At 32.5% G+C, this 57,671-nt stretch carries 55 protein-coding genes and 2 pseudogenes (1 of these 57 running past the window's edge); 51 read left to right on the top strand and 6 right to left on the bottom strand.

Features of this window, described 5'->3' with window-relative positions; all coding sequences use genetic code 11:
- Together KM800_RS00275 and KM800_RS00270 are read left to right on the top strand one after the other, a co-directional pair.
- On the top strand, positions 1 to 412 hold the 3' portion of the coding sequence (locus KM800_RS00275) for an LrgB family protein (protein ID WP_017895149.1). Its footprint begins 293 nt before the window's first position; 412 of the gene's 705 nt are visible here — the last part of the coding sequence; its start codon lies beyond the left edge, outside the window; its stop codon occupies positions 410 to 412.
- Positions 413 to 900: 488 nt separating this feature from the next.
- Entirely contained in the window at positions 901 to 2,910 is a 2,010-nt protein-coding gene (locus KM800_RS00270) for an FAD-dependent oxidoreductase (RefSeq protein WP_217811361.1), read from the top strand.
- A 52-nt stretch (positions 2,911 to 2,962) separates the two neighbouring features.
- Here KM800_RS00270 and KM800_RS00265 read toward each other — a convergent pair whose 3' ends face one another.
- Together KM800_RS00265 and KM800_RS00260 are read right to left on the bottom strand one after the other, a co-directional pair.
- Positions 2,963 to 4,672: a methyl-accepting chemotaxis protein gene (locus tag KM800_RS00265; protein WP_217811292.1), complete on the bottom strand. Its 1,710-nt coding sequence runs from the start codon at positions 4,670 to 4,672 to the stop codon at positions 2,963 to 2,965.
- A 241-nt stretch (positions 4,673 to 4,913) separates the two neighbouring features.
- Positions 4,914 to 5,816: a LysR family transcriptional regulator gene (locus KM800_RS00260; RefSeq protein ID WP_217811291.1), complete on the bottom strand. Its 903-nt coding sequence runs from the start codon at positions 5,814 to 5,816 to the stop codon at positions 4,914 to 4,916.
- 191 nt (positions 5,817 to 6,007) lie between these two features.
- On the opposite strand from KM800_RS00260, the gene KM800_RS00255 reads away from it, so the two are divergent.
- The 19 genes and pseudogenes from KM800_RS00255 to KM800_RS15640 form a co-directional block, all read left to right on the top strand.
- Positions 6,008 to 7,195: an MFS transporter gene (locus KM800_RS00255; protein ID WP_217811290.1), complete on the top strand. Its 1,188-nt coding sequence runs from the start codon at positions 6,008 to 6,010 to the stop codon at positions 7,193 to 7,195.
- 14 nt (positions 7,196 to 7,209) lie between these two features.
- Positions 7,210 to 8,079, top strand: a complete 870-nt coding sequence (locus KM800_RS00250; protein WP_039658362.1) for an NAD(P)-dependent oxidoreductase — start codon at positions 7,210 to 7,212, stop codon at positions 8,077 to 8,079.
- A gap of 40 nt (positions 8,080 to 8,119) precedes the next feature.
- Positions 8,120 to 8,992 (top strand): FAD binding domain-containing protein, encoded by an 873-nt coding sequence (locus KM800_RS00245; RefSeq protein ID WP_217811289.1) that lies wholly within the window; start codon positions 8,120 to 8,122, stop codon positions 8,990 to 8,992.
- Complete coding sequence (locus KM800_RS00240; protein WP_039658518.1) at positions 8,980 to 9,447, top strand: (2Fe-2S)-binding protein; 468 nt, start codon at positions 8,980 to 8,982, stop codon at positions 9,445 to 9,447. The genes KM800_RS00245 and KM800_RS00240 overlap by 13 nt, the downstream gene beginning before the upstream one ends.
- Positions 9,448 to 9,457: 10 nt before the next feature.
- Entirely contained in the window at positions 9,458 to 11,740 is a 2,283-nt protein-coding gene (locus KM800_RS00235; protein ID WP_052246134.1) for a xanthine dehydrogenase family protein molybdopterin-binding subunit, read from the top strand.
- 14 nt (positions 11,741 to 11,754) lie between these two features.
- Positions 11,755 to 13,266, top strand: coding sequence for a DUF362 domain-containing protein (locus KM800_RS00230; protein WP_217811288.1), 1,512 nt, complete (start codon positions 11,755 to 11,757; stop codon positions 13,264 to 13,266).
- Between the two features lie 2 nt (positions 13,267 to 13,268).
- Complete coding sequence (locus tag KM800_RS00225) at positions 13,269 to 14,111, top strand: UPF0280 family protein (RefSeq protein WP_039658520.1); 843 nt, start codon at positions 13,269 to 13,271, stop codon at positions 14,109 to 14,111.
- A gap of 144 nt (positions 14,112 to 14,255) precedes the next feature.
- Positions 14,256 to 15,404: a double-cubane-cluster-containing anaerobic reductase gene (locus KM800_RS00220; protein ID WP_217811287.1), complete on the top strand. Its 1,149-nt coding sequence runs from the start codon at positions 14,256 to 14,258 to the stop codon at positions 15,402 to 15,404.
- 529 nt (positions 15,405 to 15,933) lie between these two features.
- Positions 15,934 to 17,313, top strand: a complete 1,380-nt coding sequence (locus tag KM800_RS00215) for an MFS transporter (RefSeq protein ID WP_052246135.1) — start codon at positions 15,934 to 15,936, stop codon at positions 17,311 to 17,313.
- Between the two features lie 36 nt (positions 17,314 to 17,349).
- The gene (locus KM800_RS00210) at positions 17,350 to 17,937 is read left to right on the top strand and encodes an amino acid synthesis family protein (protein WP_039658522.1); all 588 of its coding nucleotides are present in this window, start codon (positions 17,350 to 17,352) and stop codon (positions 17,935 to 17,937) included.
- A gap of 12 nt (positions 17,938 to 17,949) precedes the next feature.
- Positions 17,950 to 19,110 carry an amidohydrolase family protein gene (locus KM800_RS00205; RefSeq protein ID WP_217811286.1) on the top strand — a complete coding sequence of 387 codons (1,161 nt, stop codon included), beginning with the start codon at positions 17,950 to 17,952 and terminating at the stop codon, positions 19,108 to 19,110.
- Between the two features lie 68 nt (positions 19,111 to 19,178).
- Positions 19,179 to 19,985 (top strand): selenium-dependent molybdenum cofactor biosynthesis protein YqeB, encoded by an 807-nt coding sequence (gene yqeB / locus KM800_RS00200; protein WP_217811285.1) that lies wholly within the window; start codon positions 19,179 to 19,181, stop codon positions 19,983 to 19,985.
- 114 nt (positions 19,986 to 20,099) lie between these two features.
- On the top strand, positions 20,100 to 20,657 hold the full coding sequence (locus KM800_RS00195) for a sigma-70 family RNA polymerase sigma factor (protein WP_017751395.1): 558 nt from the start codon (positions 20,100 to 20,102) through the stop codon (positions 20,655 to 20,657).
- A complete protein-coding gene (locus KM800_RS00190) occupies positions 20,654 to 22,039 on the top strand; it encodes a DUF4179 domain-containing protein (RefSeq protein WP_217811284.1) in 1,386 nt (461 codons plus the stop codon). The genes KM800_RS00195 and KM800_RS00190 overlap by 4 nt, the downstream gene beginning before the upstream one ends.
- A gap of 360 nt (positions 22,040 to 22,399) precedes the next feature.
- Positions 22,400 to 23,389, top strand: a pseudogene (locus tag KM800_RS00185) (2-keto-3-deoxygluconate permease); the annotation flags it as partial.
- Positions 23,390 to 23,458: 69 nt separating this feature from the next.
- Complete coding sequence (locus tag KM800_RS00180) at positions 23,459 to 23,857, top strand: cytidine deaminase (protein WP_017751399.1); 399 nt, start codon at positions 23,459 to 23,461, stop codon at positions 23,855 to 23,857.
- Positions 23,858 to 24,059: 202 nt separating this feature from the next.
- Positions 24,060 to 25,241, top strand: coding sequence for a phosphopentomutase (gene deoB, locus KM800_RS00175; protein WP_217811282.1), 1,182 nt, complete (start codon positions 24,060 to 24,062; stop codon positions 25,239 to 25,241).
- A gap of 13 nt (positions 25,242 to 25,254) precedes the next feature.
- A complete protein-coding gene (locus KM800_RS00170) occupies positions 25,255 to 26,556 on the top strand; it encodes a pyrimidine-nucleoside phosphorylase (RefSeq protein WP_217811281.1) in 1,302 nt (433 codons plus the stop codon).
- Between the two features lie 4 nt (positions 26,557 to 26,560).
- Positions 26,561 to 26,686, top strand: a pseudogene (locus KM800_RS15640) (thiamine pyrophosphate-binding protein); the annotation flags it as partial.
- A 33-nt stretch (positions 26,687 to 26,719) separates the two neighbouring features.
- On the opposite strand, the gene KM800_RS00165 reads toward KM800_RS15640, so the two are convergent.
- Positions 26,720 to 27,895, bottom strand: coding sequence for an aminotransferase class I/II-fold pyridoxal phosphate-dependent enzyme (locus KM800_RS00165; RefSeq protein WP_217811280.1), 1,176 nt, complete (start codon positions 27,893 to 27,895; stop codon positions 26,720 to 26,722).
- A 52-nt stretch (positions 27,896 to 27,947) separates the two neighbouring features.
- Positions 27,948 to 28,328: a DUF1523 family protein gene (locus KM800_RS00160; RefSeq protein ID WP_217811279.1), complete on the bottom strand. Its 381-nt coding sequence runs from the start codon at positions 28,326 to 28,328 to the stop codon at positions 27,948 to 27,950.
- A gap of 199 nt (positions 28,329 to 28,527) precedes the next feature.
- Between KM800_RS00160 and KM800_RS00155 the strand changes: the two genes are divergently transcribed.
- Positions 28,528 to 30,528: a methyl-accepting chemotaxis protein gene (locus KM800_RS00155; RefSeq protein ID WP_217811278.1), complete on the top strand. Its 2,001-nt coding sequence runs from the start codon at positions 28,528 to 28,530 to the stop codon at positions 30,526 to 30,528.
- A gap of 40 nt (positions 30,529 to 30,568) precedes the next feature.
- Here the strand turns inward: KM800_RS00155 and budA are convergent, their stop codons facing one another.
- Positions 30,569 to 31,285, bottom strand: a complete 717-nt coding sequence (gene budA, locus KM800_RS00150) for an acetolactate decarboxylase (RefSeq protein WP_017751406.1) — start codon at positions 31,283 to 31,285, stop codon at positions 30,569 to 30,571.
- 179 nt (positions 31,286 to 31,464) lie between these two features.
- On the opposite strand from budA, the gene KM800_RS00145 reads away from it, so the two are divergent.
- The 29 genes from KM800_RS00145 to KM800_RS00010 all read left to right on the top strand — a co-directional run bounded on the left by KM800_RS00145 (position 31,465) and on the right by KM800_RS00010 (position 57,104).
- Positions 31,465 to 31,995 carry a VanZ family protein gene (locus KM800_RS00145; protein ID WP_419195450.1) on the top strand — a complete coding sequence of 177 codons (531 nt, stop codon included), beginning with the start codon at positions 31,465 to 31,467 and terminating at the stop codon, positions 31,993 to 31,995.
- A gap of 310 nt (positions 31,996 to 32,305) precedes the next feature.
- Positions 32,306 to 32,983: a FadR/GntR family transcriptional regulator gene (locus KM800_RS00140; protein WP_017751408.1), complete on the top strand. Its 678-nt coding sequence runs from the start codon at positions 32,306 to 32,308 to the stop codon at positions 32,981 to 32,983.
- Between the two features lie 291 nt (positions 32,984 to 33,274).
- On the top strand, positions 33,275 to 34,030 hold the full coding sequence (locus tag KM800_RS00135) for an amino acid ABC transporter ATP-binding protein (protein WP_026093886.1): 756 nt from the start codon (positions 33,275 to 33,277) through the stop codon (positions 34,028 to 34,030).
- A 28-nt stretch (positions 34,031 to 34,058) separates the two neighbouring features.
- The gene (locus KM800_RS00130) at positions 34,059 to 34,919 is read left to right on the top strand and encodes a transporter substrate-binding domain-containing protein (RefSeq protein WP_017751410.1); all 861 of its coding nucleotides are present in this window, start codon (positions 34,059 to 34,061) and stop codon (positions 34,917 to 34,919) included.
- A 53-nt stretch (positions 34,920 to 34,972) separates the two neighbouring features.
- Positions 34,973 to 35,695: an amino acid ABC transporter permease gene (locus tag KM800_RS00125; protein ID WP_017751411.1), complete on the top strand. Its 723-nt coding sequence runs from the start codon at positions 34,973 to 34,975 to the stop codon at positions 35,693 to 35,695.
- Positions 35,696 to 35,712: 17 nt separating this feature from the next.
- Positions 35,713 to 36,423: an amino acid ABC transporter permease gene (locus KM800_RS00120; RefSeq protein WP_217811276.1), complete on the top strand. Its 711-nt coding sequence runs from the start codon at positions 35,713 to 35,715 to the stop codon at positions 36,421 to 36,423.
- Positions 36,424 to 36,438: 15 nt separating this feature from the next.
- Positions 36,439 to 37,593 (top strand): iron-containing alcohol dehydrogenase, encoded by a 1,155-nt coding sequence (locus tag KM800_RS00115; protein WP_196007914.1) that lies wholly within the window; start codon positions 36,439 to 36,441, stop codon positions 37,591 to 37,593.
- Between the two features lie 30 nt (positions 37,594 to 37,623).
- Positions 37,624 to 38,901 carry an aspartate aminotransferase family protein gene (locus KM800_RS00110; protein ID WP_017751601.1) on the top strand — a complete coding sequence of 426 codons (1,278 nt, stop codon included), beginning with the start codon at positions 37,624 to 37,626 and terminating at the stop codon, positions 38,899 to 38,901.
- A 14-nt stretch (positions 38,902 to 38,915) separates the two neighbouring features.
- Complete coding sequence (locus KM800_RS00105) at positions 38,916 to 39,905, top strand: C-terminal binding protein (RefSeq protein WP_217810722.1); 990 nt, start codon at positions 38,916 to 38,918, stop codon at positions 39,903 to 39,905.
- Between the two features lie 14 nt (positions 39,906 to 39,919).
- On the top strand, positions 39,920 to 40,291 hold the full coding sequence (locus tag KM800_RS00100) for a Rid family detoxifying hydrolase (protein ID WP_017751603.1): 372 nt from the start codon (positions 39,920 to 39,922) through the stop codon (positions 40,289 to 40,291).
- A gap of 28 nt (positions 40,292 to 40,319) precedes the next feature.
- Positions 40,320 to 40,637, top strand: coding sequence for a (2Fe-2S)-binding protein (locus KM800_RS00095; protein ID WP_017751604.1), 318 nt, complete (start codon positions 40,320 to 40,322; stop codon positions 40,635 to 40,637).
- A 1-nt stretch (position 40,638) separates the two neighbouring features.
- Entirely contained in the window at positions 40,639 to 41,766 is a 1,128-nt protein-coding gene (locus KM800_RS00090; protein WP_039658284.1) for an NAD(P)/FAD-dependent oxidoreductase, read from the top strand.
- 19 nt (positions 41,767 to 41,785) lie between these two features.
- A complete protein-coding gene (locus KM800_RS00085; RefSeq protein ID WP_242824637.1) occupies positions 41,786 to 42,283 on the top strand; it encodes a 4Fe-4S binding protein in 498 nt (165 codons plus the stop codon).
- Positions 42,283 to 42,567, top strand: coding sequence for a (2Fe-2S)-binding protein (locus tag KM800_RS00080; protein ID WP_017751607.1), 285 nt, complete (start codon positions 42,283 to 42,285; stop codon positions 42,565 to 42,567). Before KM800_RS00085 ends, KM800_RS00080 begins: the two co-directional genes overlap by 1 nt.
- Positions 42,564 to 43,754: an NAD(P)/FAD-dependent oxidoreductase gene (locus tag KM800_RS00075; protein WP_217811275.1), complete on the top strand. Its 1,191-nt coding sequence runs from the start codon at positions 42,564 to 42,566 to the stop codon at positions 43,752 to 43,754. Before KM800_RS00080 ends, KM800_RS00075 begins: the two co-directional genes overlap by 4 nt.
- A gap of 33 nt (positions 43,755 to 43,787) precedes the next feature.
- A complete protein-coding gene (locus KM800_RS00070; protein ID WP_330655433.1) occupies positions 43,788 to 44,567 on the top strand; it encodes an aspartate/glutamate racemase family protein in 780 nt (259 codons plus the stop codon).
- Between the two features lie 30 nt (positions 44,568 to 44,597).
- Positions 44,598 to 45,524 carry an AEC family transporter gene (locus tag KM800_RS00065; protein WP_217811273.1) on the top strand — a complete coding sequence of 309 codons (927 nt, stop codon included), beginning with the start codon at positions 44,598 to 44,600 and terminating at the stop codon, positions 45,522 to 45,524.
- A gap of 566 nt (positions 45,525 to 46,090) precedes the next feature.
- Positions 46,091 to 47,500: an aspartate ammonia-lyase gene (locus KM800_RS00060; RefSeq protein WP_217811272.1), complete on the top strand. Its 1,410-nt coding sequence runs from the start codon at positions 46,091 to 46,093 to the stop codon at positions 47,498 to 47,500.
- 188 nt (positions 47,501 to 47,688) lie between these two features.
- Positions 47,689 to 48,537, top strand: a complete 849-nt coding sequence (locus KM800_RS00055) for a dimethylarginine dimethylaminohydrolase family protein (RefSeq protein ID WP_254906413.1) — start codon at positions 47,689 to 47,691, stop codon at positions 48,535 to 48,537.
- Positions 48,538 to 48,741: 204 nt separating this feature from the next.
- A complete protein-coding gene (locus KM800_RS00050; protein ID WP_217811271.1) occupies positions 48,742 to 49,350 on the top strand; it encodes a lysozyme inhibitor LprI family protein in 609 nt (202 codons plus the stop codon).
- A gap of 682 nt (positions 49,351 to 50,032) precedes the next feature.
- Positions 50,033 to 50,380: a DUF4352 domain-containing protein gene (locus KM800_RS00045; RefSeq protein ID WP_217811270.1), complete on the top strand. Its 348-nt coding sequence runs from the start codon at positions 50,033 to 50,035 to the stop codon at positions 50,378 to 50,380.
- Positions 50,365 to 50,559, top strand: coding sequence for a DUF4352 domain-containing protein (locus KM800_RS15675; RefSeq protein WP_419195449.1), 195 nt, complete (start codon positions 50,365 to 50,367; stop codon positions 50,557 to 50,559). The genes KM800_RS00045 and KM800_RS15675 overlap by 16 nt, the downstream gene beginning before the upstream one ends.
- A gap of 418 nt (positions 50,560 to 50,977) precedes the next feature.
- On the top strand, positions 50,978 to 51,727 hold the full coding sequence (locus KM800_RS00040) for a hypothetical protein (protein WP_217811269.1): 750 nt from the start codon (positions 50,978 to 50,980) through the stop codon (positions 51,725 to 51,727).
- On the top strand, positions 51,720 to 52,262 hold the full coding sequence (locus KM800_RS00035) for a QueT transporter family protein (protein ID WP_017895157.1): 543 nt from the start codon (positions 51,720 to 51,722) through the stop codon (positions 52,260 to 52,262). Before KM800_RS00040 ends, KM800_RS00035 begins: the two co-directional genes overlap by 8 nt.
- 254 nt (positions 52,263 to 52,516) lie before the next feature.
- The gene (locus KM800_RS00030) at positions 52,517 to 53,824 is read left to right on the top strand and encodes an amidohydrolase (protein WP_217811268.1); all 1,308 of its coding nucleotides are present in this window, start codon (positions 52,517 to 52,519) and stop codon (positions 53,822 to 53,824) included.
- A gap of 80 nt (positions 53,825 to 53,904) precedes the next feature.
- On the top strand, positions 53,905 to 54,714 hold the full coding sequence (locus KM800_RS00025) for a DUF3100 domain-containing protein (RefSeq protein WP_217811267.1): 810 nt from the start codon (positions 53,905 to 53,907) through the stop codon (positions 54,712 to 54,714).
- Positions 54,711 to 55,163, top strand: coding sequence for a hypothetical protein (locus KM800_RS00020; RefSeq protein ID WP_217811266.1), 453 nt, complete (start codon positions 54,711 to 54,713; stop codon positions 55,161 to 55,163). Before KM800_RS00025 ends, KM800_RS00020 begins: the two co-directional genes overlap by 4 nt.
- A gap of 184 nt (positions 55,164 to 55,347) precedes the next feature.
- Positions 55,348 to 56,262 carry a branched-chain amino acid transaminase gene (locus KM800_RS00015; protein ID WP_017751620.1) on the top strand — a complete coding sequence of 305 codons (915 nt, stop codon included), beginning with the start codon at positions 55,348 to 55,350 and terminating at the stop codon, positions 56,260 to 56,262.
- Between the two features lie 269 nt (positions 56,263 to 56,531).
- Positions 56,532 to 57,104: a YpmS family protein gene (locus tag KM800_RS00010; RefSeq protein WP_254906412.1), complete on the top strand. Its 573-nt coding sequence runs from the start codon at positions 56,532 to 56,534 to the stop codon at positions 57,102 to 57,104.
- Positions 57,105 to 57,185: 81 nt separating this feature from the next.
- Here KM800_RS00010 and KM800_RS00005 read toward each other — a convergent pair whose 3' ends face one another.
- Entirely contained in the window at positions 57,186 to 57,563 is a 378-nt protein-coding gene (locus KM800_RS00005) for a carbonic anhydrase (RefSeq protein WP_217811265.1), read from the bottom strand.
- Positions 57,564 to 57,671 lie beyond the last annotated feature (108 nt).

Here is a 57,671-nt window from a genome sequence, read left to right as displayed (position 1 = left end):
AATAGCAGGTTCCCTGGCAGGTATATTCTCTACAGTTTTTTTATGCCGACTATTTCACATTTCAAAACAACTGACTTTGTCCATGATACCAAAATCTGTTACAGTGCCAATAAGTATGTCGGTTTCCAAGCAGATAGGAGGCATTCCTGCCATAACCATATTTTCTACAATGTTAGGTGCAATTATTGTAATTGTAATATGTCCATTGATATTTAAAATATTCAAAATCAAAGACAGTATATCAAAAGGAGTTGCACTTGGAACGTCAGCCAATGCACTTGGGACTTCCAAGGCAATGGAGATGGGTGAAACAGAGGGGGCTATGAGTAGTCTATCCATTGGACTTGCAGGAATTGTTGTTGTAATATTTTCTCCTATAATAGTGAAGCTTTTTGGCAATTTTATAAAGTAGATAAAATTTCCAGACCTTTTTCAGGCTGGAGATTTTTTATAATTTTTTTTTAGTTTTATGACATTTATTTCCCTTAGAGTTTAAAAATATAAATCCATAATCAAGAACATCATTATTGGAAATATAAATGGAACTATTGATGCAATCATAATTTTAAATTTCGGCACTATAAGTTTATAAAGTAGATAAAATAAGAATGAATTCTTCAGATACAACTATTTACATTGAAAGTATTTTGCCAAATAATAATATCAAATCTAACAAAGACAGTAAGTTGCTTTGTCTTAAACTTTATTCACAACCCCAAAATAGTCGGAAACAGTAGTAAACTGAGAATTATAGTAAAATACGGTGAGAAAACGTTTAATATACAATTATTTTGCTGTAAACAATGAATATATGCATAATATAGGCTTTAATGACAATTATAATATAATGATTTAACAAGTATAATTATTAGTGTAAGGTAAAAAATATATGGGGAGGTAATAAAAGTGAAAAACAAATCTTTATTTGAACCTATTAAAATAGGAAAAGTAGAAGTAAAAAACAAAATATCGATGGCCCCTATGGGCGCATTTGGCCTGGTAGACAATGAAGGCTGTTATAATCAGAGAGCTGTAGATTATTATGTAGAAAGAGCTAAAGGCGGCACAGGTCTTATTATAACAAGTATAACTAAAGTTGAAAATGAAATTGATAAAGTTGTACCTGGTGTAATTCCCATTATTTCAATAAATCCGGGAAGATTTATAATGACATCATCTGAAATGACTGAAAGAGTCCATTCCTATGGTTCAAAGATATTTTTGCAGCTCACAATGGGATTTGGAAGAAGCGGAGCTCCTGGAACGCTTCTAACATCACAGCCGGTTTCTGCCTCAAGTGTTCCTAATTACTGGGATCCAACTGTTACATGCAGGGAACTTACCACTTCAGAAGTAGAATGGATAGTTGCGAAGTTCATTCAGGGTGCTGCTATTGCACAAAAAGCAGGATTTGACGGAGTTGAGATACATGCTGTTCACGAGGGATATTTGCTGGACCAGTTTACACTCTCTATATTCAATAGAAGGACAGATAAATACGGAGGAGATTTAAGGGGAAGATTACAGCTGCCTATAGAAATAGTTCAGGGTATAAAGGCTCAAGTTGGCAGTGATTTCCCTGTTGGATTGAGATACAGTGTCAAAAGCTGCATAAAAGACTGGAGGCAGGGTGGACTTCCAGATGAGGATTATGTGGAAAAAGGACGTGATTTGAAAGAGGGACTTGAGGCTGCAAAGATTCTCGAAGCAGCTGGATATGATGAGTTGAATACAGATGTTGGAACATATGATGCATGGTATTGGTCACATCCACCTCTTTATCAGAAAGATGGACTGTATATACCATATACTAAAAAATTAAAAAAGGTTGTAAAAATTCCTGTTATAGTTGCAGGAAAACTTGGTGTTCCACAAGAAGCTGAAAAAGCTCTTGATGATGGTGGTGCGGATATGATAGGACTTGCAAGACCGCTTCTTTCAGATGCATACTGGCCTAAAAAGGTGCTTTCCGGACATCCTGAGAGAATTCGTCCCTGTATTGGATGCCATGTAGGCTGCCTTGGCAGGGGATTTGAAGGAAAACCTTTGAGTTGTGCAGTAAATCCAGCTGCAGGAAGAGAACGCTATTATGAGATAAGACCAGCAGCTATACCAAAGAAAGTGTTGATTGCAGGTGGAGGAGTTGCAGGAATGGAAGCTGCTAGAATGGCTGTGCTTAGAGGTCACAAAGTTACACTTTATGAAAGTACGGATAAACTGGGCGGGGAAATTGTTCCAGGGTCAGTACCTGACTTTAAAATAGACGATAGAAGATTGTTGGACTGGTATAGAAATGAAATGAAAGAGCTTAAAATTAATGTGATTTTTAATACAGAGGTAACGGATAAACTTGTAGAGAAAGAACAGCCAGATGTGGTAATTGTTGCAACAGGAGCCAATGATGTCAAGATAAAACTGCCGGGTATGGAAAAGGATAAAGTATCCACAGCTGTGGACATTTTAAATGGGACTAAAAAGCCAGGGAAAAATGTAATTATTGTAGGAGGAGGTCTCGTCGGATGTGAAACGGCCCTTTATCTTGCCAAAGCTGGAAAGAAAGTTACAATTGTAGAGGCCAAGGATAAAATATTGGATGCAGGAAAGCCAATCCCTCATATGAATAAGATTATGCTAGAAGATCTTATTAAAAAATACAATATAAAAGTTATTACGGGTAATTCACTGCTTGAGGTAACGGATGATGGAGCAGTTCTTATAGACAGCAAGTTCAAACAACAGGAAGTATCTGCTGACACTGTTGTGATTTCTGTAGGATTCAAGTCAAATAGAAAATTATATAACAAACTTCATGGCAAAGTTACTGATTTATATCTTATTGGAGATGCATATCAGACTGCAAATATAATGGATGCAATTTGGAGCGGAAATGAAATCGGACTTAACTGTTAGATAATTTAACCACCAATTAGTTTATAAGCTAATTGGTGGTTTTAATTCTACATTATATTTTAAACTTTTGTACAAGCTCATTTAGTTTTTGTGCAAGCTCTGCCTGGCTTTGGGCTGTCAGAGCTACCTGATTTACAGCTTGAGTATTTTCATCAATACCTTCCTGTATTTGTGAAGCATTTTCTGAAGCCTGCTGTTGGTTGTCTGACATATGCTGCATGGCATCGCTGACTTGTGACATTGTAGCATTTAATTCCTCTGACATTGAAGCTATTTCTTCAGATAAACTTTTTGTAAAATCAGCATCTTTATAATATTGATTTCCCATATCTTTAAATGCTTCAAATTGTGGATTTACCTCATCGTTTATAAATACTAAAACTTCATTACTACTGTCAGATAAATTTTTAAATGCCTCGTTTACTTTTCCAATAGTATCTTGAATTGATGATACGGCTGTTGCTGAATTTTCAGCAAGCTTTCTTACTTCCTCTGCAACAACTGCAAATCCCTTACCATGTTCACCGGCTCTTGCAGCTTCAATGGCTGCATTTAATGCAAGAAGATTGGTCTGTTCAGCTATTCCTGCAATAGTATGTGCCATTTCCTTTATATTTTCAACTACTTTACCAGCTTCAATAGCTTCCAGTATTTTTTCTCTTTTGTCTTTATATATTTTTTGGGCATTTTGTATTGCAGAGTTTCCTTTTTGTTGAGCCATTGTAGCTTTTTCTTTAGAGCTATTTGAACTATTGCTGCTGTCTGCAGCTTTTTGAGACAATTCATTTATATTTGAATTGATTTCTTCTACAGATGCAGTTATTTCTTCTATGGAAGAAGTTGTTTCCTCAACTCCTGAGGTTATAACTTTTGCTGAATTATCCATATTTTCCGCTTTTGCTGAAAGTTCTTCTGCTGTTGCAGACAACTCTTCACTGGCACTTCCCATATTTTCGGAGTTTTCCATAATTGATTTCAAAAGGTATACTATATTATTTTGTGCGGTATTTAAAGAAGTACCTGTTTGTCCAAATTCATCAGAACGGGTTGTTTTTATATCCGTTGAAAAATCAAATTGTGCAAAACGATTTGCAAGGTCTTTTATCTTTATAAGGGGATTATGTATATCTCTTGCTATTGCTAGTCCGGACAGTATGGATACGATGAAACTGATTATAATCAATATTGTTACAAATATTAAAGAAGAATTATATTTAGAAATACTTGAATTATAATCATTCTGTGCAAGTTTTAAATTTGTATCTATAAGTTTATCTATTACTGAGAAAAGATCTTTTCTGTATTTTTCACTAGTTTGAAATTCTTTTATTGAACCATTGTAGTCTCCTTTTTGAATCAATTGTATGTAATTTTCCCTGGAGGTTTTCCAGCCTTTTCTATATGTTTCAAATTGCCCAAGTAAATCTTTGTTTTTATTATTTAATGAATTAGAATAACTTGATATAAGTTTGTCGTTTCGATTTATTTGTTCATTAATATTATTAATCAAGCTATTTATCTGGGGCCTATTTTCCTTATTCATCATAACAAGCAAGTCAGACTGTACCCCTAGTAAATTTATTTTGATATCCTTTAGTTCAGTTGTTTCTTTTAAATCCATATTATATAGGGTATCTAAATTCCTTTTTACTACAGTTGTTTTGCTCATGGATACAATACCCACTATACAGGCCAACATTGCTATAATAATAAAAGACATCATTAGCTTTTTGAAGATATTCATATTGGAAAATAATTTCATTGCCTTACCACCTTTTCTTTAGATTTTATATTTTTCACTGAATATATGTTAATTAATTTAGTTCTATATTAATATATACGTATAAAATTTGAATTACTATAATAAAATTTAAAAAAATAGAATATAATGCATTAAAATTACGAATAAATAAGAATTATGTAATTATAGCATCTTAAATTATGAAATTTAAATCAGTATATACATAAGTGCTGATTTTAATTTTTATAAAATAAAATTTGGTTTACTTGAAATATTCAATAAAGTGGGATGCAGCAGTAGATAAATAACGATTTTTCATCCATATTAAAGTCGACTTGGCTTCCATTGACGGATCTTTTATTTCTCTAATATCCAAATTTGTATTATACATGAGTGTAGAAGAAGTTCGTGGCACTAAAGCTATACCAATTCCTTCATTTGCCCATGTTAGTGATGATATTAGATCATCATTTTTACATATTATGTTTGGAGTGAAATTTAATTTGCTGCAGGCTTTATTTATAATTGTCTCAAATCTTCTGTGTATAATAAGTGGTTTATCCTTTAGATCTTTTAGTGATATGGCATTCTCACACTCAGATATATTCTCATAAAACTTAGATTTGGCTACTGTTACCATGGAATCGTGAATATGATCTTTTAATGTCTCATTTTTTATATAAATTGAATTATATAAGTTAAGTAGTTTTGGATTAAAAGGTGAGCGTACCAAACCTAGTTCTATAATTCCAGTATTTAATAATTCCATTATTCTAAAGCTGTCACCATCCCATAATTGAAAATTTACATTGGGATATTTAGTATGAAATCGATATACCTTTTCAGGTAAAATTGCAATTGCAGAAGAAGCTACACTTCCAATATTAACAGTTCCCTTCAAGCCCTTGTGAAAGTCCTTTAATTGTTTTTCTGCAGCATTTACAAGTTCCAATATTTGCTCAGCCTTGTCCCTGAGTATCATGCCCGCTTCGGTTAATTCTACATTTCTGCTCTTCCTTATCAATAAATCTACTCCCAATTCATTTTCAAGAGATTTTAGTTGCTGACTAAGGGGAGGCTGGGATATATTAAGTCTTTTTGCAGCAGAAGTTATCTGTCCTTCTTCTGCAACAGTTAAAAAATATTTGATTTGTCTGATATCCATGGTTTATTCTCCTTTGAATTCATATGTTTTTTATATGGTTCGATATTTATTAAATATTTTTCATATGAATATGTTTTTGTTATAATAATAAGAAAAATATTAAAAAATATCAAGAGAAATTGCAATATTTTTATTTAAAAAACATTTTTAGAGTGTTATTTATGAAAAATTATTAATAAAAGGAGAAAAAGATGAATCGTTATATCAAATTGTTGGCATCAGGTCATTTAATCACAGATATTTACCAGGGGGCACTACCTGCAATGCTTCCATTTCTGATATCAGAAAAGCATTTTAGCTATGCTGCAGCAGCTTTTTTAATATTTGCAGCTAATATAAGTTCTTCTATAGTACAGCCTATATTTGGACTTTATTCGGATAAAATTTCTGCACCATGGACATTGCCCCTTGGAGTTACCCTTGGAGGAATCGGTGTAGGAATAGCTGGCGTTACTTCCAATTATGCAATTATGGCTGTTGCAGTAGCAATAAGTGGCGTAGGCATAGCAGCATTTCATCCTGAAGGTGCCCGGCTGGCAAATAAATTTGCTGGAAAAAATAAAGCCACAAATGTAAGTACATTTGCAGCAGGTGGAAATATAGGATTTGCAGTAGGCCCTATTATAACTACCGAATTGTTGTTGCTATTTGGACTGAAGGGTACTGTAGTCTTAGCTGTACCAGCTGTAATTATGGGTTTTGTACTATTTACAAATTTAGATTCATTTTCAACAAAATTGAAGTCTGTTGGTGAAGATAATATGAAATCCGGTAATGTTGTTGTTACACCAGATGAATGGAAGCCCTTTGCCAATTTAACTGCAACTCTCCTGTGTCGTGCTATAGTATTCTTCGGACTCAATACGTTCTTACCGCTTTACTGGATAAATGTACTGGGACAGTCAAAGAGATCCGGCAGTACTGCATTGTCAATATTAATTGTTACAGGGGCTATAGCTACTCTTATTGCAGGACGTGTATCAGATAGAATTGGACATAAAAAAGTAATAATAGCAGGTTATACTGCACTTATACCACTATTGTTTATATTCATAAATGTACATAACATTGCTGTAGCTACTATATTGCTTATACCAATAGGATTTGCCCTATATACACCTTTCAGTCCTATGGTAGTGCTTGGACAAAAATATCTTCCAAATCATATGGGACTTGCATCTGGAGTTACTTTAGGTTTGGCTGTTACTATAGGTGGAGTTGTTTCCCCACTTCTGGGCTGGATATCGGATAATCATGGAATACATGCAGCAATATCCAGTCTTACAATTGTACCGATTATTGCAGTAATTTTGGCATCAATACTTCCCAGACCAAAAATTGATTTAGTTGAGATCAAGAAAAAAGTTAATATATCTTGAATGGAGTGATAATAATGAAAATAGGTTTTATAGGATTAGGTGTAATGGGAAAAAATATGGCAGAAAATATACTTGAAAATGGATATGAACTCAATGTATATGACGTAGTAGAAGAATTAGTGGAACAATTTGCCAGAAAGGGTGCTTCAGTCTGTAAAAGTCCTTCTGAAGTTGCATCGAAGTCAGATGTTATTATGACCTCCCTTCCAAATTCTCAAATAGTCAAAAATGTTATTTTAGGAAAAAATGGAGTGTTACAGGGAGCTAAATCCGATGCTATAATAATAGACCTAAGCAGCATTACTCCAAAGACCATACAGTATATAGCAAAAGAGGCTGAAAAAAGTGGTGTTGAAGTAGTAGATGCACCTGTAAGCGGCGGTTCTATTGGAGCTAAAAATGGCACTCTTACTATTATGGCAGGAGGAAAAAAGGAAGTAGTTGACAGCGTATCTGATATATTGAAATCTATAGGAAAGACAATATACTATGTAGGAAGTGTAGGATCAGGAGATACAGTTAAATTAGTAAATAATCTTTTGCTTGGAGCAAATATGGCAGCAGTATCAGAAGCACTTGCTTTGGGAATAAAGGCAGGGATGGATCCTGACATACTATTTCAGGTAATAAGTAAAAGCTCTGGAAATTCCTATGCACTTACCTCGAAATATGAAAAATTTATAAAAGAAAGAAATTTCAATCCAGGATTTATGGTGGATCTTCAGTACAAGGACCTCCAATTGGCAATAGATACTGCAAAAGATTTGAAGATACCTCTGGTTATAGGCAATTTAACCCAACAGCTATATGAAATGGCAAGAAGTGAAGGCATGGGAAAAGAAGACATTTCAGCATTGGTTAAAGTTTATGAAAAGTGGTTGTAAACTTAAAAGTTTCAACTGATTGCAGGAGAGGGAGGTTATTATGTCAAACTCATTTAAATACTACAGTCCTACAAGTGTAGAAGAAACTATTGAAGTATTAAAAAAATGCAATGAGAGTACGTGTGTTTTGGCAGGTGGTACGGATTTAATCGTGAAATTAAAAAAACACATGATAGATCCTGAGAATATAGTAAATTTGAAAAAAGTTGATGAACTAAATTATATAGAGGAAAAGGATGGTATTGTAAAGATTGGAGCTATGACAACTCACTCTCAAATAGAACAGAGTCCACTTATAAATGGAAAAGCTGCAATTTTAGCAGAAGCCTGTAGACATGTTGGCTCAACCCAGATAAGAAATTTAGGAACAATAGGTGGAAATATTATGAATTCCTCAGCTGCTGCAGATTCTGTAGCAGCACTTACAGCATTAGATGCCAGTTTTATTATGATAGGGCCAAATGGAGAGAGAACAGTGAGTATGGATCAACTTCACGGCAAGAGTGGAAATGTTATAAGAGATAAAGATGAAATATTGAAAGAGATATTTTTTAAAAGTCTGAATGGAAGTACTGTATCCGGATTTAAAAAACTTGGAAGAAGAAGTGCTCTTGCAATAGTAGTAGTCAGTATAGGTATAGTTCTTGAAAATGATACTAGAAAAAATGCATGTAAAAATATTAGAGTATCTCTCGGCGGAATTTCAAGAAATCCATCTAGAGCAAAAGCAGCAGAACAATTTTTAATAGGTAGGGAAATAAATATTAAAAATATAAAAGGATGTTTGGATAAAGTTTCAGAATTTACAGTAGATAATTTGGAAAAATCACCTTTCAAAAATTTGATTCCACATAAAAGATATGCTGTAAAAGGTATCGGAATGGAGGTATTTGAAAGAATATGCAAAAGATAAAGATAAATTTCAAGTTAAATGGCAGCATGGTTTCAGCAGAAATTGACCCTAGAAAGAGACTGCTGGATGTAATTAGGGAAGACTTTGGAATTACAAGTGTAAAAGAAGGTTGTTCCGAGGGGGAATGTGGAGCCTGCACTGTGATTCTAGATGGAGAAGCAGTTACATCATGCTGCATGCTTGGAGCACAGGTAGATGGATGTTCTGTAATAACTGTAGAAGGACTTTCAAAAAATGGTGAACTGGATATGCTTCAACAGGCGTTTCTAGATGCGGGAGCTGTACAGTGCGGATTTTGTACTCCAGGAATGATACTTTCTGCAAAGGCACTTCTTATGAAAAAACCGAATCCTACTGTAGACGAGATAAAAATGGCCATAGCAGGAAATTTGTGCAGATGTACAGGATATAAAAAGATTATAGAAGCAGTAATGCTTGTAGTACAGAGGAAATGAGGTGATATATATGGATATTTTAAAGGACAAAGATAACTTAAACTCAGTGGGCAAAAATGTACAGAAAAAAGATGGAATATCAAAAGTAAATGGCAGTGCTATATTTGCAAGGGATATAAATTTTGAAGGTATGCTGTATGCCAAAGTATTGAGAAGTAAAGTGGCTCATGCTGTATTAAACAATATTTATACAGATAAGGCAGAGAAATTGCCAGGTGTTGTATGTGTTTTAACCAGTAAAGATATACCGGGAAAGAACAGAGTTGGCATAATTATAAAAGATGAGCCTGTATTGGTAGATGACAAGATCAGAAGATATGGTGATGCACTTGCAGTTGTTGCAGCAGAGACAGAGGAAACAGCAGAAAAAGCAATTGAACTTATAGAAGTTGATTATACAGAACTGCCTGTTATAACAACTGTAGATGATGCTTTAAAAGAAGATTCTTTAAAAATTCACGGTGATACCAATATACTTGGACATAAGACACTTATAAAAGGCAATGTAGATGAAGCTTTCAAAAAATGTGATGTAATTGTAGAAAATACCTATAAGACCAACTATTATGCACATATGTTTATAGAACCTGAATGCGGGGTGTCAAAGTATGAGAATGGAATTTTAACAGTATGGGCTTCAACGCAAAATCCCCATTTTGATAGAGGTGAAGTTGCCAGGGTATTGAATCTTCCTCAAAGCAAGGTAAGAGTGTCGCAGGCCGTAACCGGTGGTGGATTTGGCGGAAAGCTTGATATTTCCACTCAGTGTTTTGTAGCACTTTTAACATATTATACTAAAAGACCTGTGAAGCTTTCTTATACCAGGGAAGAGTCCATGTCAGTATCTTCTAAAAGACATCCCCATACAATGAAATATAAAACAGGGGCAGATAAAAATGGGAAGATACTTGCCATGCAGGCGGAATTCATGCAGGATTCAGGGGCTTATGCCTCCTATGGACCTGCAGTAATTACAAGAGGAATGGTTCATGCTACAGGACCTTATGAGATACCAAATGTAAGTATAGAAGCTACCATGACATATACAAATAATCCTATGGCTGGTGCATTCAGAGGATTTGGTGTTCCGCAGGTTTCAATTGCCCACGAGCAGCAGATAGATGCAATAGCCGAAAAATTAAATATAAGTCCCTATGAAATAAGACTGAAAAATGCTCTTAAAGTTGGTTCTTATACAAGTACCATGCAGAAGCTGGAAAGCAGTGCTGGTTTGATCGACACTCTGAAAAAGGCAAGAGAAAAGTCAGAAGAGGTAATATCGGATGACGATTTTAAGAAAGATCCAAATGGTATAAAAAAACGAGGAGTAGGCATAGGGTGCATGTGGTATGGAATAGGAAATACAGGACTCCCAAATCCAGCTTCAGCATTTCTTGAAATGCACAGCGATTGTTCAGTAACTGTACTGGCAGGTTGTGCAGATATAGGGCAGGGATCCAATACTGTAATGTGTCAGATTGTTGCAGAAACTTTAGGTATAGACTATGAAAATGTAAATATTGTGTCTGCAGATACAGGGGCAACTCCAGAGGGAGGCGCAACTTCTGCCAGCAGACAAACATATATATCCGGAAATGCATGTAAAAAAGCTGCAGAAATGGCGAGGGAAACACTGTTTGATGTAGCTTCGGAATTACTAAATGTAAACAGAGACAAGATTATACTGAAAGATGAGAAAGCCTGTTTTAAAGATGATCAAAATAACTATGTAACTTTAGAACAAATAATGAGTGAATGTGCAAGAAAGGGAATAATAGTACTTGGCTGTGCATACTTCAACCCCAATACAACTTCTCTTGATCCTGAAAACATGCAGGGCATACCATTTGCAACCTATGGTTTTGCAACTCATTTTATAGAAGTTGAAGTAAATACCTATACAGGTGAAATCAAAGTATTGAAAGTTATTGCAGCGCATGATGTAGGAAAAGCAATCAACAAACGCATGGTAGAGGGGCAAATAGAAGGCGGATGTTTAATGGGAATGGGACTTGGAATTTTGGAAAATCTAGTAGTTGAAAATGCAAAGATGAAAACATTGAATTTTTCCAACTATTTAATATATACTGCAAATGATATACCTGAGATATATCCTATAATTGTAGAAAGCCAGGAAAAGACAGGTCCTTTTGGAGCAAAGGGAGTTGGAGAACCTGCATTGATTCCTGTAGCACCGGCAATTTTAAATGCAGTATACAATGCAACTGGAGTAAGATTTACAGAAATACCACTGACTCTTGAAAGAGTAGTTGAAAAATTAAATTATGAGTAATGGAGGAACTTAAGGTGATTTTAGTTAATGTTGATAAATGCAGAGGATGCAGAATATGTGAAAATAATTGTCCACTTGGGGCAATTTCAGTTATAGATAAAATAGCACAATTAAATGAAAATTGTGTTTCATGTGGTATATGTACAAAAGTATGTCCATTTCAGGCTGTTGAAAAAACGGAAGAAAAAAAGTCAGAAAATTCTACCTGTACTCATTGTCCTGTAAATTGTTCTGTACCATTGAATAAAACTGGTGCCTGTAAAAGATATACCAATGTTGATGGGGAATTGGTGAGAAATAGGAAGCTTGTTATAGACTCAGTTGTAAAAGAGTCAGAGTGGAATGTAAAATATAAGCCGCTTATTACAGCAGTAGGAAGTGGAACAAATTATCCATGTCTTCGTCCTGCACCGAAAATAGTACAGGATACTGTAGATGGAGTTGATGTTGTAACTGTAGTCACAGAGGCACCATTAAGCTACAGTGGTGTGAAAGTAAAAATTGACACCAATATGGATATAGGTGAAGAAGGTGCAAAAGTAAAGAGAAATGGCAAATGTGTCGGAATGGTAACTACTGAGGAATATGGATCCAAAATGCTTACTATAGGTGGAGCAAATCTATTAAGTGGAAGTAATGATGGATTTATAGTAGCAAGGACTATTGTGGATCTTGCAAATGGAAGAAAGGTTAAATTGAAAGTGGAAAATGGAAGTCAACTTGAAATACAGCAAGGAAAGCCACCTGTTATAGATGGACTTGAGGAGACTTATATGAGAGTTGGATGTGGCAGTGCAACTATAGGTATGTTTGCAGCAAGTTTATCTAAAGCTGTAGATGAGGCGGTTATATTGGATTTCCACGTAGTAGGGCTTCTTTCCGAGCATGCTGCAGGTAAAGAAGTTGGAATGAAGTACAGTGGAGTAGTCCCATATGGAAGAAAAAGCACTATGGGAAGATATTTTGGAAAACATGGACATGGCTGGGGAGGTACAGAAGTAGAGAGTCCTGTTGAAGCTGTAAAATCTGTAGATATGAGTATAGCAAAAGCTGGATATAAAATACTGGTTACAGAAACTACAGGACAAAAATACGCACTTTTGGAAGTGCAAAATGACGGATCTGCAAAGGAAATTGAAATGACTGAACAAGCAGTGAAATGTGTTAAATTGATTTCGGATAACTGCGAGAAGTCTGTAGTTTCAATTATGTATACAGGGGGTACAGGTGGAAGTGCCAGAGCAGGAGTTACTACTTTCCCTAAAAAACTTACCAATGCAGTTCATAATAATGAAGTTAGTATGACTATAGCTGGAGCCCCTACTTTTGTTCTACCTGGAGGAGGCATAAATTTTATGGTGGATGTTTCAAAAATGATACCCGAAGCTACGACATGGGTTCCCACACCTGCAACTGTAGCTCCAGTAGAGTATACTATGACAAGAGAAAAATATGATGAAATTGGCGGTCATACAAATAGTATAATAACTAAAGAACAATTGTTAAAAGAACTTGATGAGGAATAGTCATGATTGAAGTACTGGATAATAAAAAAGTATTTATAAATAATGGACCTATTCAGATGGTACTTGACATATCTTTAAATGGAAAAAGAGAGCCCGAGATAGGTATTGAAGTTTCAAAATATTTACTTTCTGAATTCAATGAATTGGCACAGTATACTCCATACATAAAATCCAATAAATGCCTGAATGCCAAAGACTGCGGAGACAGTATAGTTTTAAAAAAGATGGTTGATGCTGTTTGCAGAAGTGGAGACTGCAGTTTGACTCCACTTGCTGCAGTAGCTGGTTCTTTTTCTGATCTTGCACTGGAGAAGTCACTGGAATTTGGTGCTGAAAGAGTAATTATAAATAATGGCGGGGATATAGCTCTTAAAGATATAACTGGAAATATCATAAAAGTGGGTATTCCTGTAAACAATAAGGAATTAGTGCTTTCAATTGATTCTCAAAGTAAAATTAATGGAATTTGCACCAGTGGCATAGGAGGAAGGAGTTTTACAAAGGGAATTGCTACAGCTTCGGTGGTTTTAGGAGAAACGGCAGCTATGGCAGATGCCTGTGCTACTTGTATAGGAAATGCGGCAGATGTAGAGTCAGATGGCATAGTTAGATGCTATGCAGAGGAAATAGATTCTGAAACAGATATACCGGGAAATTTAGTTACATTAAGTGTAGGTGAACTTTCAAAAAAGGAAATATACAGAGCACTTTTAAATGGTATTGAAACAGCAGAAAAATTATATAACGAAAATATTATAAAAGGATCAATTTTGTGTATAAAAGATAAAATAGTAATGTTTCCCGAAAATAGTTCATATTTTACATTGGAAAAAATATATGCTTGATTTAACAGGAAATTATTAATATAATATTATAAATGATATAATACGACAAAAAATACAAAATAGAACTTGATAATATATAAATTTCTTAAATAAATTTAATTTTATTAAACAGATTATATATTGTTTTATTTAGGGAGAGTTTATATGGATATAAAAAAAGAATTACCGGAGATTTTTTCAAGCTTCTCTGAAGCCAGGAGAAATGGATTTATAAAAGCAAAAGAATTAAAAGAGCAAAACGTACCACTTGTAGGAACATTCTGTTCATATATGCCTCAGGAAATAGCAATGGCGGCTGGAGCTGCTGTAGTTTCCCTTTGCTCAACTTCCGATGAAACCATTGAGGAAGCAGAAAATTATCTTCCAAGGAATTTATGCCCTTTAATAAAGAGCAGTTATGGATTTGCGAAAACTGACAAGTGTCCGTATTTTTATTTTTCAGATTTAATTGTAGGAGAAACTACATGTGACGGAAAGAAAAAAATGTATGAGTATCTGGGAGAATTCAAGCCTGTTCATGTTATGCAGCTCCCAAATACACAGATTGGGGAAAACAGTTTTAAACTTTGGAAAGATGAAATTATAAAACTGAAGGAAAAAATTCAAGATATGTTTGACGTTGAAATAAAAGAAGAAGATATAAAACAGGCCATATTACTAAAAAATAGAGAGAGACAGGCAATAAAAGATTTTTATTCACTTGGGAAATTGAAACCTCCTGCACTTACAGGTATGGATATTTTAAATGTAGTAAATGGTGCCACTTTTAAATTTGATAAAGAGGAATCCATAGATGAGATATCAGACCTCACTGAAAAGATTATAAAAAGTTATAAGGAAGGTAAAAAACTACCTGAAAAACGTAGAATACTTATAACAGGATGTCCTATAGGAGGAGCAGCAGATAAAGTAGTCAAAGCGGTAGAGAAAAATGGGGCATATGTAGTTGCTTTTGAAAATTGTACTGTTTCAAAGGCAAATGAACTTTTGGTAGATGAAAACAAGGATGTGTTTGATGCATTGACTGAAAAATATCTTGCCATAGGATGTTCATGTATGACTCCAAATAAAAACAGGCTGGAAACTTTAAAAGATATGATGAGAGAATACAAGGTAGACGGGGTAATAGATGTTATTCTGCAGGCCTGTCATACTTATGCTGTAGAGAGCTTTTCAATAAAGAGATTTGTAAATAGCAATGGTATTCCATATATGCCTGTTGAAATTGACTATTCACAGTCAAATTTGGGGCAATTGAGCACGAGAATAGGTGCTTTTATTGAAATGTTGTAAATATACTATTCTATGCATAAAAATTTTTGTAAATAAAACTACATATTAATATTATAATAATCCAGAATCAGCTGTAGAAATTGCTGCTTAAACTAAAATTATCAGAAATAGTAAAAAGAAATACTGAATTGTATTAGTACTTTGAGTAAAAGGTGATATATTGTGGCTCTCAATGCAGAGAGCCCTTTTATTGTGATAACAATGTTAGAGAATACAAATGTATGAACAATGTCTATAAAATTCTGAAAAATTCTATAATTTGAAAATTTAATTCAATATAAATATTACACATCAATCCATATGTTTTTTATATGGATTGATATAAACAAAATATTTTTCATATGATTATTTTTCTGCTATAATAAAAACAATTTAATAATAAAGTAATAGAAATATTAATAAATCATCTATATATTAAGATAATTATTATTAAATTTAATAAAATAACAGGAGGTATTATTATGTAAAAATATTCTGAAATACAATCCGGACTAATTAAAATTAATAGAAAATTAAGGAGGAATCATACATGGAACAATCATCTTATAAATCACAAGGATTATCTAGTAAAAGTTTAGTAAATCGTATGGAGAGTTTACCCATTGGAAAGTTTCATTATAAATTATTAACAATTAATGGTGCTGCATGGGCTTTTGATGCTTTTGACGTAGGTATAGTTACATTTATAGTTACAGCTCTTGTGAAAGACTGGCATTTGTCAACAGCTCAGGTTGGATTATTTTTAAGCGTAGGTATGTTTGGAATGCTTTTTGGAGCGGCAGCAGCAGGACCTATGGCAGATCACTTTGGACGTAAGTCAGTATTCAAAATTACAATGCTTATTTATTCTATTTTTTCTCTTATATGTGCTTTTTCACCTAATTTCACATTTTTACTGGTGGCAAGATTTTTAGTAGGATTTGGAATTGGAGGAGAGACGCCAGTTGTTACATCTATTTTAGGAGAATTTATCCCAGCTTCAAAACGTGGTAAAATACAGGGACTTATAGATGCATTTTGGGCAATAGGTTGGGTGGCAGCTGCAATGATAGCTTATTTTGTCATTCCTACAATAGGATGGAGATGGACATTTGTTATAGGTGCATTACCTGCTTTCTTTATATTTGTAATACGTAGGCATTTACCTGAATCACCAAGATGGTTTATATCCAAGGGAAGGATGGAAGAAGCAAAACAAGTTGTCGATGATATAGAACAATCACTTGTAGCACAAGGTATTTCTATTCCAGAGGTAAATCAAGATGTTGCAGATGATGTTGTATCAACATCTAAAGAAAAAATTGGAATTGCTTCACTGTTTTCTAAAAAATATTTCAAGAGAAGTATTATGTTTAGTTTAGTATGGCTTTTAGGAATGTTCGGCTATTATGGATTATTTTCATGGCTTCCAACAATTTTTGTAAAAGCAGGGTACAATATGGTTCATTCTTTTCTATATGTTTTAATTATGCAGATAGCTTTTGTCCCTAATCAGTTTATATGTGCATATCTAATGGATAAAGTAGGCCGTAAAGTATTGCTTATACCTAACTTAATATTAGCGGGAATAACAGTTGTACTTTATGGATGGGCTTTAGGACATGGTGTAAATGTAACAGCAGTAGTAATAATAGGAGTATTTGCATCATTCTTTGTTTCTGCAACCTGGGCAGTATTGTACACATATACTCCTGAATCATATCCTACTAGAATACGTGCTACAGGAGTTTCATTTTCCTCAACATGTTCACGTATAGGTTCAATGCTTGCACCTATAGTTATAGGTTCTGGATTGACTTCCATGGGAATAAGTGGAGTATTTATGGTTGTAGCCGGATCATTCATAATTTCAGCAGTATTGGTTGGAGGACTTGGACAAGAAACTAAAGGAATAGTTTTAAAAGACTAAATTCTTATTTATATATTATTATAGGAGGAGTTAATCGTGGAAATCAAAATAAGAAAATTTTATACATTTGTAGAAGAAATCAGCTGTGATGGAGGCAAGAAAATAATTGACAAGGTGCATAAAAAAGTGGCATCAGCAGTTGTGATTGAAAATCCTTTTGCAGGAAAATATGTTGAAGATTTATCTCCATTGACAGATTGGAGTGTAGAAATAGCACCGATACTTGTAGAAAAGGCACTAAAAGCATCGGGTATTGATAAATCAGAAGTAGAAAGTTATGGAAAAGGTGCTATTGTAGGTGGAAACGGAGAATTGGAACATGCGGCTGCAATTCTTCACCCAAAATTGGGCAAGCCATTTAGAGAAGCAGTTGGAGGGGGAAAGGCAATAATTCCTTCAGCAAAAAAAATGGGATATCCAGGATGTACGTTAGATGTACCTCTTCACTTTAAAGACGCAGCTTTCGTAAGAACACATTTTGATGCCATGGAAGTAAGGATACCAGATGGTCCAAGAGATAATGAAATAGTTGTAATTTTAGCTGTTACAAACTGTGGAAGACCTCATCCTAGAGTTGGTGGATTGAAAGTAGAAGAAGCAAAATGTGAAGACGGATTGAGATAGGGAGGAATTTTAATGACAACATTAGCTATAAAAAATATTGGAATATTGATTTCAGGTGATGTAAGACAGCCTGTATCAAAATATGACACAATATTGGTAAAAGACGGAATTATTGAAAAATTGGGAAACAAAAAAATCCTGGAAGGTATAAAATGTGATAAAATTATTGATGCAAAGGGTACTACAGTTGCTCCTGGACTGATTGATTCACATACTCATCCGGTACTTGGAGATTTTACACCAAGGCAGAATACTTTAGGTTACATAGCCGGTGCGCTGCATGGTGGAGTTACAACTATGATATCAGCAGGCGAATGCCATACGCCTGGAAGGCCAAAAGATGCAGAAGGTACAAAGGCATTGGCTGTACTTGCACACAAGAGTTCAGAAAATGCAAGACCTGGCGGGGTAAAGCTTCATGGAGGTGCACTTATTCTTGAAAAGGGTCTTCAGGAGAAGGATTTTGAAGAATTGCATGATCAGGGAGTATGGCTGGTTGGAGAAATTGGGCTTGGTTCTGCAAATACTCCGGATACAGCAGCTCCAATGGTAAAATGGGCAAGAAAAAATGGATTTAAAATCATGATGCATACAGGAGGAACATCCATACCTGGAAGTAGTACCATTACAGCCCAAAATGTAATAGATACAGATCCTGATATAGTATCTCATTTAAATGGAGGACCTACAGCCATACCTGTAGATGAGGTTGATAAGTTAATTAATGATACAAAATACATTTTAGAACTTGTACAGTGTGGTAACTTCAAAATAATGAAGCATGTAGCAAATGAAGTTTGTAAAAAAGATGAACTTGAAAGAGTAATTATAGGAAATGATTCACCATCAGGTACGGGAATTATTCCACTTGGGGTACTGCGTTCTGTATCATATATTGCTGCCGAATCAGAAGTTTCTGCAGCTCAGGCTCTATGTTTTGCTACTGGAAATACAGCTAAAACTTTTGGATTAAATGTAGGATTAATTGAAGAAGGAAAAGAAGCTGATTTTGTCATAATGGATGCACCTATGGGCTCTGTAGGTAAAAATAGTTTGGAAGCATTGGAAGCTGGGGATTTGCCTGGAGTTTCAATGGTAATTGTAGATGGAGAAATTCTTGTAAACAAAAGTAGAAATACTCCGCCTCCAACAACAAAAGCTGCGATTGACTAGTTAATAAAAATCCTAAGTATTTTAAATGTACTTAGGATTTTTATTATATATAAAGGAATGATGCTATTTTGCAGAAAAATATTGTTTTAGTAAGAGGTGGAGGAGATGTGGCCTCGGGCACTATACAAAAACTACATAGAAGTGGGTTTAAAGTTTTGATACTTGAAATAGAAAATCCTACATCTATCAGACGAAAGGTGAGTTTCAGCGAGGCAATATATGATCAAAATATAGTAGTTGAAAATATAAAAGCTTCATATGCAGAAAATTTGGATGAAATATATAGATGCTGGAATAAGTGTGAAATACCTGTAGCTGTAGATCCCTATGTAAATTACATAAGATTATTAAAACCTGAAATAGTAGTAGATGGAATACTTGCAAAGAAAAATTTGGGCACAAATATGAATATGGCGCCTATTACTGTGGCACTTGGACCGGGATTTGAAGCAGGCAAGGATGTAAATGCAGTTGTAGAGACAAATAGAGGGCACAATCTGGGAAGACTTATATTCAATGGAAAAGCGGCAGATAACACGGGAGTACCTGGAGTAATAGGTGGATACTCAAAAGAGAGGGTAATATATAGTCCATACAGCGGCATTATAAACAATATAAGAGATATAGGGGATATAGTTGAAGCAGGAGAAACAATTGCCCATGTAGAAAATTTTAAAATTAAAGCTAGTATAAGTGGTGTTTTAAGAGGACTTATAAGAGATAAAACAAAGGTAGGAAAAGGATTTAAAATTGCAGATGTAGATCCTAGAATAAGTGAAAGAAAAAACTGTTTTACTATTTCAGACAAGGCAAGAAATATAGGTGGTGGGGTTTTAGAGGCAGTTATGTATTTAAAGAATATAAAAAATTTATGAAAAGGTAGAATTAAATTTTTCTACCTTTGTTATTTTTTGTTATTTATTGATATGATTTTTATAGTTATTACGACTTAATTTATGAAGAAACTTTTATATAAGGGGGGAAGACTGGTGAAAATTAATAATGACAATGTAATTTCACAACTCAAAAAGAAAAATCCCAGAGCATTGGATTTTATTGTAGATACCTATGGTGGACTCATACATTCCATAGTTAAAAAAACACTTTTTAATTTCGAAAACAATGGAAGTGTAGAAGAATGTGTAAATGATGTTTTACTTGCCATCTGGAAGAATATAGAGAAATTTCATCAAAATAATAATTTCAAGAGTTGGATAGCTGCAATCTCAAAATACAAAGCAATAGATTATCAGAGAAAATTAATCAAAGTGTTGAACAATCAAGATATAGATGGAATGGAAATAAAGAGCAGGGATACCGTAGATAAAGAGCTTCTGCAAAAAGAAAATTATAATGAAATGATGAAATTATTATCCAACTTAAAACAACAGGACAGGGAAATATTTATTCGCAAGTATTTTAATGATGAACCATCGGGGGATATAGCAGAAAAATTAAATGTGAATAAGGAGGTTGTAAATAACAGACTCAGCAGAGGAAGAAAAAAGCTGAGGAAAATTATTTTTAGGGAGGTTGATAAATTATGAAAGATATATATGAACTTCTGAACTATGTAGAAATTGATTTGAAGGAATATGATGACACTGATTTAAATGATATAGAGATAAAAAAGATGAAAAATAGATTGCATCATTATACTAAAAAAAGGATGTATGATCTAAAAAAATTTGTGAAAAATACGTGTATATCTTTTGGAGTATTATTTTTAATATGTGTAGTTATTTTTAATGTCAATCCTATTTTTGCAAGGGAAATACCTGTATTTGGAAATATAATAAAAAATTTTGAAGATCGTGATAACAGTGAATTTGACACTTATACATCTGTAATAAATAAATCTATGAAAAAAAATGGTATTAAAGTTACCTTAAATGAAGTTGCTATTGATGATAATAGATTTATAATTGCTGCAACATTTAAAACCAGTTATAAATTGTATGAAAAATCTTTTCCTACAATGAATCCTACCATAACAGTTAATGGAAAATGTATAAATGGAAGTGGTGGAAAGGAAAGTAAAATTGTTAATGATGATACCTATACAATTGTGGATACTATAAATATTCCAGACAATATAAAAATACCGGATAATATGAATGTGAAAATATCATATGCAGATTTTAATGTTGTTTCACTAGATTCAAAAAATAGCAGATTGATAAATGGACCATGGCAGTTTAATTTTACTGTATCAAAGAAAAAAATTACAAACAAGACAAAAACAATTAAAATAAGCAAACATATTAAATGGCATAATATAGATACGGAAATAAAACAAATTAATATAACACCACTTAGTACGAAAATTTCATTTGACTACAATTATAATACTTCACAAAAGCTAATATATCGTAATCCACTGGATTTTATAATTACGGATAATAGAGGAAATTATCTTAGATTTAAAAGTGCAGAGTTAATGCCCAATAAAAATACTGTAAACTATGCTGATAAAGATGGTATGAGTTTTGATCTGTTTTCTGGAATGCCTAAAACTTCAAAGAAAATGTATATAATTCCATATTATTCAAGCCATGATATTAGGCATTTAGCCCCCTTAAAAGTTACGGAAAATTTTCCTATTGTATTAATACAAGATGATAATAACAGATTGATTGTATATGATATAACCAGAAGAGACGGAAAAATATATGTAAAATATAGATGTGAAGGAAATTTGGGATTGGATATACAGCTTGGTAGATTGTACTTGTATGATAACAACAAAGAGATGCTGGAAGAAGATGATTCAGAAGGAAACCATGAAAATATATCCAATAACAAGGACACAATTACAGAAGTTTTTAAAGATAAAAATAAAGGTGAAATATATATTGGAACAAGTGATATGAGTGATATAAAAGTACTTGAAGATAGTAAGTTTGCAATTGATCTTGATAATAATTAAGTTTCATATAAAAGTTCCCAAAACAGAAGTTATGAAGATAAACTTCTGTTTTTTGTTTATAAATTATTGGATTATATATAATAATCTATTGTATACTTATAGTAAATATACATAATTTAGAAAGGAATGATTGCATGAACCTTATCGTGACAATTGTTAACTTTGTCATAATAATTGGAATTATAGTTGTAGTGTACAGCCTGATAGAGAGATTTAACAAGTTCATAAACAGAAATATGGAAATGGATAAAAATTGGATAAGATTTTAAATATACTGGAAAATAAGAAATGCAATAATCAACTATAGTTTAATAATTTAGTAAGATTTCTTAGTAAAATTAGGGAGGAGAAAAAACGCAATTATTAAAAAGAGTAAACAGGTTTCCTGCAGGAACAATGATTGTACCATTATTTGCTGCAGCTATTCTAAATACATTATGCCCATCAATTTTGAGAATAGGAAGTTATAGTCAATCATTAATATCCAATGATGGATTAAATGTAATGATGTTTTTAACCTTGTTGTTTACAGGTACACAAATGAGCATTAGAGATATACCCGAATCCTTGAAACGTGGTGGAAGTCATGTATTATTTAAATATTTGGCAGGTGCCGGAGTTTATCTTGTTATATTTCACTACTTTGGATATAAGGGGATATTTGGAACATGCAGCCTTGCAATTTTATGTGCTTTGACAAATAACAATGGAAGTTTATACATGGGATTGGTACAAAGTTATGGTGACCATGCAGATCTTGTAGCAAGGCCAATATTTAATTTTAATTCAGGCCCTATGCTGTCTTTATTGACTATTGGAATTTCAGGAACCAATACAGTGCATTGGCAGGAATATGTAACTGTTTTATTGCCATTGTGTATAGGAATAATATTATCTACTATTGACAAACAAATTAAATTGGCAACAAAACAGGGTATTTCAATAATACTGCCAATAATGGGATTTGTTTTAGGATCGGATATTGATTTATCTAAAGTTATAACTTCAGGATTTGGTGGAATATTTTTATTTATCATTGTAATTATCGTTACTGGATCAGTTGCATTAATTGTAGATAGGATTTTATTAAAAAGACCAGGTTATGGAGGTATGGCAACAGTATCTGTAGCTGGCAATACAATTGCAGTTCCTGCAATGATAGGGCAAATTGTGCCAAAATTTAGCCCTTATGTAAAATTGGCAACTGTACAGATATCATGTGCAGCTGTTTTATCAGCTATTTTGTGTCCATTTATTGTACGTTGGTTTGCACAACATTTTGGATGTCCAAAATATGAAGAGAATTTTGAAAAAGGTTATGGAGTGAAATTTGTCAACAATGAAAAATAGATAATTTGAAATATAAGTAAAGAAAAAAGCACTATTATTTAATTAATGTGAAAATGGAGGAAGTTGTAATTGGATTATAGTAATTTGGTTTCCAAAGCTTTTGAGGGAAGAAAAAATGCTTATGCACCTTATTCAAATTTTAAAGTTGGAGCAGCGGTACTTACTGAAGATGGAAAGATATATACAGGATGCAATATAGAAAATGCATCATATGGTGCTACAAATTGTGCAGAGAGGACTGCCATATTTAAAGCAATATCAGAAGGACATAAAACTATAGAGGCAATTGCTATAGTTGGCGTAATAAATGACTATACTTATCCCTGTGGAATTTGCAGGCAGGTAATATCAGAGTTTGCATCAGATAATACAAAGATAATTCTAGGTAAGGGTAAAAATGAATATATAGTTAAAACCCTGGATGAAATTTTACCTGGAGCTTTTACTAAAAAAGACCTTGAAAAGTAAATACTATTGCTAAAAAGCATTCTTTTAGGTTATGAAGGAGTGCCTTTTTAGCATATAAAAGTTTTGAACAAAAATGTAAAGTGTATCCATTGGAATTGTTTCAGGAGCAGTGTATGGATTAAAACTATTATATGTACTTACAGCAACTATTGTGGGTTTAATAGTATAATTGATATATAAATAGATGAAAGAAGGGATTCAAGTGAAAGCATTTAATAGAATACACATTATAGTAATGGATTCTGTAGGAATTGGAGAAGCACCTGATTCAAACAAATTTGATGACTTTGGTGTGAATACATTGGCACATATAGCTGAGAAAAATAATGGACTGAAAATGCCCAATATGGCAGCATTAGGATTGTCCAATATATATAAAATAAAGGGAGTAGAAAAAGCTGAATCTCCAAAGGCATATTTTACAAAGATGCAGGAAGCTTCTCGAGGTAAGGATACAATGACAGGACACTGGGAGATGATGGGATTATATATTGACAAACCTTTCCGCGTATTTCCAGAAGGCTTTCCCCAGGAACTAATTGAAAAGATACAGGATTTCTCTGGAAGAAAAGTTATGGGAAACAAACCTGCCAGTGGTACTGAAATTATAAAGGAACTTGGTGAAAGACAGCTAGAAACAGGAGAACTTATTGTATATACTTCAGCAGACTCTGTACTTCAAATTGCAGCCAATGAGGAGATAATATCACTGGATGAACTGTATAAAATATGCAAATATTGCCGAAGCATAACACTGGATGAACCTTATAAGCTTGGAAGAATCATTGCCAGACCTTTTGTAGGAAAAACTGCACAAAGTTTCAAGAGAACTTCAAATCGCCACGACTATGCTTTGAAGCCTTTTGGAAAAACTGTAATGGACTATTTAAAAGAGAGTAATCTGGATTCTATTGCAATAGGGAAAATTTCAGATATATTTGATGGAGAAGGTGTTACAAGGGCAATCAGAACTAAATCAAATATGGATGGCATGGATAAGTTAGTAAAACTGCTTGGTGAAGAGTTTCATGGACTTAGTTTTACAAATTTGGTTGAATTTGATTCATCCTATGGTCACAGACGTGATCCAATCGGGTATGGAAATGCACTGGAGGACTTTGACAAAAGACTGCCGGAAGTTTTTGAAAAAATGAGAGAAGAGGATCTACTTTTAATTACTGCAGACCACGGTAATGACCCAACTTACAGGGGAACGGATCATACTAGGGAATATGTGCCTTTGCTTGCATACTCAAAGAGATTTAAAATTGGAAGGGATTTGGGAATAAGGAAGACATTTTCCGATATTGGTGCAACAGTTGCAGATAATTTTAATGTGAAAATGCCAAAGTACGGTGAAAGTTTTCTGCAAAAACTAATATGAGAGGATGATAAAAATGAGAATGGTGGACATAATTTCAAAAAAGCGTGATGGAAAAGAGATAAGTACAGAGGAAATCAACTTTTTTATAGAAGGATATACTAAAGGAACAATTCATGATTATCAGGCAAGCGCCATGGCAATGGCAATATATTTTCAGGATATGAGTGATCGTGAAAGAGCTGATCTTACAATGGCTATGGTAAACTCTGGAGAAACTATTGATTTATCATCCATTGATGGAATAAAGGTAGATAAACACTCAACAGGTGGAGTAGGAGATACTACAACACTTGTACTTGCACCGCTTGTCGCATCTTTAGGTGTTCCTGTAGCTAAAATGTCCGGACGTGGCTTGGGGCATACTGGGGGAACTATTGACAAGCTGGAGTCAATTAGTGGATTCCATGTAGAAATTACAAAAGATGAGTTTATAAAATTAGTTAATGAAGATAAGGTAGCAGTTATGGGTCAGACGGGAAATTTAACTCCTGCAGACAAAAAGCTATATGCACTTCGTGATGTAACAGGAAGTGTAAATTCAATAGCACTTATAGCAAGCTCCATAATGAGTAAAAAGATAGCCGCAGGAGCTGATGCCATAGTTCTAGATGTAAAGACGGGTACTGGAGCTTTCATGAAAACTGAAAAAGATGCTGAAAGACTGGCCCATGCAATGGTTAAAATAGGGAATGATGTAGGAAGAAATACCATGGCCATAATTTCTGACATGTCTCAGCCCCTTGGATTTGCAGTAGGAAATGCACTTGAAGTAAAAGAGGCGATTGATACATTAAAGGGAAATGGACCTGAAGATTTGACAGAGCTTGTTCTAGCACTTGGGAGTCAGATGGTTGTACTGGCTAAAGGTGCAGAGACTCTTGCAGAAGCCAGAAAAAAGCTTATAGAGTCAATAAAAAGTGGAAGTGCAATTAAAAAGTTTAAATTGTTTGTTAAAAATCAAGGGGGAGATCCTTCTATTGCAGATGATACTGATAAATTGCCCCAGGCAAAATACAAAATTGACGTACCTTCCAAAGAGAGCGGATTTATATCAAATATTGCAGCTGATGAAATTGGAATTGCAGCGATGCTTCTAGGTGCAGGAAGGGCTACAAAGGAAGACAAAATAGACTTGGCTGTAGGACTTATAATGCATAAAAAAGTTGGAGACAAGGTAGAGGCGGGAGATCCTATTGTAACTATCTATTCAAACCGGGAAGATGTAAAAGATGTAAGAGCAAAAATCTATGACAACATTTCAATAAGCAATAAAGTTGAAAAGCCTGTGCTAATTCATAAAATAATTACAGAATAAATTATTGAAATATCAGGTTAGTTTAACTACGGCACAACTTTTAGTTAAATGTTTAGAAGTAGAAGGTGTAGATTATATTTTTGGAATACCAGGAGAGGAAAATTTAGATATTATAAATAACATAGGGAATGGGTATAGATTTGTGTAAAAAGGCAGAAGAATTTTAACTTCTGCCTTTTTTAAGTATGCCACTTTTTTCTATATTATGTATGGCTTTCTTTATACTATCTTCATTTTGTACAAGGGCAAAACGAACAAAACCTTCACCACGTTCCCCAAAACTGCTGCCTGGAACTACAATAACACCTGTCTTCTCCATGAGATCAAATGTAAATTCAAGAGAAGAGTCATATTTTGACGGTATGGCAGCCCATACAAACATACTTCCTCCAGTATTGTCAATATGCCATCCTATTTTTGACAGTCCCTCGACAAGAAGATCCCTTCTTTTTCTATAGGTTTCCTTTACAAATCCAACATAGTCCTGAGGACCATTTAAAGCTGCAATGGCAGCCTTTTGAAATGGAATGAACATTCCATAGTCAATATGGGATTTCAATATTTTAAGTTGATTTATAATGTCCTTGTTTCCAACAGCAAATGCAATTCTGCATCCTGGTATACTATAGGTTTTTGAAAGAGAGTTGAACTCAATTCCAATATCAATGGCTCCGGGTATGGATAAAAAGCTTCCACCTTCACTTCCGTCAAATACAAGTTCACTATAGGCATTGTCATGAAGTACCATTATATTGTATTTCTTTGCAAATGCAACAAGCTTTACATAGAAATCTCTAGGAGCTGAAGCTGCTGTTGGATTGTTGGGGTAGGAAACTACCATAAGTTTTGCCATTTTTGCAGTTTTTTCATCTATTGAATCAAAATCAACAAGATAGTTGTTCTCTTTTAACAGTGGCATTTTAACTATTTTTGCACCGGCAAGATAGGGCCCTATAGTAAAAATAGGATAGCCTGGATCAGGTGTAAGTACTACATCCCCAGGATTTACAAGTGAAAGAGACAATTCTGCAAAACCACTTTGAGACCCAAGCAGAGATAATATTTCATCATCTTCAAGATTTACTTTGTAACGCCTTAAATACCAGTTCTTCACTGAGTTTATAAGCTCCTGTGAATCATTTATAGCATATACATAGTTTTCAATTTTTTTTGATTCTTCAACTATTGTATCCACAATATGAGGTGCCGGAGGTATATCCGGAGTACCTATGCTGAAGTCGATTATTTCTCTTCCCTGTGAAAGAAGCTTGTCTTTTTTATAGCTCAGCTGAGAGAATATAGCTGAAGTAAGCTGGTTCATTTTACTGGAAAAAATCAATTTTAAAACCTCCTTAATTATGATATATATATTATATCACTAAGAAAGTTTTCTATTGCCATTGGTTATATGGTTTCACAGCCTGGACTTTGACTATGTTTTCATAGGATGATAGTAGAGGTATTCTAAGACCATATGCTCTTATCTTATACTTTCTGTTGATTCTGAGTCCCCCGTATATGTCCTGGGAATTAAATTTTAATTCTGGTAGGCTGTTTATATTTTTAAATACCCTTACTGTGCCATTGTCCATTTGAGTATATATCAAGTATATAGTTTTGTTCTTCGATTTCTTTTCTATTTGTTTACTTGAAATTATTACGGTATAAGTATTTCTGAAAAAATGTGGAATAAGTGATATTACAACTGGTATTATAATGCCACAAACTACTGCTGCAATAATTTTATATTTTAATGACTTGTGTTTTCTCATGAATTATCCCTCTTGCAAATCAATTAGTCTATTATATATTTATTAAATTATTGCAGAGATTATTACACATAATTAAAAAAATACTTAAAAATTTATAAGGTTTTTTAATATTATGATGTTATATTATGTTTTAACATGTTTAGAATCTTATAAAAACTTCGATATATAAAATAATATATTTAAAATTGGAGGGACTTGTATGAAAAGCATAAAAAATAGAATAACCTTTTCAATGTTATCTTTGATAATAATATTACTGTTATGTTCGCTTATTGGAGCCTATTTTATATCTAGAAATATACTTGTTAGGCAATATGAATATAACATGTCTCTGTCATCTCAGAAATATTCTGAAATTGTCAATGGATGGCTGGATAAACAAACTACCATATTTAACGGTATTGTCACAAATATGTATGATAATAATATAGTAGGTGACAATAAAAAATCACTTGAGTACTTTAAAGAAAAACTTAAATCAAATCCTAATATTTCAGATTTGTATATGGGACTTCCTAACAGGACCATTTTAGATGGATCAGGTTGGATACCTCCATCAGATTTTGATCCTACAACAAGGCAGTGGTATAAAGATGCAATAGCTAAAAATGGTTACTCATATGTGGCATATTATGACATGGTCACCAAGAAGATGGTGGTGTCAATATCAGTACCTGTAGTAAAGAATGGAAAAACAATAGGCGTAGTATCTGAGGATATAAAGATGAACTCTATTGTAGATATAATAGATAAAGCAAAGCCATTGAAAAACAGCTATGGATACCTAATTGATGATAATGGGAATGTTCTTGTACATCCAAGCAAGGATTTAAGTGCTAAAGGGGACAAACTTAAAAATATAAATGACTTTATGCAGGGCAAGTATAAATCTATTGTAAATATACAGAATAAACTGGCTGATATAAAGGATTATGATGGAATAAATAAGTATTTTTCATCTTCCAAAATAAAGATATCCAATTGGACAGTAGGATTTGCAGTACCTAAAAGCGAATTTACAAAAGATCTTCACTCCCTTGTAATTATGGGAATTGCCATTCTAGCTGTCTGTATAGCAGCAGCTGTTGTAGTTTCAAGGCATATGGCAGTAAATATATCACGTCCTATAGACAACATAAGATACGTTATAGGTGAATTAGGAAAGCTGAATTTTAAATATGACAGGGAAAAATTAGATGAGGCAATTAAAAATAAAGACGAGGTAGGGTCTATAGCAGAAGATGTAAAAGTATTATCTGGATCACTTGTTGCTGCAGTTAATGATATAAGGTGCAGTTCCGATAATATCTTTGAGTATTCTTCTAATGTTTCACAGGCATTAAATGAAACTTCAAAATCCATAGAAAATGTATCAAAAACTACAGAGGAAATGGCAAAGGGATCAATAGTTCAGGCAAATGAAGCTCAACAAGGTACAGAAAAGTTAAATGATCTATCACTTAAGATAAATAATGTATCAGACAAGGCAAAACAAGTAAAGGATAATTTTTATAATACGAGAGAAATCAATAACAATGGAATAAAGGCTGTAAAGGTGCTAAATTTGAAATTAAAGGACAATAGCAGGGCAATTAATGAAATGTCAACAAGTATGAAAAATCTATCGCAAAAATCTAAATCTATTGATAAAATAGTGTATACTATAGAAAAAATATCACAACAGACAAACCTTCTTGCATTAAATGCAGCCATTGAAGCTGCAAGGGCAGGAGAAGCAGGAAAGGGATTTTCAGTAGTTGCAGATCAAGTAAAAATACTGTCAGAACAGACAGGACAATCAGTAGGAGAGATATCAACAGTAATAGAGGAAATACAAAAGGAAATAGAAACTGCTATAGAGAGTTCACATAATTCAAGTGAAATTAATGATGCAGCAAATGAAAGTATGGAACAATCAAACAGGGCATTCAACATGATTGGACAATCCATAAATGATGTTATTTCTGATATGGAAATTCTCGTTGAAAAGATAAATGAAGTGGATTCAAATAAAGATTCGGTTATAAATGCTATAGAGAATATATCTTCCATATCGGAAGAGTCATCAGCAGGAAATGAAGAACTGGCAGCTTCCGTTCAGGAACAGAACAGCTCAATAGAAAGTATAAATGAAAATATGAAAAAACTTAAGGATATTTCAGATGGACTTAATAAGATAGTGAACAAATTTAATTTATAATCGAAAATAAGAAACCAGAAGTGTTTAAACTCCTGGTTTCTTATTTTTCAACTTCTTTTATATCGCTGCTTCTATCCTTAACTTCCAAGTTATAGAAATTCGTATTTTCAGGAAGTTCCATTCTAAAACAGGAACAATTTTGTACAAATGCTTCTGCATTTGCTATTGAAAGTTCACTTATATGGCCTCCAACTTTTTTATCCTTGCTTACAAAATGAAAATGATATCCGGGTACATTAAGCCCTTCAACGAATTCGGGGCATCTGAACCCAACTATATAGCCTTCTATATTATTGTATTCAAATACAGGTTGATTTTTGACGGCATCAGCCATCGGCCTATATGGTATTTCCTGTTTTGTTACAGTCCTGGTTTTTATATAGTTGAATCTACCTTTTATATAAAAAGCATAAAATAGATTTTTACTTTTTATGAAACTGTCAAATTTTTGTTGAATATCATGATATGAAGTACAATTAGAGATATTGTATATATTGTATTTTTCAAATTCAGTAATAACAGCAAATGGAACAGATACATTTTCGGAACATGTATAAATACTTCCATCAGGCCTTGTTCTATAAAAAATACCGTCTAACAGAGTCAGCTCACCATCCAAACCTTTAAAGGTCCCTATTCCAAAATTTCCTTTTTGAAGAAGTTTGTTTAGTGTAACACATCCATCATACAATCCTGAAACCAATGCATTTATGGTGGATATTTGATATATATGATTTGGCACATTTAACTCGTCCATTGCACTCACCTCAAAATAATTATATCATAGCAATTTTTTAGTTTCCATATTGAAATTAAGAATATAAAGCTGTATTAATATTATAATGTTAAATAAATTGTAATATATTTGTTATATAGTTTGTTATAATAGAATGTATGCTGTTGACAATTATACTATATTTTCAAGAGGGTGATATTATCAAGAAGATTGTTTTGATTTTAATTTGTATTGTCTGGATGGGAATTTTGTTTTATAACTCATCAAATAACGGACAAGTATCTAATGAAAAAAGTCATACCATTTTAAATGATTTGAGAAATATAAATAAGAAGAATATTCAGAAGAATAATGATAAATCCATAAGTAGTGCCAACAGTGAAAAAACAAAAGTATCTCTAAAAAAGAAAATAAAAGAAGTTTTCAAAGTCCCTAACAACAGGCAGGAGAAACTAAATATGTTTATAAGAAAAAATGCCCATGCCTTTGAATACTTTGTACTTGCTATTTTAGTCGCAATTGCAATGTTTGCCTTCCACTTAAAAGGAAGACGGGCTATTGTATATATAATGTTCATATGCCTTTTGTATGCAGTTACAGATGAATTTCATCAGGCATTTGTTCCAGGAAGAACATCACTTGTAAGTGATGTAATCATAGATTTTTCAGGAAGTATAATTGGAATTATTGTGTTTTATACAGCCTATTATAAATTATTAAAAAAGAGCTAGACAAATTGGGAACGGTACACAAGTTTTCAGCAATAAAAGGGAAAAATATATTAATTTCAATATTTAAAGACCCGGAATCTTTTAAAGTTTCGGGTAAAATGTTTTTTATAGAGTAAAAATAGTTCAGTTACAGAAATATTAATTATGTATAGATAATAATTTTTGTTTATATTGACTTTGAATAAAAATATGAATAAAATAAAATAAAAGTGTATATGTTCAGGATGTAAATGATGAGTGGGTTATTATATAATAATTGGTACTACCGGTAATACCGGATGTATACTTTAAAGTATTGGAGGTGGGATTTATGAACAAATTTTTATATAATACTATCGTTGAGGATTTAGAACTTAAAATCAAACAGGGAGAATTAACTGATGGTGCAAGATTACCTTCAGAAAGATTAATGGCTGAAAAATATAATGTTAGCCGTAATGTAGTTAGAGAAGCTTTTAAAGTAATGAGCGAAAAAGGATTAGTTGAAATATATACAGGTAGAGGAGCTTATATATCTATTCCCAAGGAAGATGTAATAAGTACCAAGTTAAGGGAAGCTATAAGCATCAGCAAATCAAACTTTTACGAGATTTTGGAAGTAAGGAAAATGCTGGAGGAGGCTGTTGCTAGAAAAGTTGTTAAAGTTGCTACTGAACAGAATATAAGAGATCTAGAAGAAATTTATAATAGATTAGAATTGTCAATTAAAGATACAGTAAAGTTTGAAAAAGAAGATATTAATTTTCATATAGAGTTGGCAAAATGTACAGGAAATTCAACTTTAGGATTGCTTATAGATACATTTAATAAAATTTCAGGTGAAAAACTATATAAACTGCATTATGTATATCCAGATAGGGCAGAAAAAGCTCAAAAAGAACATAAAGCAATGATTGAAGCTATAAGAGATAGAGATGAAAAGAAAATAATAAAAGCTGTAGATTCTCATATAAATTGTCTTGCTTTAGAAATGGAAATGTTAAAATAATACTTAAAAATCAAATAATATAATCTAAATTTATAAAAATACAAGAACACTGAATAGGTGCCTTGTATTTTTTTGTTTAAATAAATTTTATAATGTACCACTTGCCATAAGTATTGCTTAATCTATTATTGCACAGTATAAATTATAAAAAAATAAAAAAATAAATAAAAATATTGACAATTATATAATAGATGTTATAATTATTATTAAATTAGTAATTGGTACTACCGGTTATACCAATTTTAATTTAATAGTGTTTATTTAGTTTAGGGGGGAATATGTATGAGTTATATGATACAACTTCACGATATTCATAAATCTTTTGGAAAAAACCAGATATTAAAAGGAATCGATATGAATATAAAAAAAGGTGAAATTATAGTAATACTTGGCCCAAGTGGTTCTGGAAAGACAACTCTGCTTAGATGTATTAATTTTTTAGAAAAAGCCGATTCTGGAAGTGTAATGGTAGATGATTTTAAAGTGAATTGCAGCGAGGCATCTAAAAAAGATATAAGAAAGCTAAGAAGTAAGACGGCAATGGTTTTTCAATTATATAATTTATTCAGAAATAGGACAATACTTGAAAATGTTATGGAAGGTTTAGTGGTTGTAAAAAAGATTCCCAAGTCTGAGGCAAGAAAAAGAAGTATAGAGTTACTGGAGAGTATTGGATTAGGTGATAGGTTGGATAATTACCCTGCACAGGTTTCAGGTGGACAACAACAGAGAGCTGGAATAGCAAGGGCCTTAATATTAAATCCTGAAGTAATATTGTTTGATGAACCAACTTCAGCACTTGATCCTGAAATGGTTGGAGAAGTATTGAATACAATAAAAAAAGTTGCGGATACAGGCATTACCATGGTAGTTGTAACACATGAGATATCTTTTGCAAGGGATGTCGCCACACGTGTAGTGTTTATGGAAAATGGAGTTGTAGTGGAGGAGGGATTACCTGCAAAAATATTTAACAATCCTAGAGAATTAAGGACAAAACAATTTTTGTCAAGGATTATGAATGAAGAACAAAAATCGGTATTGTAAAGACAGTATATTTTGGAGGAGGAATATTATGAAAAAAATATTTAATGTATTAATTAGTGTAGTAATAATATCTACAATTTTCTTGTCGGGCTGTGGAAAATCCAATTCAAAAAACAATTCTACCAAAGGTACTGCGGATAATCCTAAAACTGTTGAAATTGCTATATTGACTGGAATGGCACCTTATACTTATGCAGATAATAATGGAAAGTTTCAAGGGTATGATTATGAACTTTTGACTATGATTGATCAAATGCTGCCTCAATACAAATTCCATTATAATGCAGTTGAACCAGATGCAGCTGCGGCAGCTATTCAGGCAGGTACTTATGCACTTTCTGCATCGGCACATTTCGTAACACCAGCAAGAAAGAAAAATTTTATTTTATCAAATCCAGAATCATATTACCCGGTAAACTTAATATCCCGCAAGAAAGATAGTTTTACTAAATTTGAAGATTTAAATGGGAAAACACTAGTTCCCAATCCACCTAACGATGGATTATATGTAGTGTTACATGACCTTGCAAAAAAATATCCTAATGTCAAATTCAATCAGGAAGAAGTTTCAAACTATATACCATATGCAGATGGCATGCGTGGAGTATTGAATGGAAGGTGGGACGTTTGGTTTGGAGGAGATACGATGTTCTACGATATTATTAAAAAAGAACCTATGGATCTTTTTTGCTCGAAACCTATATATACTGCTCCTTGCGTAATGGTAATGAATAAGAACTATACTGATTTAAGGAATCAAATCAATGAGTGTTTGGTAAAGCTGTATAAAGAAGGGAAATTGTCTGATTTATCTAAAAAATGGTTAAACAAGGATGTTTGGGATATTGCAAAACAGACTGGTGCTTTAGATGATGTATATAAAAAATAGTTGATTTCCTGTTGTAAAATTGAATAAACATCCTTAATAAGGAGGCGTATTTTGTGAAACAAATAGAATTTATGATTGATAAATTACCAACTATATTAAGTGCGTTACCAGTTACTTTAAAAATATTGGGATTTTCAGTTGGAATTGCCTTTGTTTTGGGAATGATATTAACATATGCTAAAGTATGCGAAAATAAAATTATAAGAACTATAGCCAGTATATATATATCATTCATGAGAGGTACTCCAATGATTGTTCAGCTGCTGTTGGCATTTATCGGTATTCCATTGATTTTAAGCAACTTGCAAATAAATACTTCAAATTGGAATAATATACTTTATGCAATAATTGCTTTTAGCATGAATGAGGCAGCATTCTTTGCTGAAATATTCCGTTCAGCATATCTAGATATAGACAAAGGGCAAATAGAAGCAGGAAAAAGTATTGGAATGACAAAATTCCAAATATTCAGGAGAATAATATTTCCACAATCTGCAGCCAAGGCCCTTCCAAACACAACCAATATGATTATTGAGCTTATGAAGAATACATCTCTTGGAATAGCCATAGGTGTAGCAGATGTAATGGGAATGGCAAAGCAAATTTCATATAATAACTATGGTATTGGCCAAACGGAAACTTTTATAGCAGCAGGGATTATATATTGGATAATGGGATCTATAATGTTTGCAATTTCACACAATGTGACTTTGAGGCTTAACAGATGCAATGATTCTAGTTTGATTATTGAAAAAGCAAGTTATACTACACAATAAAGGAGGTGCTAGTAGTTATGGACCTAGATTTGGGATATATGATGGAGTGTATAAAACCCATAATATCCAAGTTTTCAATTACCATGTACATGACTTTGGCTGCTACAATATTAGCTTTGGTATTCGGTGTGATATTTGCCATTATAATTCAGAAAAACATATTTTTCTTGTCCAAGTTAGTGCATTTTGTAAATTCATTTTTAAAGGGTATTCCAGTATTGGTCATACTGTATATTTTATATTATTCAATGCCTTCACTGTTACAACCTTTGGCAAGTTCCATTGGTTTTAACTATGATGTAAAAGATCCACCTAAATTGATATATGGAATCTTTGCATTTGGAATAACTTATATTCCATATATGTGTGACATGATAATATCAGCATACAATACTATACCCAAGGGACAAATTGAAGCTTGTGATTCCATAGGATTTACAACATTTCAGGCTATGAAAAGAGTAATAGTCCCGCAGATGGTAGTTATATGCGTACCTATCTTTGGAAATAATTTTGTAAATATACTGAAAGCCACATCATTAGCTTATATGGTTAGTATCATTGAAATGATGGGAGCTGCAAAGAATTATGCGACTGGAACGCAAAGATTTATGGAAACTTATATAGTTGCAGCATTGATATATTGGATTGTCTGTATAGGATTTGACAGTTTGTTTGCTGTAATTGAAGGTAATACTGGTAAATATAGAAGAACGATAGCACAATAGACGAGGTGATATATAATGAAATTTTCATTTGATGTACCTACAAAAATTATTTTTGGAGTTAATTCGTCACTGGAAATAGATAAATTATTGGATAAATTAAGTTTAAAAAAAGTATTTGTAGTCGCTGGTAGATTTTTTAGTAAAACAACGTATTTTGAAAAAATAGTGTCTGATTTGAAAGAAAAGAATTTTAATGTAACTGTATTTAAAGATATTGCTCCGGAGCCTACAATACAAAAAGTAGATGAAGCTGCTAAAGTGTTGAAAAATAGTAATTGTGATGTAGTTATTGCAGTTGGTGGTGGAAGTACTATTGATATTTGCAAAGCAATGTGTATGCTCCAAAATAACGAGGGATCTATAAGAGAGTATTTGTTTGGTGGGAGTAAAAGCGTAGAAAACGAGTCATTACCCTTAATTGCTGTTCCAACTACAGCAGGAAGTGGTAGTGAAGTGACTGGGGCAAGTGTAGTATCAGACGAAGATAACAATATAAAGTTATCAGTAACTGATTCAAGTTTAATACCTAAATTTGCAGTTTTGGATCCCATCATACAATTAGACATGCCTCAGTTAATAACAGCAAGTACTGGAATTGATGCATTGACTCATGCTATAGAAGCATATGTATCTAAGAATGCATCGATAATAAGTGATTCATATGCAGAAAAGGCAATTCAACTTATAGGGGAAAATATTTATACGGCAGCATTTACTCCTCATAATATAGAAGCAAGAAGTAAAATGGCTGTAGCCAGTACATTAGCTGCAATAGCTTTTGTAAATGCAGGACTTGGAGCAGTTCATGGGATTTCACAGGCAATGGGTGGAGTAGCCCATGTACCGCATGGTATTGCCAATGCTATGTTACTTCCACCCGTTATTAAAAAAAATATGCTTGGTAATTTAAAAAAGTTCAATAAAATAGCTGAATTGCTAGGTGAAAAAGTTCAAGGGCTGACTGATAGGGAAGGGGCATTAAAGTGCACTAAAAGAATAAAGGAAATAAGTTCGGATTTAAAAATACCTGGTAAATTATTAGAAGTTAATGTAAAACGAGATATGTTTTCAAAAATAGTAGAAGGAACTATGGATTATAGAATGCTATCTCTAAATCCAGTCAAATTGGAAGAAAAAGATATATATGAAATATTGGAAGAATTAATGTGAGAATATTAAAAATATTAGGAGGAATTATAAATGAAATTTGAAAGCTATAAAAAATATTTAAGTCCAGCTCTAGCTAAAGCTACAGATTTAATAATGGAAAGTGGCAAAGGATGCTATATGACAGATATTAATGGCGATAAGTATCTAGATTTTGTACAGGGTATTGCAGTAAATGCATTAGGACATTGTCACCCTAAGGTTGTGGAAGCTGTTATAGGACAAACAAAAAAGTTGATGAATGCTTCATTTAATTTGGTTAATTTCCCGACTACATTGGAATTATCCAGAAGATTATCGGAAGTAACACCAGGAAATTTAAATTCGGTATTTTTTTCAAATGGAGGGGCAGAGGCAACTGATGGAGCTTTGAAATTAGCCAAGGCATATACTAAAAGGCCAGCAATAATAGCTTTTAAAGGATCTTTCCATGGAAGGACCATAGGCGCTACGACTGTTACTGCATCTAATTCCAAATATAGAAAATACTATGAACCAATGATGGGTGGAGTTTATTTTTCCACTTATCCTTCCAAGGATCTGTGCCCTAAAGGTTTTGACGAAAAACAGAGGACAGAATACTGTTTAGACGAATTAGATAGTTTGTTTAAATATATTATAGCTCCGGAAATGGTTGCAGCAATCATAATGGAACCAGTGCAAGGTGAAGGAGGATATGTAGTACCTGCCAAAGAGTTTGTACAAGGCGTTAGGGATATGTGCACCAAATATGGAATTCTGCTCATATTTGATGAAATACAATCTGGATATGGGAGAACTGGAAAAATGTTTGCAGGGGAAAACTTCGATGTAGTCCCAGATATTATGACTGTTGGAAAGGCAATAGCCGGAGGCCTTCCAATGAGTGCAGTAATATCTACAGAAGAGATAATGTCAGAATGGCATGCAGGAATGCACGGAACTACATTTGGTGGAAATCCAGTATGTGCCGCAGCTGCACTTGCAGTATTAGACGAGTACAAGGAAACTAACATACTGGAAAATGTTCATCAAATGGGAGCATATTTGAAAGAAAAATTAGAGGCCCTTAAAGGAAAATACAGCTGCATATCTGATATCAGGGGAATTGGATTGATGGTAGCTATAGAATTTTCTCACGAGGATGGTACACCTGCAGGAGATGTGTTTGCAGAAGTCAGGGATGAATGTTTTAAAAATAAATTATTGACTTTGGCATGTGGTGTCTATGGTAATGGACTTAGATTTGCTACACCTTTAAATGTTACTAAAAAAGAAATAGATGAAGGTATAGAAATTATAGATAAAGTATTGAATAAAGTTTGGAAATAATAGGAGGGCAAATGATGAATAAGAAAAGAGTGCTTTATTATAATATTGACGATAATTTGGATTATGAGAATTCTCTGTTGAAAGAATGGAAAATTGATAATCTGGAACTTGTGGAAATCAAAGATAAAGAAGAAAAAAAGTCTTTTGTTGAATATGCCTATGATTTTGATGGAGTAGTAGTGGAGTATCAACAAATTACTGAAGATATTATAAATAGTCTGCCAAACTTGAAAATAGTTACACTTCAGAGTATTGGGTACAATAATGTAGATATTGATGCAGCTACTAGAAAAGGTGTATGTGTTACTAATATTCCTGGATTTTGTACGGAAGAAGTTGCACTGCATACAGTCGGAATGATTATTGACTTGGTAAGAAAAATAACATTTTTAGACCGTTCGGTGAGAAAGGGAAAATGGGACCCTCTGTATGGATACAAAACTTATAGATTGACAGGAAAAACAGTAGGCTTGTATTTTTTCGGCAGTATTCCTAAAGCCATGACACCTGTTCTTAAAGCATTAGGATTGAATGTATTGGCATATGCTCCTACAAAGACAAAAGAATATTTGATGGAATATGGGGTAGAAAAAATTGATACTTTTGAGGAATTGCTTACAAGATCGGATTTTGTATCACTTCATTGTCCTCTTATGGAATCAACAAATCACTTGATCTCAGAAAAAGAACTTGATCTAATGAAAAGCAGTGCTTATCTTATAAATACTGCCAGAGGTAAGGTGGTAGATGAAAAGGCATTGGTGGAAGCTCTGAAATCCGGAAAAATAAAAGGAGCTGCAGTAGATGTAATTGAGGATGAAGAGACAGAACAAAGTGAATTATTTAAACTGGAAAACACAATTATTACTCCACATGCAGCATTTATATCAGAAGACTCATTTTATCAAGGAAGAAATATGGCGTTAAAACAATTGGTATTGAGATTATCCAAAAGTAAAAATCCAGAATATTTAGTGAATAAAGATTTAAAAATTAAATTATAAGGGGTGTTTGATTTATGAAAAAAGAGATAAGTATTGATGAATGTGCACTAGCAAAGGGGCCGTATGTACAGGGATTAATTTATAATGGCATGATTTATGCTTCACAAATCGGCATAGATAAAAATGGAAAATTGGCAGAGGGAGGCATTAAGCAGCAAACTAAACAGATTATGGACAATTTTAAATTGATTTTGGAATCACAGGGTTCAAGCATGGATAAAGTTGTTCAATGTAATATTTATATTGTAAATATGGAGGATGCTCAATTTATGAATAAGGTATATAGTGAATACTTTACAAAACCATATCCATCACGTTGCTGTGTACAGGTAGCTGGAATGTCAGACGGGGCTTTAGTTGAAATGTCCTTGGTTGCAGCATTGTAAAATTTATTAGAAAGGGCAGGTTTTTAATATGTGTTTAAGAGTAGATAATCATGTTATATTGGACGTTAATAAAGATTTGAAAATAGTTGAAATATTTGTAGATGGAAAATCAATAAAGGCAAAGGACGGAGAACCCATACTTGCGGCATTGCTTGCAAATAATATTATCATAAATAGATATACATTAAAACGCAGGGAACCAAGGGGACTATTCTGTGGAATTGGGCAGTGTACGGATTGTGCAATGATTGTAGATGGAGTACCTAACGTGAGAACTTGTATAACCCCAGTAAAAGAAGGCATGGTAATAGAAACTCAACATGGATTGGGAAAGGAGAAAATTTAATATGTTAGAGAAAGAGATTGTAATAATAGGAGCAGGACCTGCCGGATTATCTGCAAGTATTGAAGCATCCAGGGCAGGGGCTAAGGTTTTGATTGTAGATTCAAATATAAAACCTGGTGGTCAGCTTTTTAAACAGATACACAAGTTCTTTGGATCTTCTGCACATAAATCAGGTACGCGGGGTATCAATATTGGAAAAGATCTTGTTAGTCAAGCAGAAGAAAATGGAGTAGAAATCTGGCTCAGAAGTACTGTTATAGGACTCTTTCCAGGAAACAAAGTAGGAATAGAAAGGGGAGGGGACAATGAAAAGAAAGAATTAATTACCATTAAAGCTGGGAAAATAATAATTGCAACTGGTGCTTCTGAAAATGCAGTTAGATTCAAAGGTTGGACTAAACCTGGAGTTATGGGGGCTGGGGCGGCACAAACCATGGTAAACGTCAATTATGTAAGGCCTGGGAATAAAGTAGTTATGGTTGGAAGTGGAAATGTTGGATTAATTGTATCTTATCAGCTTATGCAGGCAGGTTGTGAAGTTGCAGCTCTCGTTGAGGCTGCTCCTAAAATAGGTGGATATGCTGTACATGCAGCCAAAATTAGAAGAGCCGGTGTTCCAATATATGTTAAACATACTATAACTGAAGTTAGAGGAAAAGATAGAGTTGAGGAAGTTATAATTTCCGAAGTAAATGAAAAGTTTGAGCCTATTCATGGAACTGAAAAATCCATTAAAGCTGATGTAGTTGCAATTGGAGCAGGATTGAAGCCATCCATTGAGCTTGCAAGATTATTAAATTGTGAACTTACATTTAATCCTGTATTTGGAGGAAATATACCTATACACAATAAAGATATGGAGACATCCAATGAAGGCGTATATATAGCAGGAGATGTAACTGGTGTAGAAGAAGCAAATACTGCCCTTGAAGAGGGACGTATTGCCGGCATTTCAGCAGCAAATAAATTAGGTTATATTGATGATGATACAGCTAATATCAACAAAGAAGAAATTTGGAAAAGATTAAAGGGTCTAAGACTTGGACCTTTTGGAGAAAGACGACTTGCTGCAAAGAAGCAGATTTTGGATGAATATGAAACCAGGATTGGAAAAACCATTTGTAAATAAAATTATGGAGGTAAAAAATATGTTGATTAATACAGGATATTTAGAATATGAAGAATTGAAGTCCATTCAAAAATTGCCTGATGACAAACAGTACAGTAAAGGACCTATAGCTGTTATAGAATGTGTACAGCAAATACCTTGTAATCCATGTGAATCATCTTGTCCAAAGGGAGCCATACAAATAGGGAAGCCTATAATAAATCTGCCAAATATAAATTTCGGAAAATGCGTGGGATGTGGACAGTGTATAGCAAAATGTCCTGGAATGGCCATATTTGTAATTGATAAATCCTATTCAGATGTTAATGCAAAAGTTTCATTTCCATATGAATACTATCCAATACCTGAAATAAATAGTTGTGTAAAAGCTGTAGATAGGAAAGGCGATATTGTTTGTGATGGAAAGGTAGTTAAAGTATTAAGTCCTGAATCTTTTGATCATACTTGTGTAATTACTGTGGAAATACCAAAAAAGTTTGCCGATGAAGTTAGAAGTATAAAGAGGGAGGGATTTTAATGAATAAAGATTTTACTGATGATATGCTTGTTTGTCGTTGTGAAGAAGTTACTTTGGGAGAAATCAAGATGGCTATAAGGCAGGGGGCAAGGGATGTAACTGGTGTAAAGCGACGTGTCCGTGCAGGTATGGGACTGTGTCAGGGAAGGACTTGTGAAAAACTAGTTCAGCAGATTTTGTGCAGTGAACTTGGTATTACAGTCAAAGAGGCAGGGAGTTCAACTGCAAGACCGCCTATAAGACCAATATCTTTTGGAGAACTTGCAAAGGGGGATGTAGAATGAAAAATATATTTGATGTAACTGTAATTGGAGCTGGTGCAATAGGTACAAGTGTTGCATATCATTTAGCTGAAAAAGGATTTAGTGTGGCTATAATTGACAAGGGTGACATAGCACATGGATCATCAAGTCACTGTGATGCTGTTGCTTTGATTTGTGATAAGAAACCGGGAATTGATACAAAAATGGGAGCGGCAAGTATTGCTCATTATAAGGAATTGTCGGAAAAATTCACTTATGATTTTGAGTTTGATCAGAAGGGGTGTCTTTACGTTTGTGAAACTGAATCAGAGTATGAAGCAGCATCCAGTTACGTAAAAAAACAACAAAAGGATGGCTATGAAATGTCAATGGTCGATTCTAAGACCCTTCAGGAAATGGAACCATATTTGGCAAAAGACTTAATTGGAGGAATATGGACTCCAGGAGATGCCGCAATGAGTCCTTATAAAGTATGTTTTGCATTTATTGAAGAAGGTAAAAAGTTTGGATTGAATGTATTTACATACTGTAATATTAAGGAAATAAAGCTGGGGAACAATAATCAAGTTGAAAAAATTATCACTGATAAAGGAGATATATTAACTAAGAAAATAATTAATTGTGCAGGGGTATGGGCACCTGTAATTGGTGATATGATAGGAATTGATATTCCTATACAGCCAAGAAAGGGTATGAATCTGGTATCAGAGCAGACCAAGAAGATCGTTTTTCACAAGATATTGGAGTTCGGTTACATGATGAGTAAATTTGAAGATATAAATTTCAAGAGAAACGTAAGCCACCTTGTTGAAGAATATAACGTAGCATTTAATATTGAGTATACACATGCGGACAATATACTGCTGGGGGGATATAGAGGATTCAGAGGGTTTGACAATCGTTCCGAAATTGAGGCTATGAAGGCTATAGCTGAAAGAGGCATGAGATTTTTCCCTTGTTTAAAGGATGTAAATTGTATAAGAAGCTATGCCGGGGTGAGACCTTTTGTAGAAGATCATCTTCCTATAGTATCAGATGTAGATGAAGTTCCCGGTTTTTATATAGCTGCAGGCCATGAAGGGGACGGAATTTGTCTATCACCTATTACAGGAAAATTGATGGCTCAAATGGCAGCTGGCGAAGATACGGATTTTGATATAAGTCAGTTGAATTTTGAAAGGTTTAAAAGTCAGGCGTTGTCTAGATAGGTTATATAATACTTTAGAATGGAGTGGATATTAGTGAATAGAGAAAGAGTATATGGATACGTATCTCCAGCAAATCCCTGTCACAAGGTTAAGATGTTAAAAGGGCAGAATATATCAGGCTATCCTATTGGAATATTGTATATTGAGGATGTGTGGTATCCAATGATACCAGGAAATATTGTAAATGGCTATACTTTTGACTTCCCTGTTAGATTAAAAGCTGTAGAAGGTCTGGATGTTCCAAAACTTTTCAGGGCGGAAAAAGATATTTTAGAAGATATTATAAAGGCAGGAAGAGAATTGGAAAAAGAAGGTGTAAGAGCTATTAGCGCAGCTTGTGGATTTTTTGGAAACTTTCAAAAGGAACTGGCAGAATCATTGAATGTACCTGTAGGACTTTCAAGTTTGATACAAATACCATGGATTTCTACTATTATAAAGCCAAGTCAAAAGATATGTGTCTTAACTGCAGATAAGTCATCATTGACAGAAAAGCTACTTAAGAATTGTGGAGCTGTTGACATGGAACAGTTAATTATTAATGATATGAGACATGAAGCTGAATTCTCATGTATTTTAGAAGGAAGAGGGGAATTTGACAATAGTATTGTAGAAAGGGAAATACTTTCTAAAGTATCAGAAATTATGGAGGAAAATTCAAACGTTGGTGCTATATTGCTGGAATGCAGTGATATGCCACCTTATGCGGCAGCAATACAAAAAAAATCACGATTGCCGGTTTTTGATTTTACCACACTAATAAAATGGCTGCATAACAGTGTTACTCAAAGGCCATATGATGGTTTTATATAAGTATAATTATTATGAAGGGAAATATACAATATGATACTAAATTCATTGTTTATGATCTTTGCTAAGGTAGTCTTAATGGTTTTATTTGGATTCATGTTGAAAAAAACTAATACAATAAACAGTGAATTTCAGAAAGGGCTATCTAATTTTTTATTAAAAGCCATATTGCCTGTAAGTATTTTGTCATCATCATCTAATACATTCTCCAAACAATTATCTAAAGGCCTTTTAAGTACTGCAGCAATATGTTTGATATATTATATTTCTACACTAATACTGTCACATATTATTACAAAAGTATTTAAGATTAACAGTTCAACTAGAAAAATATTTATTACAATGTCTGTATTTGCAAATGTTGGGTTTATAGGATTTCCACTGGCTGAACAGTTATATGGTGATAATGGAGTACTGTACACTGTAGTATATAATATGTTTTATCAAATATTTCTTTTTACCTATGGAATTAATTTATTAAGCAATGATAAAAAATTTAATCTGATTTCAATATTTAAGAGTCCAGTTTCATTAGCATCATTTATGGCTATTATAATATATTTATCTCCTTATAGATTTCCCAAATTTATAAGTGAATCAATATCTATGGTTGGAGGAATGATGGTTCCATTATCTATGATAATAATCGGATGTACATTAGTTGAAATGAAACCAATAGAAATGTTAAAAGACAAGTATTGTTATCTTGTATCATTTTTAAGACTAATTTTATTTCCGCTAATTGTAATTATGCTATTGAGATTATCGGGTATTAGAGGTGAAGTTGCGGTAGTAATTGTTATTTTAAGCAGTTTACCATCAGGATCTTTAAATGTTATATTAGCTGAACAGTATAATTGTAATCCTAAATATGCAGCTAGGACAGTTATTGAAACTATGACTTTTATGATATTTACACTGCCATTTATGATATTTATATCAATAAAATTATTAACTTAAAATATTAATTTTATTCTAAAAGTAATTCATTATTTAATAAATGTGTAATTCTAATGCAAGTAAATCATTTTTAAATTTCAATCATTTTAATAAGTTGAATAATTTGCAGATGTACAAAAACATTTCTGTTTATAAATTCTAATAAAAATAATTTTACGTTATATCAAAACGTTAAAATATGCGGATAAAATATTTTAAAATAATTCAGAAAAATAAAATAAGTGAATAATGATAATAAATTATCTTCCTTTAATAAAAGATTAAAGAAATAAATATTTCATATATTATATTAAAAAATATTATTTGAAATATTTGTTTCTCAATTTTGAAATTGTAAATATATCAATGAATGAAGAAAAATAATAAAAATATATTAAAATATATTAAAAATAATTGAAAAATAAATATAAACTGTATATAATAATATACAAAGCAGTGCGAAGAATTAAATCATAATTGTTTTGATATAATATTAAAGTTGAAAAAATGAATTTAAAAATGCAACTTAATATGATTAGATTCTTGCAAAAATATTTATGGATATATTATTTAGGGAGGTTGTTTAAATGAATTTTAGAATTGAAAGTGATTCTATAGGGAGTAGAAAGGTTCCAAAAGATGCTTATTATGGAGTTCAAGCTTTGAGGGCGTCTAACAATTTCAATATTACAGGATTAAATATACATCCTGAATTTGTAAAAAGCCTGGCTCAAGTTAAAAAAGCATCTGCAATAACAAACTGCAGCATTGGATTATTAGATAGCAAGATTGGAAATGCAATTATACAAGCTTGTAATGAAATAATTGAAGGTAAGTTCAGAGAACAGTTTATAATAGATCCTATTCAAGGTGGCGCAGGTACATCCATAAATATGAATGCAAATGAAGTTATAGCAAATTTAGCTATAGAAATTCTTGGGGGAGAAAAGGGAGATTACAGTATTGTAAGCCCAAATGATCATGTAAATATGGGACAATCTACAAATGATGTCATACCTACATCAGGTAAAATAACTGCTTTAAGATTGGCATCAAAACTTTTAAATCAGTTAAGTGAACTTCATATGGCATTAAAGGGAAAGAGTGAGGAATTTAAAGATATTATAAAGATGGGGCGAACCCAACTTCAAGATGCTGTACCAATTACTCTGGGACAGGAATTCAGAGCATATAGTGCTGTAGCTAAGAGAGATATTTTAAGAATAAAAAAGGCTCTTCAGGATATGGGCGTATTGAATATAGGGGGAACTGCAGTAGGGACTGGAATAAATGCGGACGAGGAGTATGTAGAGTCAGTAGTTCCAAATCTTTCTATAATTACGGGAATGGATTTATGTCAAGCAGATGATTTAATAGATTCTACTCAAAATTTAGATGCTTTTTCTACTATATCCGGGGCAATAAAAATATGTGCAGTAAATTTATCTAAAATTTCCAATGATTTAAGATTGATGTCTTCAGGCCCAAGAACTGGAATTGGGGAAATAAATCTCCCAGCCATGCAAAATGGATCTTCAATAATGCCTGGAAAAATAAATCCTGTTATACCGGAAGTATTGAACCAAATTGCTTTTAATATAATTGGAAATGATGTTACCATAACTATGGCAGTAGAAGCTGGACAACTTGAATTAAATGCATTTGAACCAGTTATATTTTATAATTTATTTGAATCCATGGAAACTTTAAGTAATGGAATTGATACATTTACAAATAACTGTATTTTAGGCATAACTGCAAATAGAGACAGATGCAGGCAGCTTTTAGAAAACAGTGTGGGAATGATAACAGTTCTTGCACCATACATGGGATATAAAAAATCCGCCAGTATAGCTAAAAAGGCTCTTGCTTCAGGAAAGGGCATAAAGGATATAATTATTGAAGAAAAAGTTTTAAATGAGGAACAATTTGAAACTTTTATAAATCCATATGATATGATAAAACCTAAACAGGTGAGGAAAAAGGCAAAAATCTGATAGAAATTTTTATAAAGAGGCTAACATAAAAAGTTAGTCTTTTTTATATTGGTATTTATCCATTTACCTGGTTCCTGGTTAAATGTTATAAAAAATCATTTAAATATAAATAATTTGGTGTATACTTGTAAATTATATAATATAAGTGGAAATTAATTTGTTTATATAATTTGGAGAGGATATGAAATATGGATAAATGTATGAATAGATGTTTTGTAAAAAATTCAACGGGAATATTGAAAAAGGTACTGATGTGTCCACCGAAATATGCACATTTAAAAAAAGAAATAAATAAAAATTATGATATAAAGATAGATACAAAACGATGCAATGAAGAACACAGTGAGCTTGTGGATGCATACAGGTCAAATGGAGTTGAAGTTGAACTTATGATTCCAAACAATCAATTATATGACCAGGTATTTTCGAGGGACTTTGGCGCTTGTATAAAAGAAGGGTATATACTTGGAAATTTTAGAATAGATACAAGACAGGGTGAAACTGCAGATTATGAACACAAGATGAGTGAACTTGGCATTCCATGTATTGCAAGGTGCAGAAATGGATATTTTGAAGGTGGAGACTTTTGGATGCTTGATGATAAAACTATAGCCATAGGCATACTAGAGCGAACTGATAAAGCAGGAATTGACGAAATAAAGAGCCAGATAGAAAAGTATGGATATGAAATTATGTCAGTGAAATCTTCTGAAAAATGCCTTCATCTTGATATGTGCTTTAATATAGTGGCGGAAAAAATAGCTGTAATATGCAAAGAGGTGCTGCCTGATGAATTTTTACACATATTAAAAAACAAAAATTATGAGCTTATAGAAGTAGACAAAAGTAATTTACTGGAATGTTATTGTAATCTTCAGGCACTTGGAAATGGCAGAGTAGTATCATTTAAAAATAATAAGAAGGTAAACAGTGCACTCAGGGCAGATGGATTGGATGTTATAGAAGTTGATATAACTGAAATGTTCAAACATGGTGGAGGAATACACTGTATGACATTCCCACTAAATAGAATATAGATGTGTAAATCTGAAATCATTTAGAAGTTTGGAATATAAAAAATCTGCGAGTATTATCCTAATTGATTAATTATGATTTGTAAATATTATAAATTTTTCTCTGGATTAAATACCCCAAGAATAGCAGAAGAAAAACTCCATGATTTTGAATTATTATGGTAAGATAAAAATATAATTACAAACAAAATCAAAAGGAGAGCACTAATGAAAAATAAAAAAAATATACTTTTTATGGTTATAGCATTATCAATAATTACATTGGCAGCATGCGCAGAAGATAATAAAAAAAATCAAAATTCTGCAAGTAAAACAGAGCAAAATCAACAAGTAAAAGATGGTCCAAATAAAGTTGATAATACAGATAAAACAGCTTCAGTAAATGCCATAAAAGTAAATAAAAATATTCAGGAAACCAATACTACAAATACGGTGATAAAAATAGAAGGAAGAAGAAAAGAATTCCTAGGAAGATTAGACAGTACACAAAAAGAAATTGATGCCTTACCAGAAAAGAAGGATTCAGATGCTGGAGTAACAAATGCTATGCGGAGTTATTACGGAAAATCCTATGATATGTATGATAAAGAACTAAATGAGATTTATACCTTATTAAAAAATCAGTTGTCGCCGAAAACAATGAAAAATTTACAAACTGAACAGATTAAATGGATAGAACATAAAGAAGCTGAAGCGAATAAGGAAGCATCGCAATATAAGGGTGGAACATTTGAACTTGTTGCATATAATTCATCTCTTTATAACTCAACAAAAAAAAGATGTTATGAATTGGTTAACAAGTATATGACGGATTGAAAAAACTTGAAATTTCTCAAAAAGGAACTGACAGCATAATAAAGCAGTTACTTAAAGAAATTTTACAAATGACCACTGACGATATAAGGTAAAATCGTATTAAATTTGGCAAAAGAACAAACTTAGATCAAGAAATGTTAATAGTTTTTAGGTCATATGTAGTAATGAAAAGGGTTGTGCGTTTTGATGTGCCATGGAATTTAATGGATAAAAAAAGCCCTCTTCCAAGGGCTAAGAATTTTACGTTAACGATTACGTTAACAAATGGTATGATATCATACTATCAAAAAATGAGGAATAAGTCAAATTTGAGGAATTAAATGAGTAAAATGTTTAAATTATGGAAGTACGTGTTTGAAGTTAAGTTGTGTAAACTTTCGAATGAAAAAAGAATAGAATTTTTAAGTAACAAGCTCATTGTGGAAAAGTAAATAGTGAAGTTAAGGATAGTCAGTTGTTGGCTCCTGCTTATGATAATATAAAAGATGCCGCAGATGTAGTCCAAACTGTACAGAAATAATCTGAGCCTATCGAAGATTTACTTCTTTGGTAGACTTTTATTTTTTTACATAGATATATATAATTTATTATTAGATCACTACAATATAATAAATTATACATATTTGGAGGAAATTATATGAAAACAAGAATTTAGTCAAGTGCAGGGCTTGTAGGGCTGATATTGCCAAAGGCGTTAAGAAGTGTCCTCATTGCGGCAAAGATTAAAGGAATTTTAAAGGAAACAACTACAACTAATCAAGCTAGTAAAAAAGAAGAATCTAAGCAGAATGAATTGAAAAGTTCTTATGCTATTGTGGAAACTGCAAAATATAAAGGTATAGAAATGACAGTACTAAATATCGATAAATCTAATGAATCTGAATATGATACACCTAAAGATGGAAAAGAATTTGTTATAGTTAGAGTGAAAATGAAAAACAATGCAAAGGGGAAACTAGTATATAATCCTTTTTACTTTAAAATACGAAATAGTAGAGTACAAATAAGGATGAAATATTTTCTAGTGTAAATGAAGATACAGCCTTAAAATCTTGGGAGTTAGCACCAGGCGGGGAAGTAGAAGGAACTGTAGTTTTTGAGGAAACAGTAGGAGACAAGGGAATGTTAGTACAATATCAAGATAACATATTTAGTGACAAAGTTAAAATTCAATTTAAAATTAGTTTAATTATAATAACTCCAGCTTAATTTCAAGCTGGAGTTATATTTTTGTATTGAATAATTTAACATATTGCAAATTTAATTTTGTTTAGGACATGTTTTGCAAACATATTTGCAAACGTAAAATAGCAATTTTAATAATATTTCTTAATATTTAATAAAAAATACAAAACATTGATTTATAACACTTTAAGATGTATAATAAAATGTACAAGTGTATAAGAGACAGTTCGTAACCATCCTGTCTATAAATAAAACTAGGGATTAACTATATATAATTAGGTTATTATTTAATTATAGTTTATTTTTGAGATTAAAAGGTGGGGATAGTTCTCCACCTTTTTTTATATTCATGCTTTAAAAAGCCAATTTGCATATCATAGGATGGTTCTTATTTTCTATCTTTTATCCATTAATTCAATATTAAGAATATAAGGGGGACAATATGATCTGTATATCAAAATTAAAAAGATATGGACAAGTCACTAAAAGATTGCCTAGAGAAGTAGTGCTCTTAAGAGGAAGTGGGTGTACATGGGGAAATTGTATATTTTGTGATTACCATATGGACAAGGATTCAGATGAATCCAAAAATTATAAATTGAATCATAAAGTGCTTGAAAAAGTTACTGGAAAATATGGTGTGCTTCAGATAATGAATTCGGGAAGTGCAAGTGAACTTGACAATGGAACATTAAGAGAACTCAAAAGCCTATGTATCGATAAAAATATAAAAGAAATGATTATGGAAAGCCACGTTAAATATGAAGATCTTATAGATGATTTTAGAGAGCAGTTTAAACCAACTAATTTAAAATTTATAGTAGGTGCGGAGAGTTTTGATATAAATTATAGGGAAAATATTTTAAATAAGGGAATAGGTAATAGAAAAGCATGTGATTTTCAAAATTTTGACTGGGTAAATATTCTTTTTGGTATATCTGGACAGAGTATTGAAAATTTAGAGAAGGACGTTGAATTGGGACTTAAATATTTTGAAAGAGTTACTGTAAATATATTCTGTGAGAATACAACACATGTAAAAAGAGATAATAATCTTATAGAAGAATTTTACACCAGCAATTTATTTAAAGAGCTTCAGACAACTTACTATAATAGAGTTGAAATACTTGATGATATAGATTCTAGATGTAATGCAGATCTAGATGGGGTGGGAGGCAATATAGATGAATAAAACAAACAAGCTTGTAAAAATATCCGTAGTAGCGGCCATATATATAGTTGTAACTATTGCACTTGGATCACTTTCCTATTGGGGGCCTATAGGCTTCAGACTTAGTGAAATGCTTAATTTTCTTACTTTTATAGATCCATTTTACATAATTTCTCTAACTATAGGTTGTGCTATAGCCAATTTCTACAGTTTTAGTATAATCGATGTATTTGTAGGAAGTTTTGCTACTTTGCTTGCAACTTATGCCATGTGGAAAACCAGAAAGATGGCTATTTCAATGATATGGCCGGTTTTAGGAAGTGCAATTATAGCAGAGGAACTTCATATATTGTATAAAGTACCTTTCTTTTATACATTTTTTACACAGGCAGTGGGAGAACTGGCAGTTATGGTAATAGGATATTTTGTATTCAAAAAGATATTTAGAAATTCAGCATTTCTAGAAAGAATAAAAATAAAGGACAACAATCAAAAGCTCAAGGATATTCAGTCAAAAGCGGAGAAAATTAGAAAAACAAAATTACGAAATATATAATAATAACCAACTAGGGGACAGTACACAACTTTTTCATATGGTAAAGACGGGCTGTAAATCATCAGTATAGAGATTGTAGCTCGTCTTTTTATGGTATTTTAAAAGTAGTATGATCCATTTTTAGAAATAATTTCACAAAAATTTAAAAATAATATATTTGTATACCTTTTATTTAAAATTATCATGGATTTTATGAATAAAACATGTATAATAGTATATTGAAATAATTTTATAAAATATTAGGGGGGATAATAATGAATATGGAAAAAATCAAGCAGTCAATATGTAAAATTATTGATGAGAATTCAAAAGAAATAATAAAATTTTCCAAATCTGTAGAAAGTGAACCTGAACTTGGTTTTAAAGAAATAAAAACAGCACAAAAGGTAAAAGATATTTTCAATGAAATAGGTTTAAATTACAAGGATAAACTTGCTATTACTGGAGTAAAAGCAAAATTAAAAGATCAAAAAGATGGAATAAATGTAGCTATACTTGGAGAACTGGATGCAGTTATATGTAGGGGAAACAAGAATACAAATCCTGAAACTGGAGCTGCGCATACTTGTGGACATCATTTGCAGCTAGGTGCACTTATAGGAGCTGCAATAGGTTTAAAATTGTCAGGGGCAGCAGAAAAATTGGATGGAAATGTAACCTTTATGGCAGTACCGGCAGAAGAATGCATAGAAGTAACTTATAGACAAAAACTTCGTAAGGAAGGAAAACTTCATTTTATGGGTGGAAAGCAAGAGCTCATATATGAGGGAGAATTTGATGATGTAGACATAGCAATGATGATGCACTCCTTAAAGGACAGCCCAAATCCAACTGCAGCAATTGGAACTTCCAGTAATGGATTTATAGCAAAAACTATACAATATCTTGGAAAAACAGCTCATGCAGCAGAAGCTCCTCATGAGGGTATAAACGCTTTGGATGCAGCAATGCTTGGACTAATGAGTGTAAATGCCATTAGATCAACTTTCAAAGATGATGACTATGTCAGATTTCATCCTATTATAACAAAAGGAGGAGACGTTGTTAATTCAGTACCTTCAGATGTAAGACTTGAAAGTTATGTAAGAGCAAAGACCGTAGATGCCATGACAAGTGCCAATAAAAAGGTTGACAGGGCACTTAAAGCAGGTGGAGATGCAGTAGGTGCAAAGACAATTATAAAAAATATACCAGGATATTTGCCTCTTCAATGCTCAAAGCAATTAAACTCTGTATTTGAAAATAACTGTGAAAGACTTCTTTCAAAAGACAGCATTTTAGATGCAGGACATTTTTTTGCCTCTACTGATATGGGAGATGTATCCCAGCTTATACCAAGTATACATCCTTATATAGGTGGAGTAAGTGGAACATTGCATTCAAAGGAATTTAATGTTGAAGACTACTATTCAGCTTGTGTTTTACCTGCAAAATTAATGGCAATGACAGTAGTTGATATACTTGCAGATAATGCTGAAAAAGGTAAAAAAATAATAAATGATTTTAAACCCACATTTACTAAAGAAGAGTATTTGAAAGTAATGAATAGCTTCTATAATTAGGTACAAGCTAGGGACAGTACACAACTTTTGACTTAAAAGTCAAATTTAAAATAATAAATAATAAAAATAGGAGGAAAAACATGTTAAAAAAATACTGGAAAATTTGTTTGTTGGCTCTTGTGCTAGTTGTGATAGCCGAATTTATTGGAGAAAAGAAGATTAAAGTAGGACCTGGTTATCTTGTACTTCTTCCAATGTTGTTTGCACTTGTAATGGGCGCAATAATAAGTTTGCCTAAATTAAAAATTATTTCCGACAAGGAAATGAACTTATCTAATTCTATTATGAGTCTTGCTGTAATAATATTTGTAGCAAAAATAGGTGCCACTATGGGGCCATCTATTGTAATGCTTGTTGAATCAGGCTGGGCTATCTGCTTTCAAGAACTGGGACATTTTTTAGGAACAGTAATTATTGGACTCCCAATTGCACTATTACTTGGACTTAAACGTGAATCTGTAGGTGCTACTTTTTCCATTGATCGTGAACCTAATATAGCTATTATTGCAGAAAAATATGGTATGGATTCCCCTGAAGGACGTGGAGTCATGGGAATATATATTTGTGGAACTTTGTTTGGAGCAGTTTATATTGGGCTGCTTGCAGGATATTTGGGATCACTTAAGATATTTAATCCATTGGCTCTAGCTATGGGTTCAGGAGTTGGATCCGGAAGTATGATGGCGGCAGCATCGGGAGCTATTGCAGCTGTTTTCCCTGAAAGAGCCAAAGAAATCGCAAGTTTTGCCGCAGCATCTAATCTTATAACTACTATAATAGGCATATATTTTACATTATTTGTTTCACTTCCAGTTGCCAATAAAATGTATGCTTGGTTAGAACCTAAAATTGGCAAAAACAAGAATCATAAAGGGGAGAATAATGTATGAGTAATGCAATAAAAAAACTTATTATTTTATTATGGATTGGATTTGTTTCTGTAATAGGTAATACTATAAGTGAAAAGGTGCCTTTAAAGATAAGTTTTATTGGAATGGGAATATTAGTGGCTGTTACTATTGTTGGAATTATAATTAAAAAAATAATACCTATTAAATTACCGGTAGTATTCTGGGTATCTGTAGTAGCTGTTTTGCTTACAAGTCCTATTAATCCATATGGAGCATTTTTGGATAAAGAGTATTTAGGCAAGATAAGCATGCTTGCCCTTACAACTCCAGTTTTGGCTTTTGCAGGTTTGTCTCTTGGAAAAGATATAAAAATGTTTAAAAACTTAAGCTGGAAGATAGTTGTTGTAGCATTGACTGTTTATACAGGGACCTTCGTATTTGCCAGTATAATTGCAGAAATTGTACTAAGGCTTGAACATCAAATTTAAAATATAGCTTTTATATTTTTTTATTTAATGTTAATATTTTTATATAGGTTTATAATTTTTAAAATGAATATATTTTTTTATAAAAATTATTGATAAGATGTTAGATTTATTGACTAAATTTTTTTATAGCGTTATATTTAACTATAATTATAATAAATTAGTAAGAAATCAAGGGGGCTTTTTAATGTCAAATTCATATGTATTTTATCAAGGTAAAATTGTAGATGAAAGTGAAGTAACTATAGGTATAAGAAGTAAGGCTTTTAATTATGGACTTGGATGTTTTGAAGGGATTAGAGCTTACTGGGATGAAGAACAGAAGCAGCTTTTTGGATTTAGATTAAAGGATCATTATACGAGATTACTTCAATCTTCTAAATCGCTAAACTTAAATATACCATATACAGCAGATGAATTAAGTAAATGGACAATCGAACTTTTAAAGAAAAATAATTGTAAGCGTACTACATACATAAGACCTATAGTTTATAACGATGCTCAGGATATAGGACCTAATCTTTCTAAACCCGACACTAAAGTAGTAATTTACTGTCAACCTTTAGACAAATATGCAGGAAAGTCAGAATTAAGTGTAGGAATAACATCATGGAGAAGACTTGAGGACAATATGCTTCCACCAAGAACTAAAGCTACAGCAGCTTATTTAAATTCAGCTTTAGCATCACTTGAAGCAAAAAGAGCAGGATTTGATGAGGCTATATTTTTAACTTCAGGAAATCATGTTTGTGAAGGCCCTGGAGAAAATATATTTATTTACAAAAAAGGAAAATTAATAACTCCACCAGCTTCTGATAATATCCTTGAAGGAATTACAAGAGATCTTGTTATGCAGCTTGGAAAAGAAGAACTTGGATTGGAAGTTCAGGAGAGAAGTATTGCTAGAACAGAACTTTATGCATCGGATGAAGTTTTCTTTAGCGGAACTGCTATGGAAGTTACTCCAATAATTGAAGTTGATCATAGAGTCGTTGGTGATGGAAAACAGGGAGAAGTTTGCAAGAAAATTAAAGAATTATTCTTTAATTTAACTGTTGGCAAAAATCCTAAGTATGCACATTACTGTACTCCAGTTTATTAATTGATGGCAAAAAATAATTCAGTAGAGCTGTGTTTTTATGGCTCTACTTTTTTAGTGTGATTTTAGGGGGACATATAACAACTTTTTGATTTCATGAACGGATTTTATATAAATTACATATTATAAATGGGAACAAAATTTTAACTATACAACATTTAATTTTATAGTATATATCGTTATAAATTTAAATATTGTTGAAAAGTTGTTATGTGTCACTTATAATAAGGTTCATAAATAAAACTTGTGAACTGTCCTCAGGAGGTTGATCTATGACTAAAAAAATGAATGGAAAATCCAAACTATTTTTAAAAATAATTGTACCTATTTTAATAGTTGTAGGTGTGTTTTATTATTTAGTTACATGGAATTCTTCTGATATACCAATTTTTCCACAGCCATCTCAAAAATTGGCCTTGAAAATTATTAACATACCTAAAGATAATGCAAAATTAACACTGAGCAATGAAGAATTGAATCAACTTATAGACTTATATCCTATAGGTGAAAATAGTTTTGGAGATCTAAAAGTAAAAACTGTATACATTAGAGTATTAAAAGGAAAATTTAATATTTATTTTCCATCTAAATATAAAGGATTAAATATACTTTTATCCACCTCTGGTGATACATATTTGGAAAAAGGAAAGATAGTTTATTCAATAGACAATTTCAAAGTTGGAAAACTGAATTTGCCTAAAAGTATTGTATTAAATATAATAGAGAATAAAACTTTAAATGGGTTATCTTTAAAAAACAACAAAATATATATAGATACAACGGGACTTCCACTTAAAATGAAACAGCTTCAGCTAAAGGATGGAAGCATTAGCATCAAGTTCTAGTATGATTTTATCTTTTATTTAAAAATATACTAATTGGAATATATATCTAATAATGATAAGTATCCTAATTAGTATATTTATTTAGCATATCTTTTTTACTTTAAAATCTTCATTAATCCACAATCCTGTCACAGGAACATTTTCATATAAGCTCTTTAATAATTTTACGGAAGCTTTAATATGTTTAATATGTTCATCCTTATTGACATTGTTTCCAGCACAATCATAATGTCCTGCTATAAATATCATATTTGAACCATGGCCATTTAAAGATATATCCATTTTTTTATCCAAACTTGCTATAAAAGCCCTGTCTTTTAGAAAAAGGACTTTATCTATACCGGGCTCGGATATTATATCTACGTATTCCACGTTAAAATTATTTCTTATCCAATTTATAGCTGGTAGTTGAGTTCTCCCATCCATACAGTTCAATAGTGTAGCAAAATTTTTATTCATATGTAATTCTCACTCCTTTATTCATACAATATCAATATTGATTTATAAAAATACTTTATTAATCAATAAAATTATATCACATTTGTAATTACCTAGATTTCGTACAAA

It is taken from the genome of Clostridium tyrobutyricum (assembly GCF_019144085.1).
Classification (GTDB): Bacteria; Bacillota; Clostridia; order Clostridiales; family Clostridiaceae; genus Clostridium_B; species Clostridium_B tyrobutyricum_A.
This window is presented reverse-complemented; position numbering and strand designations above follow the sequence as displayed.

Bases quoted from the DNA above. Each gene is read 5' to 3' on its own strand.
- KM800_RS00265 (WP_217811292.1), bottom strand. From the start codon at position 4,672: ATGAAATTATTTTCCAATATGAATATCTTCAAAAAGCTAATGATGTCT.
- KM800_RS00260 (WP_217811291.1), bottom strand. From the start codon at position 5,816: ATGGATATCAGACAAATCAAATATTTTTTAACTGTTGCAGAAGAAGGA.
- KM800_RS00255 (WP_217811290.1), top strand. From the start codon at position 6,008: ATGAATCGTTATATCAAATTGTTGGCATCAGGTCATTTAATCACAGAT.
- KM800_RS00250 (WP_039658362.1), top strand. From the start codon at position 7,210: ATGAAAATAGGTTTTATAGGATTAGGTGTAATGGGAAAAAATATGGCA.
- KM800_RS00245 (WP_217811289.1), top strand. From the start codon at position 8,120: ATGTCAAACTCATTTAAATACTACAGTCCTACAAGTGTAGAAGAAACT.
- KM800_RS00240 (WP_039658518.1), top strand. From the start codon at position 8,980: ATGCAAAAGATAAAGATAAATTTCAAGTTAAATGGCAGCATGGTTTCA.
- KM800_RS00235 (WP_052246134.1), top strand. From the start codon at position 9,458: ATGGATATTTTAAAGGACAAAGATAACTTAAACTCAGTGGGCAAAAAT.
- KM800_RS00225 (WP_039658520.1), top strand. From the start codon at position 13,269: ATGATTGAAGTACTGGATAATAAAAAAGTATTTATAAATAATGGACCT.
- KM800_RS00220 (WP_217811287.1), top strand. From the start codon at position 14,256: ATGGATATAAAAAAAGAATTACCGGAGATTTTTTCAAGCTTCTCTGAA.
- KM800_RS00215 (WP_052246135.1), top strand. From the start codon at position 15,934: ATGGAACAATCATCTTATAAATCACAAGGATTATCTAGTAAAAGTTTA.
- KM800_RS00205 (WP_217811286.1), top strand. From the start codon at position 17,950: ATGACAACATTAGCTATAAAAAATATTGGAATATTGATTTCAGGTGAT.
- KM800_RS00190 (WP_217811284.1), top strand. From the start codon at position 20,654: ATGAAAGATATATATGAACTTCTGAACTATGTAGAAATTGATTTGAAG.
- KM800_RS00170 (WP_217811281.1), top strand. From the start codon at position 25,255: ATGAGAATGGTGGACATAATTTCAAAAAAGCGTGATGGAAAAGAGATA.
- KM800_RS00160 (WP_217811279.1), bottom strand. From the start codon at position 28,328: ATGAGAAAACACAAGTCATTAAAATATAAAATTATTGCAGCAGTAGTT.
- KM800_RS00155 (WP_217811278.1), top strand. From the start codon at position 28,528: ATGAAAAGCATAAAAAATAGAATAACCTTTTCAATGTTATCTTTGATA.
- budA (WP_017751406.1), bottom strand. From the start codon at position 31,285: ATGGACGAGTTAAATGTGCCAAATCATATATATCAAATATCCACCATA.
- KM800_RS00140 (WP_017751408.1), top strand. From the start codon at position 32,306: ATGAACAAATTTTTATATAATACTATCGTTGAGGATTTAGAACTTAAA.
- KM800_RS00135 (WP_026093886.1), top strand. From the start codon at position 33,275: ATGATACAACTTCACGATATTCATAAATCTTTTGGAAAAAACCAGATA.
- KM800_RS00130 (WP_017751410.1), top strand. From the start codon at position 34,059: ATGAAAAAAATATTTAATGTATTAATTAGTGTAGTAATAATATCTACA.
- KM800_RS00120 (WP_217811276.1), top strand. From the start codon at position 35,713: ATGGACCTAGATTTGGGATATATGATGGAGTGTATAAAACCCATAATA.
- KM800_RS00115 (WP_196007914.1), top strand. From the start codon at position 36,439: ATGAAATTTTCATTTGATGTACCTACAAAAATTATTTTTGGAGTTAAT.
- KM800_RS00110 (WP_017751601.1), top strand. From the start codon at position 37,624: ATGAAATTTGAAAGCTATAAAAAATATTTAAGTCCAGCTCTAGCTAAA.
- KM800_RS00105 (WP_217810722.1), top strand. From the start codon at position 38,916: ATGAATAAGAAAAGAGTGCTTTATTATAATATTGACGATAATTTGGAT.
- KM800_RS00100 (WP_017751603.1), top strand. From the start codon at position 39,920: ATGAAAAAAGAGATAAGTATTGATGAATGTGCACTAGCAAAGGGGCCG.
- KM800_RS00095 (WP_017751604.1), top strand. From the start codon at position 40,320: ATGTGTTTAAGAGTAGATAATCATGTTATATTGGACGTTAATAAAGAT.
- KM800_RS00090 (WP_039658284.1), top strand. From the start codon at position 40,639: ATGTTAGAGAAAGAGATTGTAATAATAGGAGCAGGACCTGCCGGATTA.
- KM800_RS00085 (WP_242824637.1), top strand. From the start codon at position 41,786: ATGTTGATTAATACAGGATATTTAGAATATGAAGAATTGAAGTCCATT.
- KM800_RS00080 (WP_017751607.1), top strand. From the start codon at position 42,283: ATGAATAAAGATTTTACTGATGATATGCTTGTTTGTCGTTGTGAAGAA.
- KM800_RS00075 (WP_217811275.1), top strand. From the start codon at position 42,564: ATGAAAAATATATTTGATGTAACTGTAATTGGAGCTGGTGCAATAGGT.
- KM800_RS00065 (WP_217811273.1), top strand. From the start codon at position 44,598: ATGATACTAAATTCATTGTTTATGATCTTTGCTAAGGTAGTCTTAATG.
- KM800_RS00060 (WP_217811272.1), top strand. From the start codon at position 46,091: ATGAATTTTAGAATTGAAAGTGATTCTATAGGGAGTAGAAAGGTTCCA.
- KM800_RS00055 (WP_254906413.1), top strand. From the start codon at position 47,689: ATGGATAAATGTATGAATAGATGTTTTGTAAAAAATTCAACGGGAATA.
- KM800_RS00050 (WP_217811271.1), top strand. From the start codon at position 48,742: ATGAAAAATAAAAAAAATATACTTTTTATGGTTATAGCATTATCAATA.
- KM800_RS00040 (WP_217811269.1), top strand. From the start codon at position 50,978: ATGATCTGTATATCAAAATTAAAAAGATATGGACAAGTCACTAAAAGA.
- KM800_RS00035 (WP_017895157.1), top strand. From the start codon at position 51,720: ATGAATAAAACAAACAAGCTTGTAAAAATATCCGTAGTAGCGGCCATA.
- KM800_RS00030 (WP_217811268.1), top strand. From the start codon at position 52,517: ATGAATATGGAAAAAATCAAGCAGTCAATATGTAAAATTATTGATGAG.
- KM800_RS00025 (WP_217811267.1), top strand. From the start codon at position 53,905: ATGTTAAAAAAATACTGGAAAATTTGTTTGTTGGCTCTTGTGCTAGTT.
- KM800_RS00020 (WP_217811266.1), top strand. From the start codon at position 54,711: ATGAGTAATGCAATAAAAAAACTTATTATTTTATTATGGATTGGATTT.
- KM800_RS00015 (WP_017751620.1), top strand. From the start codon at position 55,348: ATGTCAAATTCATATGTATTTTATCAAGGTAAAATTGTAGATGAAAGT.
- KM800_RS00010 (WP_254906412.1), top strand. From the start codon at position 56,532: ATGACTAAAAAAATGAATGGAAAATCCAAACTATTTTTAAAAATAATT.
- KM800_RS00005 (WP_217811265.1), bottom strand. From the start codon at position 57,563: ATGAATAAAAATTTTGCTACACTATTGAACTGTATGGATGGGAGAACT.